General features: G+C 73.8%; 51 protein-coding genes (2 of these 51 cut by a window edge). 26 read left to right on the top strand and 25 right to left on the bottom strand.

All coding sequences use genetic code 11. The features are described from left to right. Positions 1–599, bottom strand: partial view of an RNA polymerase sigma factor SigJ gene (gene sigJ, locus Aru02nite_RS26700; protein WP_203662304.1) — the 5' portion only. 292 nt of this gene lie to the left of the window's left edge; 599 of the gene's 891 nt are visible here — the first part of the coding sequence; its start codon is at positions 597–599; the stop codon falls past the left edge of the window. A 194-nt stretch (positions 600–793) separates the two neighbouring features. Here sigJ and Aru02nite_RS26695 point away from each other — a divergent pair, with 194 nt between their 5' ends. Further along, positions 794–1,813: a MerR family transcriptional regulator gene (locus tag Aru02nite_RS26695; protein WP_239076969.1), complete on the top strand. Its 1,020-nt coding sequence runs from the start codon at positions 794–796 to the stop codon at positions 1,811–1,813. A gap of 44 nt (positions 1,814–1,857) precedes the next feature. Here Aru02nite_RS26695 and Aru02nite_RS26690 read toward each other — a convergent pair whose 3' ends face one another. Then, the gene (locus Aru02nite_RS26690) at positions 1,858–2,445 is read right to left on the bottom strand and encodes a TetR/AcrR family transcriptional regulator (RefSeq protein ID WP_203662303.1); all 588 of its coding nucleotides are present in this window, start codon (positions 2,443–2,445) and stop codon (positions 1,858–1,860) included. A 30-nt stretch (positions 2,446–2,475) separates the two neighbouring features. On the opposite strand from Aru02nite_RS26690, the gene Aru02nite_RS26685 reads away from it, so the two are divergent. Next, a complete protein-coding gene (locus tag Aru02nite_RS26685) occupies positions 2,476–3,693 on the top strand; it encodes an MFS transporter (protein ID WP_203662302.1) in 1,218 nt (405 codons plus the stop codon). Positions 3,694–3,908: 215 nt separating this feature from the next. Here the strand turns inward: Aru02nite_RS26685 and glgB are convergent, their stop codons facing one another. Beyond that, positions 3,909–6,053, bottom strand: coding sequence for a 1,4-alpha-glucan branching protein GlgB (gene glgB / locus Aru02nite_RS26680; protein ID WP_203662360.1), 2,145 nt, complete (start codon positions 6,051–6,053; stop codon positions 3,909–3,911). A gap of 238 nt (positions 6,054–6,291) precedes the next feature. On the opposite strand from glgB, the gene Aru02nite_RS26675 reads away from it, so the two are divergent. The 3 genes from Aru02nite_RS26675 (at position 6,292) to Aru02nite_RS26665 (ending at position 9,407) form a co-directional block, all read left to right on the top strand. Further along, positions 6,292–8,010, top strand: a complete 1,719-nt coding sequence (locus tag Aru02nite_RS26675; RefSeq protein ID WP_203662301.1) for a serine/threonine-protein kinase — start codon at positions 6,292–6,294, stop codon at positions 8,008–8,010. Between the two features lie 167 nt (positions 8,011–8,177). Further along, positions 8,178–8,960 carry an FHA domain-containing protein gene (locus Aru02nite_RS26670; protein WP_203662300.1) on the top strand — a complete coding sequence of 261 codons (783 nt, stop codon included), beginning with the start codon at positions 8,178–8,180 and terminating at the stop codon, positions 8,958–8,960. 150 nt (positions 8,961–9,110) lie between these two features. After that, a complete protein-coding gene (locus Aru02nite_RS26665; protein ID WP_203662299.1) occupies positions 9,111–9,407 on the top strand; it encodes a hypothetical protein in 297 nt (98 codons plus the stop codon). Between the two features lie 84 nt (positions 9,408–9,491). Here the strand turns inward: Aru02nite_RS26665 and Aru02nite_RS26660 are convergent, their stop codons facing one another. Beyond that, positions 9,492–10,166 carry a uracil-DNA glycosylase gene (locus tag Aru02nite_RS26660; RefSeq protein ID WP_203662298.1) on the bottom strand — a complete coding sequence of 225 codons (675 nt, stop codon included), beginning with the start codon at positions 10,164–10,166 and terminating at the stop codon, positions 9,492–9,494. Between the two features lie 133 nt (positions 10,167–10,299). Between Aru02nite_RS26660 and Aru02nite_RS26655 the strand changes: the two genes are divergently transcribed. Continuing rightward, entirely contained in the window at positions 10,300–10,965 is a 666-nt protein-coding gene (locus Aru02nite_RS26655; RefSeq protein ID WP_203662297.1) for a hypothetical protein, read from the top strand. A 51-nt stretch (positions 10,966–11,016) separates the two neighbouring features. Here the strand turns inward: Aru02nite_RS26655 and Aru02nite_RS26650 are convergent, their stop codons facing one another. From Aru02nite_RS26650 to Aru02nite_RS26630, 5 genes are all read right to left on the bottom strand, one after another. After that, positions 11,017–12,396 carry a maltokinase N-terminal cap-like domain-containing protein gene (locus Aru02nite_RS26650; protein ID WP_203662296.1) on the bottom strand — a complete coding sequence of 460 codons (1,380 nt, stop codon included), beginning with the start codon at positions 12,394–12,396 and terminating at the stop codon, positions 11,017–11,019. Between the two features lie 166 nt (positions 12,397–12,562). Then, positions 12,563–14,371, bottom strand: a complete 1,809-nt coding sequence (gene treS / locus Aru02nite_RS26645) for a maltose alpha-D-glucosyltransferase (protein WP_239076968.1) — start codon at positions 14,369–14,371, stop codon at positions 12,563–12,565. Positions 14,372–14,398: 27 nt separating this feature from the next. Beyond that, positions 14,399–16,366: an alpha-1,4-glucan--maltose-1-phosphate maltosyltransferase gene (locus Aru02nite_RS26640; RefSeq protein ID WP_203662295.1), complete on the bottom strand. Its 1,968-nt coding sequence runs from the start codon at positions 16,364–16,366 to the stop codon at positions 14,399–14,401. 130 nt (positions 16,367–16,496) lie between these two features. After that, entirely contained in the window at positions 16,497–16,847 is a 351-nt protein-coding gene (locus Aru02nite_RS26635) for a hypothetical protein (protein WP_203662294.1), read from the bottom strand. A gap of 126 nt (positions 16,848–16,973) precedes the next feature. Continuing rightward, entirely contained in the window at positions 16,974–17,564 is a 591-nt protein-coding gene (locus Aru02nite_RS26630; RefSeq protein ID WP_203662293.1) for a TetR/AcrR family transcriptional regulator, read from the bottom strand. A gap of 84 nt (positions 17,565–17,648) precedes the next feature. On the opposite strand from Aru02nite_RS26630, the gene Aru02nite_RS26625 reads away from it, so the two are divergent. Then, positions 17,649–18,797 carry an MFS transporter gene (locus Aru02nite_RS26625; RefSeq protein ID WP_203662292.1) on the top strand — a complete coding sequence of 383 codons (1,149 nt, stop codon included), beginning with the start codon at positions 17,649–17,651 and terminating at the stop codon, positions 18,795–18,797. A gap of 4 nt (positions 18,798–18,801) precedes the next feature. On the opposite strand, the gene Aru02nite_RS26620 is transcribed toward Aru02nite_RS26625, so the two are convergent. From Aru02nite_RS26620 to Aru02nite_RS26605, 4 genes are all read right to left on the bottom strand, one after another. Then, positions 18,802–20,271 carry a glycoside hydrolase family 3 N-terminal domain-containing protein gene (locus Aru02nite_RS26620; protein ID WP_203662291.1) on the bottom strand — a complete coding sequence of 490 codons (1,470 nt, stop codon included), beginning with the start codon at positions 20,269–20,271 and terminating at the stop codon, positions 18,802–18,804. 16 nt (positions 20,272–20,287) lie between these two features. Then, positions 20,288–21,136: a carbohydrate ABC transporter permease gene (locus tag Aru02nite_RS26615; protein ID WP_203662290.1), complete on the bottom strand. Its 849-nt coding sequence runs from the start codon at positions 21,134–21,136 to the stop codon at positions 20,288–20,290. Further along, the gene (locus tag Aru02nite_RS26610; RefSeq protein WP_203662289.1) at positions 21,136–22,113 is read right to left on the bottom strand and encodes a carbohydrate ABC transporter permease; all 978 of its coding nucleotides are present in this window, start codon (positions 22,111–22,113) and stop codon (positions 21,136–21,138) included. The genes Aru02nite_RS26615 and Aru02nite_RS26610 overlap by 1 nt, the downstream gene beginning before the upstream one ends. A 79-nt stretch (positions 22,114–22,192) precedes the next feature. Beyond that, positions 22,193–23,518 (bottom strand): extracellular solute-binding protein, encoded by a 1,326-nt coding sequence (locus Aru02nite_RS26605; RefSeq protein ID WP_203662288.1) that lies wholly within the window; start codon positions 23,516–23,518, stop codon positions 22,193–22,195. A gap of 177 nt (positions 23,519–23,695) precedes the next feature. Between Aru02nite_RS26605 and Aru02nite_RS26600 the strand changes: the two genes are divergently transcribed. Then, a complete protein-coding gene (locus Aru02nite_RS26600) occupies positions 23,696–24,898 on the top strand; it encodes an ROK family transcriptional regulator (protein WP_203662287.1) in 1,203 nt (400 codons plus the stop codon). A 102-nt stretch (positions 24,899–25,000) separates the two neighbouring features. Beyond that, the gene (glgP, locus tag Aru02nite_RS26595) at positions 25,001–27,583 is read left to right on the top strand and encodes an alpha-glucan family phosphorylase (RefSeq protein WP_203662286.1); all 2,583 of its coding nucleotides are present in this window, start codon (positions 25,001–25,003) and stop codon (positions 27,581–27,583) included. Between the two features lie 19 nt (positions 27,584–27,602). Here glgP and Aru02nite_RS26590 read toward each other — a convergent pair whose 3' ends face one another. Genes Aru02nite_RS26590 through Aru02nite_RS26580 form a run of 3 tightly spaced genes read right to left on the bottom strand, consistent with a single transcriptional unit; the run spans position 27,603 to position 30,378 of the window. Continuing rightward, positions 27,603–28,601, bottom strand: coding sequence for a LacI family DNA-binding transcriptional regulator (locus tag Aru02nite_RS26590; RefSeq protein WP_203662285.1), 999 nt, complete (start codon positions 28,599–28,601; stop codon positions 27,603–27,605). After that, the gene (locus Aru02nite_RS26585) at positions 28,592–29,533 is read right to left on the bottom strand and encodes a nucleoside hydrolase (RefSeq protein ID WP_203662284.1); all 942 of its coding nucleotides are present in this window, start codon (positions 29,531–29,533) and stop codon (positions 28,592–28,594) included. The genes Aru02nite_RS26590 and Aru02nite_RS26585 overlap by 10 nt, the downstream gene beginning before the upstream one ends. Then, positions 29,530–30,378, bottom strand: coding sequence for a ribokinase (locus Aru02nite_RS26580; RefSeq protein WP_203662283.1), 849 nt, complete (start codon positions 30,376–30,378; stop codon positions 29,530–29,532). Before Aru02nite_RS26580 ends, Aru02nite_RS26585 begins: the two co-directional genes overlap by 4 nt. A gap of 242 nt (positions 30,379–30,620) precedes the next feature. On the opposite strand from Aru02nite_RS26580, the gene Aru02nite_RS26575 reads away from it, so the two are divergent. Next, positions 30,621–31,232, top strand: coding sequence for an N-acetylmuramoyl-L-alanine amidase (locus Aru02nite_RS26575; RefSeq protein WP_203662282.1), 612 nt, complete (start codon positions 30,621–30,623; stop codon positions 31,230–31,232). Between the two features lie 4 nt (positions 31,233–31,236). Here the strand turns inward: Aru02nite_RS26575 and Aru02nite_RS26570 are convergent, their stop codons facing one another. Both Aru02nite_RS26570 and glgX read right to left on the bottom strand, forming a co-directional pair. Continuing rightward, entirely contained in the window at positions 31,237–31,905 is a 669-nt protein-coding gene (locus Aru02nite_RS26570; protein WP_203662281.1) for a hypothetical protein, read from the bottom strand. An 84-nt stretch (positions 31,906–31,989) separates the two neighbouring features. Next, the gene (gene glgX / locus Aru02nite_RS26565; protein WP_239076967.1) at positions 31,990–34,008 is read right to left on the bottom strand and encodes a glycogen debranching protein GlgX; all 2,019 of its coding nucleotides are present in this window, start codon (positions 34,006–34,008) and stop codon (positions 31,990–31,992) included. An 88-nt stretch (positions 34,009–34,096) separates the two neighbouring features. On the opposite strand from glgX, the gene Aru02nite_RS26560 reads away from it, so the two are divergent. From Aru02nite_RS26560 to Aru02nite_RS26535, 6 genes are all read left to right on the top strand, one after another. Then, positions 34,097–34,921 carry an ABC transporter ATP-binding protein gene (locus Aru02nite_RS26560; RefSeq protein WP_203662279.1) on the top strand — a complete coding sequence of 275 codons (825 nt, stop codon included), beginning with the start codon at positions 34,097–34,099 and terminating at the stop codon, positions 34,919–34,921. 150 nt (positions 34,922–35,071) lie between these two features. Then, on the top strand, positions 35,072–35,857 hold the full coding sequence (locus Aru02nite_RS26555) for an enoyl-CoA hydratase/isomerase family protein (protein ID WP_203662278.1): 786 nt from the start codon (positions 35,072–35,074) through the stop codon (positions 35,855–35,857). Between the two features lie 8 nt (positions 35,858–35,865). Then, entirely contained in the window at positions 35,866–36,804 is a 939-nt protein-coding gene (locus Aru02nite_RS26550; RefSeq protein ID WP_203662277.1) for a class I SAM-dependent methyltransferase, read from the top strand. 89 nt (positions 36,805–36,893) lie between these two features. After that, entirely contained in the window at positions 36,894–37,895 is a 1,002-nt protein-coding gene (locus Aru02nite_RS26545) for a hypothetical protein (RefSeq protein ID WP_203662276.1), read from the top strand. 324 nt (positions 37,896–38,219) lie between these two features. Beyond that, entirely contained in the window at positions 38,220–39,326 is a 1,107-nt protein-coding gene (locus Aru02nite_RS26540; protein WP_203662275.1) for an acyltransferase, read from the top strand. A 33-nt stretch (positions 39,327–39,359) separates the two neighbouring features. Next, positions 39,360–40,970 (top strand): acetolactate synthase, encoded by a 1,611-nt coding sequence (locus Aru02nite_RS26535; protein ID WP_203662274.1) that lies wholly within the window; start codon positions 39,360–39,362, stop codon positions 40,968–40,970. 51 nt (positions 40,971–41,021) lie between these two features. Here the strand turns inward: Aru02nite_RS26535 and Aru02nite_RS26530 are convergent, their stop codons facing one another. The 5 genes from Aru02nite_RS26530 to Aru02nite_RS26510 all read right to left on the bottom strand — a co-directional run bounded on the left by Aru02nite_RS26530 (position 41,022) and on the right by Aru02nite_RS26510 (position 47,058). Continuing rightward, a complete protein-coding gene (locus tag Aru02nite_RS26530) occupies positions 41,022–42,071 on the bottom strand; it encodes a chitinase (RefSeq protein WP_203662273.1) in 1,050 nt (349 codons plus the stop codon). 129 nt (positions 42,072–42,200) lie between these two features. Continuing rightward, positions 42,201–43,049 (bottom strand): mycothiol conjugate amidase Mca, encoded by an 849-nt coding sequence (gene mca / locus Aru02nite_RS26525; RefSeq protein ID WP_203662272.1) that lies wholly within the window; start codon positions 43,047–43,049, stop codon positions 42,201–42,203. Positions 43,050–43,408: 359 nt separating this feature from the next. Next, positions 43,409–44,701, bottom strand: coding sequence for a glycosyltransferase family 4 protein (locus Aru02nite_RS26520; protein ID WP_203662271.1), 1,293 nt, complete (start codon positions 44,699–44,701; stop codon positions 43,409–43,411). A 63-nt stretch (positions 44,702–44,764) separates the two neighbouring features. Further along, complete coding sequence (locus tag Aru02nite_RS26515; protein ID WP_203662270.1) at positions 44,765–46,279, bottom strand: DUF885 family protein; 1,515 nt, start codon at positions 46,277–46,279, stop codon at positions 44,765–44,767. 11 nt (positions 46,280–46,290) lie between these two features. Further along, positions 46,291–47,058, bottom strand: a complete 768-nt coding sequence (locus Aru02nite_RS26510; RefSeq protein WP_203662269.1) for a class I SAM-dependent methyltransferase — start codon at positions 47,056–47,058, stop codon at positions 46,291–46,293. Positions 47,059–47,279: 221 nt separating this feature from the next. Here Aru02nite_RS26510 and Aru02nite_RS26505 point away from each other — a divergent pair, with 221 nt between their 5' ends. From Aru02nite_RS26505 to Aru02nite_RS26475, 7 genes are all read left to right on the top strand, one after another. Beyond that, positions 47,280–48,059, top strand: a complete 780-nt coding sequence (locus tag Aru02nite_RS26505; RefSeq protein ID WP_203662268.1) for an electron transfer flavoprotein subunit beta/FixA family protein — start codon at positions 47,280–47,282, stop codon at positions 48,057–48,059. Between the two features lie 9 nt (positions 48,060–48,068). Beyond that, positions 48,069–48,515, top strand: a complete 447-nt coding sequence (locus Aru02nite_RS26500) for a hypothetical protein (RefSeq protein WP_203662267.1) — start codon at positions 48,069–48,071, stop codon at positions 48,513–48,515. Between the two features lie 40 nt (positions 48,516–48,555). After that, positions 48,556–49,515 (top strand): electron transfer flavoprotein subunit alpha/FixB family protein, encoded by a 960-nt coding sequence (locus Aru02nite_RS26495; RefSeq protein WP_203662266.1) that lies wholly within the window; start codon positions 48,556–48,558, stop codon positions 49,513–49,515. A gap of 298 nt (positions 49,516–49,813) precedes the next feature. Beyond that, positions 49,814–50,401: a biotin transporter BioY gene (locus Aru02nite_RS26490; protein ID WP_239076966.1), complete on the top strand. Its 588-nt coding sequence runs from the start codon at positions 49,814–49,816 to the stop codon at positions 50,399–50,401. Continuing rightward, on the top strand, positions 50,398–51,066 hold the full coding sequence (locus Aru02nite_RS26485) for a nucleotidyltransferase domain-containing protein (RefSeq protein WP_203662264.1): 669 nt from the start codon (positions 50,398–50,400) through the stop codon (positions 51,064–51,066). The genes Aru02nite_RS26490 and Aru02nite_RS26485 overlap by 4 nt, the downstream gene beginning before the upstream one ends. A 46-nt stretch (positions 51,067–51,112) precedes the next feature. After that, complete coding sequence (locus tag Aru02nite_RS26480) at positions 51,113–51,343, top strand: DUF2630 family protein (RefSeq protein ID WP_203662263.1); 231 nt, start codon at positions 51,113–51,115, stop codon at positions 51,341–51,343. A 9-nt stretch (positions 51,344–51,352) separates the two neighbouring features. Continuing rightward, a complete protein-coding gene (locus Aru02nite_RS26475) occupies positions 51,353–52,528 on the top strand; it encodes a cysteine desulfurase family protein (protein ID WP_203662262.1) in 1,176 nt (391 codons plus the stop codon). A gap of 4 nt (positions 52,529–52,532) precedes the next feature. Here the strand turns inward: Aru02nite_RS26475 and Aru02nite_RS26470 are convergent, their stop codons facing one another. Further along, the gene (locus tag Aru02nite_RS26470; protein ID WP_203662261.1) at positions 52,533–52,847 is read right to left on the bottom strand and encodes a hypothetical protein; all 315 of its coding nucleotides are present in this window, start codon (positions 52,845–52,847) and stop codon (positions 52,533–52,535) included. An 88-nt stretch (positions 52,848–52,935) separates the two neighbouring features. Here Aru02nite_RS26470 and Aru02nite_RS26465 point away from each other — a divergent pair, with 88 nt between their 5' ends. Both Aru02nite_RS26465 and mnmA read left to right on the top strand, forming a co-directional pair. Continuing rightward, on the top strand, positions 52,936–53,325 hold the full coding sequence (locus Aru02nite_RS26465; RefSeq protein ID WP_203662260.1) for a YbjQ family protein: 390 nt from the start codon (positions 52,936–52,938) through the stop codon (positions 53,323–53,325). 134 nt (positions 53,326–53,459) lie between these two features. Next, positions 53,460–54,548, top strand: a complete 1,089-nt coding sequence (mnmA, locus tag Aru02nite_RS26460; RefSeq protein ID WP_203662259.1) for a tRNA 2-thiouridine(34) synthase MnmA — start codon at positions 53,460–53,462, stop codon at positions 54,546–54,548. Between the two features lie 101 nt (positions 54,549–54,649). Here the strand turns inward: mnmA and Aru02nite_RS26455 are convergent, their stop codons facing one another. Next, positions 54,650–55,510 carry a LysR family transcriptional regulator gene (locus Aru02nite_RS26455; RefSeq protein ID WP_203662258.1) on the bottom strand — a complete coding sequence of 287 codons (861 nt, stop codon included), beginning with the start codon at positions 55,508–55,510 and terminating at the stop codon, positions 54,650–54,652. Positions 55,511–55,610: 100 nt separating this feature from the next. Between Aru02nite_RS26455 and Aru02nite_RS26450 the strand changes: the two genes are divergently transcribed. Further along, a protein-coding gene (locus tag Aru02nite_RS26450) for an MFS transporter (protein WP_203662257.1) crosses the window boundary here: on the top strand, positions 55,611–55,727 show its 5' portion. Its footprint extends 1,092 nt past the window's final position; only the first 117 of its 1,209 coding nucleotides appear in the window; the start codon lies at positions 55,611–55,613; its stop codon lies beyond the right edge, outside the window.

The raw sequence follows: 55,727 nt of genomic DNA, 5'->3' as shown, positions 1-55,727 counted from the left end.
TGGAGGACGGCGACGAGGGCGTCGAAGTCGCCGGCCTGGGACGCGGCGAGGAACGCGTCGACGACCTGCTTCTGCCGCACCACGTCCGGGTCGGGCGCGACGGGCTGCCCCTGTACGCGGCGGCGGGCGCGGCTGGCGAGCTGCCGCGCCGAGGCGGGGGAGCGGTCCAGCACGTCGGCGATCTCCTCGAACGGCACGCCGAACATGTCGTGCAGCACGAACGCGAGCCGTTCGGCGGGCGCGAGCGTGTCGAGGACGACGAGCAGCGCCAGCCCGACGGAGTCGGCGAGCAGCGCCTGCTGCTCCGGGTCGACGCGGTCCTCCCGGCTCACCACCGGATCCGGTACGTGCGTGTCGAGCGGCTGCTCGCCCCGGGTACGCCGGGACCGCAGCATGTTGAGGGCGACCCGGGCGACGACGGTGGTCAGCCAGCCGCCGAGGTTGCGTACCTCGTCGGTCCCGGCCCGGCTGACCCGCAGCCACGCCTCCTGCACCGCGTCGTCCGCCTCGGTCAGCGACCCGAGCATCCGGTACGCCACGGCGCGCAGGTGTCCGCGCTGCTGCTCGAACTGTTCGGCCAGGAACTCGTTCTCGGTCACGTGTCACACTCTCCCGTTCGCGCTGTCACCACACTGACCCATCGGCGGCGCCGGATGTGACAGCCGCGGCCCAGATCACGTCCGCGAAGCGCCCGTACGGGCAGATACCCCACCGCTCCACCCGGTCCGCGGTGGACTCGACCGCGGGGCGCAGGGTTGACTCTCGACCTGGTCGAGACGGGAGGGTTCCGGGCGTGTACGACGGCGAGCTGCTCGGTATCGGGGAGATGGCGCGGGCCGGCGGGCTGCCGGTCAGCGCGCTGCGCTTCTACGACGGCGCCGGCCTGCTGGTACCGCGGCGGGTCGATCCGCGCAGCGGCTACCGGCGGTACGGCCGGGACCAGGTGCCGGTCGCGCGGCTGCTGGCCCGGCTGCGCCGGGTCGGGATGCCGCTGGCCGAGATGCGCGCGCTGGTGGCCGCCCGCCACGACCGCGCCCTGGTCGGTGCGCTCGTCGCCGGACACCTGGCCCGGCTGGAGGCCGGGCTGGCCGATGCCCGACGAGAACTGGAGTCCGTGATGTCCGAGACCGATCCCGCCGTGACCGCGTTCCGGGTCACCGCCGCCGACCTGCGCCACGCCCTCGACGCGGTACGGTTCGCGCTGCCCACCGCCGGCCCCGCCGACCTCGACGCGGTGCTGTTCGAGGTGGACGACGAGCGGCTGACCCTGGTCGCCACCGACCGGTACCGGATGGCGGTCAGCGCCGTACCGGTGACGGGGCGGTCGGGGCCCGCCGGCCGGCTGCCCGTACCGAGGGCGGAGCTGGACCGGATCGCCGCGCTGGCCGCCGACCCGCTCGACGCCCGTATCGACGGCGACGTGCTGCACCTCGCCGACCTCACGCTCACCGCCCACCCGGGCGACTACCCGGCGTACCGGATGGTGGTGGGTTCGGTTGGGGGACAACGGATCCCGGTCGACGCGGGGGAGCTGCGGGCGATGCTCGCGGACGGCCCGGTGCACACCGTACCGGAGGCGCAGGGTCCGGTCGCCGCGCTCGGACTGGACCCCGCCGGTGCGCTCCGCGTCGTCGATCCCACCACGCCCGGGTTCGTCGCCGCCGTGAACCGCGGGTACCTGCTGGACGCGCTCGACGCGGCGCCCGCCGGACAGCTCGTCCTCGACCTCGACGGGCCGCTGCACCCGCTCGCCGTCCGCCACCCCACCGACCCCGGGACGTACTCGGTGCTCATGCCCGTCCGGCTGCCCTGACCGCCCCCTGCTGACCGGTTGCGGTGCCGTCCCGGCGGCTCGCGTCAGTCGGTGCGGAGGTAGCGGCGGAGGACGAGCTTCAGTTCGGCCAGGATCGCCGGATCGCCGGCCGGGTCGTCCCGGAACGCCTCGTTGAGGAGCTTGTCGCCGACGGTCACCGCGACCCGGGACTGCCGCACCGACACGGCGATCCCGTACCGCTGGGTCAGGACGGCGCGGAAGTGGCTGGCGATCAGTTCGTCGTGGGCGTCGGACACGTCGCGGGGCAGGTGCGTCGCGGTGCCGCCGACGAACCAGACCTGGTGGAACCCCGGCTCGGACCGGTAGAAGTCGGCGTACGCGTCGACGACGCGGTCGACGAGCCGGGAGGCGCGGGCGGGCGGGTCGGCGAGCGCGCCGTCGAGTACCGCGGTCATGCGGTCGAGCCAGCGCAGCAGCAGCGCGTTGGCGATCTCCGTCTTGTCGGCGAAGTAGCGGTAGAGGGAGCCGACGGCGACGCCGGAGCGTTCGGCGATCAGCTTGGTGCTGATCTCGTGGTACGGCAGCTCGATGAGCAGCGCGGCCGTGGTGGCGAGGATCTGTTCCCGTTTCGCCCGGCTGCGCTCCTGCCGTGGGGTGCCGCGGCTTGACACGGCGGCAAAACCTGAACCAGACTCCGGTTCATGTCCGTTGCGCATGCATCCAGGGTACGGCCGTTCGGGCTGCTCTGGGTCGCCAGTACGATCTCCGCGCTCGGCGACGGCGTGCACTGGATCGCGCTGCCGCTGCTCGCCGCCTCCGTCACCACCGACCCGCGGCTCGTCTCCCTGGTGTCCGTCGCCGAACAACTGCCCTGGGTACTCTTCGGCCTGCTCGCCGGCGCGCTCGCCGACCGCGTCGACCGCCGCCGCGTACTGTGGCGCCTCGACGTCGTGCGCGCCGCCGTCGTCGCCGTCCTCGCCGCGACCGTCCTCACCGGTACGGTCACGCTGCCCGTCGTGCTCGTCGTCGCGTTCGCCCTCACCAGCGTCGGCACCCTGTACGACAGCGCCTCCGCCGCGATGGTCCCCGCGCTCGTACCGGAGGCGCAGCGGCCCGCCGCCAACGGTCGGCTCCAGGCCGGCATGCTCGTCGCCGACACGCTGCTCGGCGCGCCCGTCGGCGCCACCCTGTTCACCGCGCTGGCCGCTGCGCCGTTCCTCGTCGACGCCGCCAGCTTCGCCGCCGCCGCGATCCTCGTCGCCGCCATCCCGGTACGTGCCGCGCCACCCGCCACGCGCGCCGCCGGTACCGTACGCGCGGACGTGGTGGCCGGGTTGCGGTTCCTGCTCGGCCACCGGCTGCTGCGCCGGCTCTGCGCGTACGGGGCCCTGCTCAACCTCGTCACCACCGTCGCCGTGGCCCTGCTCGTGCTCTACACCCGCGGCGTCCTGCACCTCGGCAGCCTCGGGTACGGGCTGCTCGTCGCGGCGTTCGCCGTCGGCGGCGTACTCGGATCGCTGACCGCCGGCCGGATCGCCGCCGCCGTCGGATCCCGCACCGTGCTGCTCGCCGCGGTCGCCGTCGGCGGGGCCGGAGCGACGGGGATGGCGCTCGCCACCCATCCCGTACCGGCGGGCATCGCGGTCGGCGTGTTCGGTGCGGCGAACGGCCTGTGGAGCGTGGTGGCGGTGTCGACCCGGCAGTCGCTCGTGCCGGACCGGATGCTCGGCCGCGTCAGCAGCGCCTTCCGGCTCGTCACCCTCGGCGCCGGTCCGCTCGGCGCGCTGGCCGCCGGCTTCGTCGCCCACCGGTACGGCCTGCGCGCCCCGATCGCCGGCGCCGCAACACTTCTGGTCCTCGGCGCGGTACTCGCACCGGCCCTGTTCACCCGCGCCGACCTGCCCGCCCGCCGCCCCTGACCGGGCCCGCTCGTACCGGGGCCCGGACCCGCCGGCGCCCCTGACTGGACCGGGACGCGGATGGTCCGTTGTGGAGGGTCGGCGGTCGGTCGTGGCGGAGCCGACGACCCGTCGACCCGCGCTCTCGCCGGGGTGTGCGCGTCCACTGTGGAGCGTCCGGGCCGCACTGGTCGTCCCTCGCGGCCTGACCTGGCCGCGGGGTCCATTGTGGAGGGTCAGGAGTCGGTGTGGCGGAACCAGACCACGGCCAGCGGCGGTACCTGGATCGTCGCGGACGCGGGCAGGCCGTGCCACGACTCGTCGGTGGCGGTCACCTCGCCGAAGTTGCCCCACCCCGACCCGCCGTACGACTCGGCGTCGGTGTTCAGCGCCTCCACCCACCGTCCCGTACGCGGCAGGCCGAGGCGGTAGTCGGGGTGCGGGCTGCCGGAGAAGTTGGCCACGCAGGCGACGACGCTGCCGTCGGATCCCCAGCGCAGGAAGGAGAAGACGTTGCCGGCGGCGTCGTTCGCGTCGATCCAGGCGAAGCCGGCGGGGGAGGTGTCCTGGCTCCACAGCGCCGGCAGGTCGCGGTAGCGCGCGTTCAGGTCGGCGACCATGGCGGCGACGCCGGCGTGCCCCGGGTCGGCGAGCGCGTCCCACTCCAGGCCGCGTTCCTCGCTCCACTCGCCGGGCTGCGCGAACTCGCTGCCGCTGAACAGCAGTTGCTTGCCCGGGTGCGCCCACATGAACCCGAGCAGCGCCCGTACGCCGGCGAGCTTGTTCCACTCGTCGCCGGGCATCTTCCCGTACAGCGAGCCCTTGCCGTGCACGACCTCGTCGTGGCTGATCGGCAGCACGAAGTTCTCGCTCCACGCGTACATGAGGGAGAAGGTCATCTCGTGGTGGTGGTACTGCCGGTACACCGGGTCCTTCGCCACGTACGACAGGGTGTCGTGCATCCAGCCCATGTTCCACTTGAACCCGAACCCGAGCCCGCCGAGGTACGTGGGCCGGGTGACGCCGGGCCACGCGGTCGACTCCTCCGCCACCATCACCACACCCGGGTACTTCTTGTACACGGTGGCGTTCGCCTCCTGGAGGAACGACACCGCGTCGAGGTTCTCCCGGCCGCCGTGCACGTTCGGCGTCCACTCGCCCTCGTTGCGCGAGTAGTCCAGGTAGAGCATGGACGCGACGGCGTCGACCCGCAGCCCGTCGACGTGGAACTCCTCGCACCAGTACAGGGCGTTGGCGACGAGGAAGTTGCGGACCTCGCGCCGGCCGAAGTCGAACACCAGCGTGCCCCAGTCGGGGTGCTCGCCGCGGCCCGGGTCGGCGTGCTCGTAGCACGGCGTACCGTCGAACCGGGCCAGCGCCCACTCGTCGCGCGGGAAGTGCGCCGGCACCCAGTCGAGGATCACGCCGATGCCCGCGGCGTGCAGCCGGTCCACCAGGTGCCGGAAGTCGTCCGGGCCGCCGAACCGGGCGGTCGGCGCGTAGTAGCTGGTCACCTGGTAGCCCCAGGACCCGCCGAACGGGTGCTCCGCCACCGGCAGGAACTCCACGTGCGTGAAGCCCAACGTCGTCACGTACTCGACGAGCTGGTCGGCCAGCTCCCGGTAGCCGAGGCCCGGCCGCCACGACCCGAGATGCACCTCGTACACCGACATGGGCAGCTCGTGCCAGGTGGCCTGGCGCCGGTGCGACATCCACGCCGCGTCCGACCAGTCGTACGTGGAGCGGAAAACCCGGGACGCGGTGCGCGGCGGCACCTCCGTGGCCTGCGCCATCGGGTCGGCCTTCTCCCGCCACTGCCCGTCCGGACCCAGGACCCGGTACTTGTACAGCCCGTCGGCCGGGAAGTCCGGTACGAACAGCTCCCACACGCCGGACGAGCCCAGCGAGCGCATGTTCAGCCCGGCGTACGGGCCCCAGCCGACGCCGTCGCCGATCACCCGGACGGCCCGCGCGTTCGGCGCCCAGACGGCGAAGGACACGCCGGCCACCGTGCCGTTGGGCGTCGAGTACGAGCGGACGTGGGCGCCGAGGACCCGCCACAGCTCCTCGTGCCGGCCCTCGCCGATCAGGTGCAGGTCGGTGTCGGACAGCGTCGGCAGCCACCGGTACGGGTCGTCCACGACGCGGGTGCCCGCCGCGTCCGTGACCTCCAGCCGGTAGTCGCGCGGCCCACCCGGCAGCAGCGCCTCGAACACGCCGCCGTCGTGCACCGCCGTCGCCGGGAACCGCTGGTCGCCGTCGACCACCACGACCGTGTCCGCACCCGGCCGCAGCGTCCGCACCGCCGTACGGTCGCCGACCGGGTGCGCACCCAGCAGCGCATGGGGGTCGTGGATCTCGCCCCGTACCAACCGGTCCAGTTCGGCCCTGTCCACCGATCGCGCAGTCGCCACCTGACAACCCTAAGCGCCCCGGCCGTCCGCCGCGCGCCGTTGCGCCCGGTACCGGCGGGTCGTGTCGCGGCTCGGGCGGGGGCGGGCCGGTGCGGGCGCAGACTGGGCGCCGGGCCGCGGCGCCGGCCCGTACCGAAAGCCCGGGGTCGTGCGGTTTAAGCTGCCGTACTGACCGCTTTGTCGGGCGGTACGGAGGGTAGTGCGGATGGGTGCGCTAATCGCCGGCCGGTACCGGTTGGAGGAACAGGTCGGGCTGGGCGGCATGGGGCTCGTGTGGCGTGCCACCGACGAGGAGCTGGGCCGGGTCGTCGCGGTCAAGCGGTCCCACCTGACCGGGCCGCGCGGCGGGCGGCAGGTCCGCCGCGAGGCGCGCATCGCCGCCGTGCTCCAGCACCCGCACGTCGTCACCCTGTACGACGTGGTCCCCGACGGCGACGACCGCTGGCTGGTCATGGAGTACCTGCCGTGGCGGAGCCTGGCGCAGCTCGTCGGCGCGACCGGACCGCTGTCGCCCCGGCGTACGGCGGCGCTCGGGGCGCAGCTCGCCGGCGCGCTGGAAGCGTTGCACGACAAGGGGATCGTGCACTGCGACGTGAAACCCGGCAACGTGCTGGTGGCCGACGGCGGCGTCGCGAAACTCACCGACTTCGGGCTGTCCCGGCAGCTCACCGAAGATGCCGCGCTCGGCGACGGCCGGCTCCGCGGCACCCCCGCGTACCTGGCGCCGGAGGTGGCGAACGGTCGCGAGCCGACGGCCGCCTCCGACGTGTTCTCCCTCGGCGCCACGCTGTACGCGGCGGTCGAGGGCGTCTCGCCGTTCGGCAGCTCCGACAGCCCGGCGGCACTGCAACGGCGGTCCCGGTCGGGCGCGATCGCCCCGCCCGTACGTGCCGGCGCGCCGCTCGCCCGGGTCCTCGCCGCGATGCTCGCGCCCGACCCCGCCGCCCGGCCCACCGCCGCCCAGGCCCGCGCCCGGCTCACCGCCGTCGCCCAGCCCCGCCGCCGGGTACGCCCGCGCGCCCGCCGTACCCCGGTCGCGGTGGCACTGCTGGTCGTACTCGCCGTCGTGGCGCTCGCGGCGGGCGGCGACATCCCGCGGGCCGCGGCCGTACCGGCGGTCGGTGCGGCGGCCACCGCGGACCCGTGCGCGCTGCTGTCACCCGACCGGCTCGGCCGGTACGGCCGGGTCGACGTGGAGACCGACTACGGCAACTTCAACCGGTGCGACGCGATCGTGCAGCGCTCCGCCGGCCCCGACGTCGACGTACGCGCCGAGCTGGCGGTCGGCGCGCTGCCGCCCGGCCACCGCACGTACGTGGCCGGGATGCCGGTGATCGCCGCGCCGGCCGGTGACGACGAGTGCGACCGGGTCGTCGTCATCGGCGACGGCTACCAGGTGTACGTCACGGCCGAACTGCTCGCCGACGGCACCGCGTCGCTCTGCGGCATGGCCGACACCGGTACGGCCGCCGCGGTCGACGCGCTCCGCAAGGGCACCCTGCCGCGGCGCGCCACCGGGTTCCCGGCCGGGTCGCTGGCCCGGGTCGACGCGTGCCGGCTGCTGCGCGGCGCGCCCGGCGTCGACACCAGCACCGCCGAACGCGGCTTCGCCGGCTGGGACTGCGCCTGGGACGGCACCGGCGACACCGACATCCGCCTCCGGTTCGACCGCAACGAGCCGCTCACCACCGAGGACGGCAGCCCCGTCACCCTCGCCGGCCACACCGGGTACGTGCAGCCCGACGGCGACGGCGGCGGCACCTGCCTCGTCCAGGTCGTCCAACGCCGGTACGGCGACCCGCACGGCCAACCCACCGAGGAACTCGTCTACCTCGTCGTACACGGCCACGGCCACGGCTCCCGGTACTGCGCCACCGCGACCCGGCTGGCCCGTACCGCCGCCGCGCGCCTCCCGCACCCCTGACCGCACCACCCCGGTATACGGCGCCCGCCGGGGAGCGGTCCCCGCACCGAGCGGTAGACCTGTCGTACCGGCCGGGTCGATGCTGGCCGGGACGCGGGACGCGGGACGCGGGACGCGGGAACGCGGGACGCGGGAACGCGGGGACACGGAGGTGCGGGGTGCACAACGTGCGACGTTCGTCGGGGCACGCGCTGCGGGCGGGACACGACAGCCTCGCCCTCGGCGTACCGGAGTCGGTGCCGGGCACGATCTTCGCGCTGGCGGTCACCGGCGGCATCGAGATGCGGCCCCGGGAGGGACGCACCATCCTGTTCGGCCGCAACTCCGACGACGTGCACGTGTGCGTCGGCGCCGACGACCGCGGCGTCAGCCGCCAGCATGGCGTACTGCTGTGCGAGGACAACCGCTGGTGGGTACGCAACACCGGCCGGCTGCCGATCCGCCTGCCCGGGTCCAGGCTGCTGTTCCACGGCGAGGACCCCGTTCCCCTCACCGCCGGGTACTCGCCGCTGTTCGTGCGCGGCGCCCGCAACCGCGACCACCTCCTTGAGGTGTACGTGGCGTCCACGGCCGGCGACCGCCCCACCGCACGCCACCTCGACCCCACGCAACCGCCGCGGCTGTGGCGGCTCGCGCCCGACGAGCGCGCCGTACTGACCGTGCTCGGCCAGCGGTACCTGCGGCACGAGGCGCACCCGCAGCCGCTGACCTGGCGGCAGACCGCGGAGGCGCTGGCCGAGCTGTTCCCCGCCGCCGGCTGGACCGCCAAGCGGGTCGAACACCACGTGGTCGCCGTGCGTACCCGGCTGTCCCGGGACGGTGTCGCGGGGCTGACCCGCGAGGAGGTCGGCGAACCCGTCGGCAACGCGCTCAACGACAACCTGCTCCGCGAACTCATGCTTTCCACCACGCTGATCCCGCCGGACCTGGCGCTGCTCGACCACCCCTGACCCGCGGGTCCGTGTCGCCTCGCAACGCGGCGCCGACGCCGGCGACCACCGGGTCGACCAGGCGGAGCGGGCCGGGCCGGGGTACGGGACCCCTCCCGCCGGACGCGGCTACGTTCCAGGCAAAACCGTTGGCAGGGAAGGGATCCGACGATGGAGAAGCTCGTGGTCGCGGCGATCGTCGTCGCCGCCGTCCTGGTGTACCTGGTGCCGGTCGTGATCACCGGGCTCAAGGGCAAGCAGGGCATGGTGTTCGCCGGACTGTTCCTGCACCCGGTGTGGTGGGTCGGCGCGATCCGCCTCGCCAAGCCCGACTCGTACTGGGCGCGCCGGTTCTACCCGCCGGAGAAGATGGACCGGGCCCGCGCCCGCGAGGTGGACGGCCCGCTGTTCCAGCCGGAGTCGGACCGGCTGGCCGCGCTGTCGCACACGAAGGTCGACCCGCACTGACGGGTACGCCGGCCCGGCCGTGGACCGGACCGGCGTACGAGGTCAGGGTGCCCCGATCCCTTGCGGGAAAAGGGAAGTCACGCTCTACGGGAGCTTCCAGTCGACCGGCTCGGCGCCCTGCTGGGCGAGCAGCTCGTTCGCCCGGGAGAACGGGCGGGAGCCGAAGAAGCCGCCGCTGGCGGACATCGGGCTGGGGTGCACGCTCTTGACCACCGGGGTGTCGCCGAGCAGCGGCTGCAGCGACTGCGCGTCGCGGCCCCACAGGATCGCGACCAGCGGTCCGCCGCGCGCCACCAGCGCCTGGATCGCGGCGTCGGTGACCGCCTCCCAGCCCTTGCCGCGGTGCGCGGCCGGCTTGCCCGGCTGGACGGTGAGGCACCGGTTGAGCAGCAGGACGCCGTGCTCGGTCCACGGGGTGAGGTCGCCGTTCGCCGGCCGCGGGTGGCCGAGGTCGTCGCAGTACTCCTTGAAGATGTTGCGGAGGCTGGCCGGCAGCCGCACGTCGGGCGCGACCGAGAAGGACAGGCCGACCGCGTTGCCGGGTGTGGGGTAGGGGTCCTGGCCGACGATCAGCACCCGCACGTCACCCAGCGGCTGCCGGAACGCGCGCAGCACGTTGTCCCCGGCGGGGAGGTAGCCGCGGCCCGCCGCGTTCTCCTCGCGGAGGAACTCGCCCATGGCCGTGATCCGGTCCGCCACCGGCGCCAGCGCCTCGGCCCAACTCGGATCGACAACGTCACTCAACGGTCGCCCACTCATGCCGAGAGACCCTACCCATCGGGTACGACACGTCCGCATTCCGGTCGCCGCATCGGGCGGCGGCCGGCTTGACGAACCAAGCTAAGTGCATTAGCTTTATGGCTACGTTGATTCTCTTGCTGGGGAGTACGCCATGACGCACAGCGCCGTCCACGCGAGCACGCCGACCGTCCGCCCGTGGTACCGGGGGATCGGCACGGTGCCGGGGATCGTCGGACTCGGCTTCGTCGCCTCCTGGATCGTCGGGCTGTCCGTGTCGACGGTGTCCACCGCCCCGCACGCCACCGGCGCGCAGGTCATCACGCAGTACGCGGGGCACGAGGGGATCGGGCTGGTGCAGTTCCTCTGCACCGAGGGGTTGCCGGCGGTCGGGCTGGCCGTCGTGACCGCCGCCGTCGGTCGTGCCGCCGGCGGCCGGTACGGGCGCCTCGTGCGCGGCACCGGTCTCGCCGCGGCCGCCCTGTCGCTGTTGATGTTCGGCCTCGGCGCGGTGCTCACGCTGTGGGCGGTACCGGGCGGGCACGTCGCCGCGGCCGGCGCGCTCAACGACGCCGTCAGCCGCGTCGACGGGGTCAAGATGCTGCTGCTGGGCGCCGTGGGCGCGGGCGCGGTCGGACTCGCCGGGCGCGGCCTGCCCCGCTGGCTGGCGTACGTGGGGGCGGCGCTCGCGGTGACCATGGCCGTCACCGCCGTCGGGTACCTGTTCCTGCTCGGCGGTCCGGCGCAGGTGGCGGTGGTGTCGCTGCCACTGCTGCTGGTCTTCGTCGCCGCGGCGGGCATCGTCACCGGCCGGCGCTGAGCGTCGATACGCCAACGACCCGGCCGCGTGGCGCGGCCGGGTCGACGCGCGTCAGGAACCGGCGGCCACCATCCGGGCGATGGACCGCAGCGGGATCGACCGCCACGCCGGGCGGTGCGTCGCCTCGTACACGACCTCGTAGACGGCCTTGTCCAGCTCGTACGCCCGGAGCAGCGCGGCGTGCCGCATCGGGTCCACCCGGGCCGCCCCGGCGTACCCGGTGCAGAACGCCTTGCGGTTGCGCGCCGCCCACTCCTGCGCCCGGAACTCCAGCTGGTGGTCGTCGGCCGTGTCGCCGACGAGCAGGTGCTCGGCCGCGTAGTCGAAGGAGCGCAGCATGCCGGCCACGTCGCGCAGCGGCGAGTCCGGCAGCAGCCGCTCCGCCAGCGGCTTCACCGGCTCGCCCTCGAAGTCGATCACCAGCCAGGACGTCGGCGTCCGGAGTACCTGGCCGAGGTGCAGGTCGCCGTGGATGCGCTGCACCGGGCAGGCGTCGGTCAGCCCCGCCACCGCCGCGAACTCGGTACGCAGCGCGTCCGCGTGCGGCGCCAGCTCCGGTACGACCCCGACCGCGTCCGACAGCCGGCCGATCATCCCGGTCGACAGCTCCGCGTACCCGGCCCGGTCCAGCTCCGTACTGCCGAGCGTGTCGGCCAGGTCGGCGTGCACCGCGGCGATCGCCTCGCCCAGCCGTTCGGCCTCGCCGGCGAAGTCGCCGCCCACCTCGTCGGCGCGCAGGTCACCCTCCGCGAACAGGTCCCGCACGCTCGCGGTGGCCATCGCCCAGCCCTCCGCCGAGTTCGCCGCGTACGCCGAGACCATCGCGTACGACACGGTGTCGCCGAGCAGCTCGCCCTCGACCTCGCCGAGCAGTTCGGCGACGTGCTCGGAGCCGGCCCGGCGCAGCGCCCGGTTCAGCTCCACGTCCGGGTTGCGGCCGGGGGTGAGGCGGCGGAACAGCTTGAGGATCGCGCTCTCGTCGTACACGACGCTGGTGTTGGACTGTTCGACGTCGACCACCCGGCTCGGTTCGCCACGCGGGATCGCCGCGCCCGCCTCGGGCCGGAAGCGCAGCCCGCCGCGGACGGCGCCGGAGTCGAGCAGCCGCAACAGTTCCTCGGCGAGTACGTCGTCCCAGAGCCCCGCGTACGCGACGAGGTCGTCCACGGCGCCGATCCGGACGTGCTGCAGCTTCTCCGGCAACTGCCGCCGGTACCCGAGGAGCAGCTGGTACCGGTCGGGTGCGCCGGCCGCGTACGCCACCTCGACGACCACGTGGTCGAGCAGCGGCTCCGTCTCCACCAGCGCCACGCACGACACCGGTGTCACGGTGCGTACGGTGCGGTGCTTGCCGGCGAACCAGCGCTGTTCGGGCAGCCAGCCGGCGAGCGGCGCGGCGAGCCCGCGGGCCCGTACGTCGGGTGTCGTCATGCCGCCACCGCGGCCGTCGGCCCGCCGGGCCGTGTGTCCGGGTCCGTCCTCATGCCTCGCGTCCCTTCCCCGCGCCGCCGGGGTCGTGCGTCGCCTCCTGCTGGGGTCGTACCCCGGCGGCATCCCACGACCCCTCCGCCGTCGCCGCCGTCCCACCCATCCTGGCTCAGGTGCCCTCGTCCCGCGCGCTGATCTGGAACCAGAAGAACCCGTGCCCCGGCAGGGTCAGCAGGTACGGAAGCTCGCCGACGGGCGGGAACGGCACCAGGCCGGACAGTTCCACCGGTACCCAGCCCTCCCACTGCCGCAGGTTCAGCTCGATCGGCTGCGGGAAGCGGGACAGGTTGTTCACGCACAGCACCACGTCGTGGATCTCCGGCGAGTCCTCGTCGGCCGGATCCGCGTGCCCCTTGTACTCCCGCAGGTACGACAGCACCGACGGGTTGGAGCCGCCGAGGTCGTGGAAGTCGCCGAGCGCGAACGCGGGGTGCCGCTTGCGTACCTCGATCATGCGGCGGGTCCAGTGCAGCAGCGACGCCGACGAGTTCAGCTGCGACTCGACGTTGATCGTCTGGTACCCGTAGATCGCGTCCATGATGGGCGGCAGGTAGAGCCGGCCCGGGTTGGCCTGGGAGAACCCGGCGTTGCGGTCCGGCGTCCACTGCATCGGCGTGCGCACCGCGTCCCGGTCGCCGAGCCAGATGTTGTCGCCCATGCCGATCTCGTCGCCGTAGTAGAGGATCGGCGAGCCGGGCAGCGACAGCAGCATCGCGGTGAACAGCTCGAGCTGGTTGCGGTCGTTGTCGAGGAGCGGGGCGAGTCGCCGGCGGATGCCGATGTTGGCCCGCATCCGCGGATCCTTCGCGTACTCCCCGTACATGTAGTCGCGCTCGTCGTCGGTGACCATCTCCAGCGTCAGCTCGTCGTGGTTGCGCAGGAAGATGCCCCACTGGCAACCGGACGGGATCGCCGGCGTCTGCTGCATGATCTCCGAGATCGGGAACCGCGACTCCCGCCGTACGGCCATGAAGATGCGCGGCATCAGCGGGAAGTGGAATGCCATGTGGCACTCGTCGCCGCCCACGTCCGGGTCGCCGAAGTACTCGACCACGTCGGTCGGCCACTGGTTCGCCTCGGCCAGCAGCACCCGCCCCGGGTACTCGTCCTCCACGACCTTGCGCACGCTGCGCAGGAACGCGTGCGTCTCCGGCAGGTTCTCGCAGTTCGTGTCGTCCCGCTCGAACAGGTACGGCACCGCGTCCAGCCGGAACCCGTCGATGCCGAGGTCCAGCCAGAACCGCAGGACCGACAGCATCTCCTCCTGTACCCGCGGGTTGTCGTAGTTGAGGTCCGGCTGGTGCGAGAAGAACCGGTGCCAGTAGAACTGCCGCCGCACCGGGTCGTACGTCCAGTTGGACTCCTCGGTGTCGACGAAGATGATCCGCGCCTCCGGGTACCGCTCGTCGGCGTCCGACCAGACGTAGTAGTCGGAGTACTCGCCGTCCGGGTTGCGGCGCGACTCCTGGAACCACGGATGCGCCTCGGAGGTGTGGTTCATGACCAGGTCGGTGATCACCCGGATGCCGCGCTTGTGCGCCTCGTCCAGCAGCAGGACGAAGTCCTCCACCGTGCCGAACTCCGGCAGCACCTGGTAGAAGTCGCTGATGTCGTACCCGCCGTCGCGCAGCGGCGACGCGTAGAACGGCGGCAGCCACAGGCAGTCGACGCCCAGCCAGGACAGGTAGTCCAGCTTGGCGGTCAGCCCGCGCAGGTCGCCGCAGCCGTCCGCGGTCGAGTCGTTGAACGCCCGGACGAGCACCTCGTAGAAGACCGCCCGCTTGAACCAGTGCGGGTCGGTCGGCAGCGACCGCGCCGACCGGTAGTCCGCCGGCTGCGGGTGCGTCACCTGGCCGTCGGCGGTGACGTGGCTGCCCTCGTGCTCGTCCGGTACCGGCCGGACCACCGTCTCACTCACCGCACACCTCGGGTAGTAGATCGCGCGTCATCGGTACGGGTGCACCGTGAACACGTGCGCGGGCTCCAGGTGCGGGTCCAGCCGCACCGCGTTGAACTGTCCCCAGTCGTACTCGGCGCCGGTGATCTCGTCGCGCACCCGGAACCGGTCCGCCCAGTCCAGCCCGAGCGCGGGCAACTCCAGCGCCGTGTTGCCCCAGTGGACGTTGTGTGAATCCAACAGGCACACGACCAGAACGGTGTTCCCGGTGCGATGGTCACGCTTCGAGAAGCAGATCATCGCGTCGTTGTCGATCGGGTGGAACACGAGGTCACGCATCTGCTGCAGGGCCGGGTTCGCCCGGCGCAGCGCGTTCAGCCGGGTCAGGTACGGCGCGAGGCTGCGTCCCTCCGCCTCCGCCGCCGCCCAGTCCCGCGGCCGCAGCTGGTACTTCTCCGAGTCCAGGTACTCCTCGCTGCCCTCGTGCCGCGGCAGGTGCTCGTACAGCTCGTAGCCGGAGTAGACGCCCCAGTTGGAGGAGAGGGTGGCGGCGAGCGCGGCGCGGATCTTGAACATCGGCGGGCCGCCGTGCTGGAGCGTCTCGTGCAGGATGTCCGGCGTGTTCGGCCAGAAGTTCGGCCGCATGTGGTCCATCGAGCCGACCAGCTGCTCGCCGTACTCGGTCAGCTCCTGCTTCGTCGTCCGCCACGTGAAGTACGTGTACGACTGGGTGAAGCCGACCTTCGCCAGCCCGTGCATCATCGCCGGCCGGGTGAACGCCTCCGCCAGGAACAGCACGTCCGGGTGCGTCTTGTGCACCTCGGCGATCAGCCACTGCCAGAAGTTCACCGGCTTGGTGTGCGGGTTGTCGACCCGGAACACCGACACCCCGTGGTCGATCCAGTGCCGCACCACGCGCAGAGCCTCCGCCCGGATGCCCTTCGGGTCGCGGTCGAAGTTCAACGGGTAGATGTCCTGGTACTTCTTCGGCGGGTTCTCCGCGTACGCGATGGAGCCGTCCGCGCGCTGGGTGAACCACTCCGGATGCTCGGTGACCCACGGATGGTCCGGCGCGCACTGCAACGCCAGGTCCAGCGCGACCTCCATGCCCAGCTCCCGGGTCCGCGCGACGAACGCGTCGAAGTCCGCGAGAGTACCGAGCTGGGGGTGGACCGCGTCGTGCCCGCCGTCCGCCGAACCGATCGCCCACGGCACGCCCACGTCGTCCGGGCCGGCGACCAGCGCGTTGTTGCGGCCCTTGCGGTTCACCGCACCGATCGGGTGCACCGGCGGCAGGTACACGATGTCGAAGCCCATCGCGGCGATCGCCGGCAGCCGCTCCGCCGCCGTCTTGAAACTGCCGTGCTCCGCCACGCCCGCCGGGTGGTGCACGCCCGCCTCGGACCGCGGGAAGAACTCGTACCAGGACGAGAACAGCGCGCGCGGCCGGTCCACCCACACCGGGTACGTCGCCGACCGGGACACCAGGTCACGCACCGGGTACTCCCACAGCAGGTCGGCCAGCGCGAGCGCGGGGGCGACCCGGTGGTTCAGGTCCAGCGACTCGTCGCGCAGCGCCAGCACGGCGGCGGTGACGTCCGGGCGGCGTTCCTTGGGCGCCAACCGGATCGCCCGCACCAGCACCTCGGCGCCGTCGGCGAGATCGTTGCGCAGGTCCTCGACGCCCTGCCCGGCGTCGATCTTCACCGTCACCGCGTGCCGCCACGTCCGGTACGGATCGGCGAACGCCTCGACGCAGAACGTCCAGCGGCCCATCAGGTCCGGCTCGACCTCGGCGGTCCACCGGTCCCGACCGGACGCCGACTCGGTCATCCGGGTGAACGGCTGCTTGATGCCCGCGGGGCTGCGCCACACCACGTTGCAGCCGAGGGCGTCGTGGCCCTCCCGGTACACGGTGGCGCCGATGGTGACCCGCTCGCCGACCACGGCCTTGGCCATGTGTCTGCCGCAGTCCACGACGGGGGAGACACGTTCAATGGGGATTCGTCCGGTCATCGCTGACCACGGTATCCACCGTGCGGCGTCGGCGCAGCACGGCGCGCGAGATGTTCGGCAGGAGATCGCCGGCGCGCCACGATCAGCCGCCCGCGGCGACCGGGAAGCGGCCGGCCTCAGCCCGTCGGGGTCAGCTGGCCAGCACCTTGATCAGCGCGATGACGCCGCCGATGATCAGGGCCACCACGGTGATCGCGATGCGGATCCCCATCCGGATCGCGATCGACTTGCCGACGCTCGCCGCCACGCCCTGCCACTGGCTACCGCCCGGCTGCTGCCCGTACTGCGTGGACTGGTACGGGTTGTACGCCGGCTGCCCGTACTGCGGGGGCTGGCCGTACTGGCCCTGCTGCGGGAACTGCCCCTGCGGGTACTGCCCTTGCTGCGGGTACTGCGCCGGGGGGTACTGGCCCTGCTGCGGCGGGTACTGGCCGGGCGGCGCCGAGTGCGGCGCGGCGCCCGACATCGGAGCCCCGGACATCGGCTGACCGTACGGCTGCTGCGGCGGGTACGGCTGCTGGCCGGGCGGGGGGTACGACATTGACTGCTCCACGGACGGGCTTTTCGGAACTGGCCCGGTCACGCTACCCCTCGGCCGCCAGCGCTGTCAGCGCGCCGCCGGCTCGGTACGGTGAGCGGACAGTAAATCCCGGGCGGCCCGGCGCGCGGCCCGGCCCGCCTGCGCGTCACCGTCGATCGCGGTGACCACGCTGGCGCCCTCGATCAACAGCAGCAGCTGCCGGGCGAGGGCACGAGGCTCCCGCCCGCCGGCCTCCCGTACCCGGGTCTCCAGCAGCTCCCGGTACCGCAGCAGGTGCCGGCGCGCGATCTCGGCGACCCGCGGCTCGGCCCGGGTGTCGGTGACCGTGTTGACCACCGCGCAGCCGCGGTACCCGGGCTGGGCGAACCACTCGATCAGCAGGTCGAACACCGACAGCACGCGGTCCGCCCCGGCCGGCGCGTCCGCGGTGTTGCGGACCAGCCAGGCGTGGATGCGGTCGCTGTGCTCGGCGAGCATGGCGGCGACGAGGTCGTCCTTGGCCGGGAAGTACCGGTAGAGGCTGAGCTTGGACGCGCCGGCGCGGGCGGCGATCTCGTTGACGCCGACCGCGTGCACGCCCTGGGCGTAGAAGAGTTCGCGCGCGGCGGTCAGCAACCGGTCGCGTACGGCGGTGGGGTTGGCCGGTCCGCGCGGCATCGGGCGGCTCCTCGTCGGGTCGTGTCGGCCACCTCATAGTACAGATCTGTACTATGACAGTACAGATCTGTACTGTCCCTGGGCATGGTCACCGTCGCCGCCCCGCCCACCGTCACCCCCGTACGCCGGCTGTGGGTCGCCGTGCTGTGCGGCTACCTGGCGCTCGGCGGGACGCTCCAGATACTCCCCGCCGCCGTCGTCACCCGGTTCGGCGCCGGGCCCGCCACCGTCGGACTCGTCGTCGGCGCCGCGTTCGCCGCCACGGCCGTGCTGCGGCCGATCGCCGGGCGCGCCGGGGACGCCGGGCGGTCCCGGGCCGCGATGCTCACCGGCGCCGCCCTGACCGCGCTCGGCGCCGCCGGTCACCTGGCCGCGCCGAACGTTCCCGTCCTGCTCGCCGCCCGGCTGGTGATGGGATTCGGCGAGGCGGCCCTGTTCTCCGGCGGCCTGCCGTGGGTGCTCGCCGGCGTACGGCCCGACCGGCGCGGGCGGGTCACCGGCTGGTTCGGCCTGTCCATGTGGTCCGGGCTCGCCGCCGGCCCGGTCCTCGCCGCCCTCGTCGACCGCCTCGCCGGCCCCGCGTACGCCTGGGGCCTGGTGGCAGCCCTGCCCGTGGTGTCCGCCGTCCTCGTCGCCACCACCCGCCGACCGGCCGCGCCACCCGAGCCGACCCCGCTGCTGCCGCGGACCCGGCGCGACGTCGTACCGGCCGGTGCCGCGCTGCCCGGCCTGCTGCTCGGCCTCGCCGCGTACGGGTACGGCACGCTCAGCGCGCTGCTCGTGCTGTACCTGGCGCGGATCGGCGGTGCCGGCGCGGGGCTCGCGGTGTTCGCCGCGGCGTTCCTCGCCGCCCGCGCCGCCGGCAGCCCGTGGGTGGACCGGCTCGGGCCGCTGCGCGTGCTGCGCACCGTACTCGTGGTCGAGGCCGCCGGCCTCGCCCTGCTCGCCGCCGCCGGCTCACCCGCCGTCGCGCTGACCGCCGTCGCCGTCGCCGGCCTGGGCCTCGGCCTGGTGTACCCGGCGGCGAGCGCCCTGACCCTCGGCCGTACGAGCGGGCGGCCCGGCGCGGCGGTCGGCGCCATGACGTCCTTCTGGGACCTCGGCATCCTCGCCGCCGGACCGGTCGGCGGACTTGTCGCCACCCGCGCCGGCTACCCGGCGGCCTTCGCGGTCGCCGCGGTGGCCGCGCTCGGCTGCCTCACCGTCACGTACGCCCTGGCCCGCTCCCGCTGAACCGTCAGCGGGGGAGCAGCGTCTCGGCGGCGGCGCGCGCGTTGGCCGGCCCCGCGCCGTACGTGGCGAGGTAGCCGAGAGCCTGCGGCGGACGCCACGCCGGCCACCCCATCTCGACGAGTACCACCTGGGGGTGGGCGGCGGTGATGTCCTCGATGACGGCGCGGATCCGTTCGTGCCGGTGGGTGTCGCGGGTGACCAGGATGAGCGGTTCGCCCGCGGACCGGTCGACCAGCGCGCCGACGTCGATCGGCGGGTCGGACAGCGGGTGCAGCCGGACCAGGTCGGCGTCCGCGGCGGTCCGCTCCAGGTACGGCAGCAGGCCCCACGGCACCTCGCCGACCGCGATCGTCGGCGGCGCGTCCAGCTCCACCACGAGCGGTCGACGCGCCGCGGGCACCACCCCGTGCACGCGCAGCGCCCGGCGGGCCGCCGCCAACCCGATCTCGTCGTACCCGTCGCCGGCGGTGCTGCGCGCCGGCCCCGGCCGCGTCGCCGTGGCCAGTACGACGGAGCGGGCGGCGGCGTCGGCGAGCCGTTCCGCCGGGAGCCGCCCGTCCCGTACGGCGGCGACGATCTCGGCGACGGTCGCCTCCACCAGTTCCTCGGTGATGCGGGCGCCGAGGCACAGCAGATCGGCGCCGGCCGCGAGCGAGCGTACGGCCGCGTGACCGAGCCCGTCGGCGCCGGCGCCGCCCATCTCCAGCGCGTCGGTGACGACCGCGCCGGTGAAGCCGAGCTCGTCGCGCAGCAGCCCGCGCAGCGCGGCGGGGCTGAACGTGGCCGGCAGCTCACCGGTCACCTGCGGTACCCGGATGTGCGCGGTCATGATCGCGGGTGCGCCCGCGGCGATCGCGGCGGCGAACGGTGGCAGGTCGCGCTCCCGCAGCACGGACAGCGGCGCGTCGACCACCGGTACGGTGTCGTGCGAGTCGACGCGGGTCGCGCCGTGGCCCGGGAAGTGCTTGGCGCAGGCGGCGACCCCGGCGTCGGCGAGCCCGGCGACCGCGGCGGCGGTGTGCGCGGCGACCCGCGCCGGATCCGTCCCGAACGACCGGGTACCGATGACCGGGTTGTCCGGCGCCGAGTTCACGTCGACGGTGGGCGCCAGGTCGAGGGTGATGCCGAGCGCGGCGAGTTCGGAGCCGAGCGCCCGGTACACCTGGCGGGTCAGCGACTCGTCGTCGACGATGCCGAGCGCCGCGTTCCCCGGGTACCGGCTGCCGCTGGTGTACCCGAGGCGGGTGACGTCGCCGCCCTCCTCGTCGACCGACACGATCAGCTCGGGCCGGCCGGCGCGCAGCGTCGAGATCAGCCCGGTCACCTGGTCCGGGTCCACGATGTTGTGCCCGAACAGGACGATCCCGCCGAGGCCCTCGTCGCCGAGTCGCCGCACCCAGTCCGGCGCGGTGGTCTCGCGGAACGCGGCCAGCAGGGTACGCAGCGCCTGGGTGCGCAGGGACGGTTCGATCATGCTGTTCTGTTCCCTTTCAGCCCTTGACCGCGCCGGCGGTCAACCCGCTCGCGACGTGGCGCTGGATGATCGCGAAGAAGACCACCACGGGCAGCGCCATCATCGTCGCCCCCGCCATCAGCGCGCCGTAGTCGATGCCGCGCGCGGTCACGAACGACACCAGCCACACCGGCAGCGTCTCCTTGTTCTGGTCGCTCAACAGCACGTACGCCATGATGAACTCGTTCCAGGACTGGATGAGCGCGTAGATCGAGGTGGCCAGCAGGCCGGGGAACACCAGCGGCAGCACGATCTTCCGGAACGCCTGGAACCGCGTGCACCCGTCGACCATCGCCGCCTCCTCCAGCTCCGCCGGTACGCCGGCGACGAAGCCGCGCAGCGTCCAGATCGTGAACGGCAGCACGAACGCCAGGTACGTGAGGACCACGCCGCCGAGCGAGTTGACCGCGTCGATCGAGTTGAGCAGCAGGTAGATCGGGATGATCAGGGCGGACAGCGGCACCATCTGCACCACCAGGACGACGAACACGAACGCCCGCCGCCCGTAGAACCGGAACCGTGCGATGGCGACCGCCGCGAGCAATGCGAGTACCAGGGCGATGAGCATGGTGCCGAACGCGACGAGCACGCTGTTGCCGAGCGCGTCGAGGAAGTGCGGGGACCGCACCGCGCGGACGAAGTTCGAGCCGCTCGGGTGCCACGTCCAGAACCGCGGCGTGTACGTGAGGATCTCGGAGCCGGGCTTCACCGCGGTCAGCAGCATCCAGTACACGGGGAAGATCATCACGACGGAGACGGCGACCCCGACGACGTTCGCGACGGTACGGCCGCGGCTGCGCGGGCGGCGGGCGGACAGGGTGGCCATCAGTCGATCTCCCCCAGGCGCAGGCTCTGCCGGATGTAGAACACGGTGAACCCGAGCAGCAGCAGTACGGTCACGACCGCGACCGCGGCGCCCAGGCTGTACTCGTTGACCCCGAACGCGTGCATGAACGAGTACACGCCGAGGGTCTGGTACTCGGGCTCCGGCTTGCTGCCGCGCGCCACCCAGATCTGGTTGAAGACCTGGAAGTCCCAGATCACGCTCAGCACCGTGACGATCGTGTAGATCGGCCGCAGGATCGGGTACGTCACGCGCAGGAACGTCTGCGCCGCCGACGCGCCGTCCACCCGCGCCGCCTCCTCCAGTTCCTTCGGTACCTGCGAGATCCCCGCGTACAGGGTGATCGCCACGAACGGGATCGCGCCCCACACCACGATCAGCGTGATCACGCCGAAGCCGCTGACCGCGTTCGCGTACCAGTCGTGGTTGTCCATGTCGACCCCGGGTACGAGGCCGATCAGCCAGTTCACGACGCCGAACTCGTAGTCGAACAGCCAGTTGAACACCAGCGTCGACACCACCTGCGGCATCGCCCAGACGCAGATCAGCACGACCGTCACCAGCAGCCGGCACCACCGCGACGCGGCACGCATCACCAGCGCGGTCCCGGTCGCCAGGACCAGCGTCAGCACCACGTTGACCACGGTGAACACCACCGTGCGGAGTACCACCGTCCAGAAGCCCGGGTCGCCGAGCACCCGCGCGTAGTTCGCGAACCCCACGTACGGCGCGGGCAGCCCGCTGAACAGCTCCCGCTGCGTCAGGTCCTGCAGCGACAGCAGCACCAGCTTGACCAGCGGGTACCCCTGGACGCCGGCGAGGACCACGACGGTCGGCAGGATCAGCAGGTACCCGATCAGCCGCGGCGTGGCCCGGGTACGCCGGCGCGGCGTGACCGTACCGTCCGGTGGCGCGGCCGTACCGGGGGCGGTGGGTGGTGCTTCGGTGTGCGTGCTCATCGTGCTCCCTCGGCCGGGACGGCGGCGGCGTGACGTGACGCGCCGGGCCCGACCGCGTACGGATCGGGCCCGGCGGTGCTCAGGAACCGTTCAGCGTGGACTCGACCGCGGCGTTCATCGCCTTGGCCGCGTCGGCGACGCTCTTCTTGCCGGAGGCGATGTCGGCCAGGCCGTTCTGGAGCACGAGGCTCTTCTCGACCTTCGGCCAGCCCTCGGCGATCGGCACCATCCAGCTGTTCTTCGCCGACGCCGCGGCCGGTGCCAGGGCCGGGATCTTCGCGGCCTCGTCCAGCAGCGTGGTCGTGTTCGGGATGTTGCCGGCCCGCATCAGCGCCCGCTCGTTCGACGTACCCGTCATCGCCGCGACCCAGGCGGCCGCCCAGTCGGCGTGCCGGCTCTTGGCGGTGATCGCCAGGTCGGAACCGCCCGCGAACGACTGCATCGCCGTGCTGCCCGCCGCGCTCGGCATCGCGAAGCTGCCGATCTGGTCCTTGAGCTTCGGGTTGCCGCCGTTGCCGTCGGCCGCGACGCTGCCGCCCTCCCAGCCCAGCCCGTACATCATGGCGACGTGGCCCTGCGCCATCACCGTGTACTGCTGCGGGTTGGCCTCGTCGCTGGTCTTGCTGGCCTTCGACAGCTTGTCCGTCATGGCCTTCCACTGCGTCAGGCCCTTGATCGCGGCCGGCGAGGCGAGCCCGCCCTGCCACTTCCCGCCGTTCTTGGTGGCGATCGTGCCGCCCGCGTCGTACACGAACGAGAGCGCCGAGTACCAGAACTTGCCGGGCATGTAGAACGCGGAGAACTTCGGGTCGCCGCCGTACTTCCGGTCGAGCTTGGCGCCGTCCGCCATCAGCTCGTCGTACGTGGTCGGCGGCTTCGTGATGCCCGCCTTGGCGAACATGTCCTTGCGGTAGAACACGGTGCGGCTGCCCGAGTAGTACGGCACGCAGTAGGTGGCGCCCTCGTACCGGCAGGACGCGGCGAGGCCCTTGTTCCAGTTGGCCGAGTCGGCGAACAGGTTCGTGCTCTTCGACAGGTCCCGGAACGCCCCGGACGCCAGGTACGACGTCGTCTCGGTGTCGCCCATCTCGACGACGTCGGGCACCGTGCTGCCGGACAGCGCCGCGTCCAGCTTGGTCAGGTGGTTGTTCCACTGCTGGTAGTCGACCTGCACCGTGACCTTCGGGTACTTCTTGTGGAACGCCGCGGTGGCCGCCTTGACCGCGTCCGGCCAGCCGGTCTGCGCGTCGACCTGGAGCCAGACCTTGAGGGTGCCGCTGGCCTTCGCGTCGCCGGCGGTACTGATCGTCCCGCCGGACGCGGCGCTGCCGCCGCCGCTGCCGCAGGCCGCCGCGCCGAACAGGACCGCGGCCAGTCCGGCCGCGGCGATGAGCCGATGTTTCACGCCATCCTCCTGGATGTCCTGGCTGGTGCCGGGCGCCGGTCGGGGGACCGGACCGGGCGGTGGTCCGGACCGCCTCCACGCAGGGGAGGGCGTCCGCCGACCGTAAGCTGACGGGTGATCTGGTGCTGACGGGGAATCTAATAGGAAAGTTTCCTAAAGACTAGAGGACGAATCGGTATGAGTCGACGCCACCAGCCCGGTACGCCGCGGTTGTTACGCGCTCTTAACGACCGGGCGGCGCTCGAACTGCTGCTCGCGCACGGCCCGCTCACCCGCGCCCGGCTCGGCGAACTGACCGGGCTCAGCAAGGTGACCGCCTCGCAGCTCGTCGAGCGCCTGGAGGGCCGCGGCCTGGTCGAGCGCGTCGGCGTCTCCGCCGGCGGACGCGGCCCCAGCGCCCAGCTGTACGCGGTCGTCCCCACCGCCGCGTACGTGGCGGGCATGGCCATCGGCCCGACCGGAGTGACCGCCGTGTCCGCCGACATCACCGGGGCCGAACGCGGCCGGGTCCAGGTCGACGCCGACATCTCCGACGACCCGGTCGGCCTCGTACACGCGGCGCTGGCGCGGGTCGCCGGCGAGGCCGGCATCCCGGTCGAGGCGATCCGGCGCGTCGTCCTCGGCTCCCCGGGCGTCATCGACCCCCGCTCCGGCGAGGTGTCGTTCTCCTGGGAACTGCCGCGCTGGCACCGCGGCCTGCTCGCCGCGCTCACCGCCGACCTCAACCGTCCCGTACGGATCGTCAACGACGTCAACCTCGCCGCCGTCGCCGAACACCGGCTCGGGGCCGCCGCCGAGGTGGACGACTTCGTCCTGCTCTGGTGCGACCGCGGGATGGGTGTCGGCGTGATGCTCGGCGGCCGGCTGTACCAGGGGGTCATGGGCGCGGCCGGCGAGGTCGGCTACCTGCCCGTACCGGGGGTGGAGCTGGTGCACGGGGTGTCCCGGCAGCACAAGGCCCCGTACAGCGCGCTCGCGGGCGCGGAGCCGATCCGCGCGGTGGCCGCCGAGTACGGGTATCCGGATGTGGCGGCGGCCGAGGCGGTGCGGGCCGCGGCGGCGGACCCGGGGAAGGGCGGGCCGCTGCTGGACGAGGTCGCCCGGCGCATCGCGCTCGGCGCCGCCGCCGTCTCCGTCGTCCTCGACCCCGGGCTGGTCGTCCTCGCCGGCGAGATCGGGCAGGCCGGCGGCGCCGAACTGGCCGCGCGGGTCGAGCGGGAGGTACACGAACTGGCCCCGGTCGTACCGCGGGTGGTGGGCACCGGGGTGGCCGCCGACGCCGTCCTGCACGGTGCGGTACTGACCGCGTTGGACGCGGCGCGGGAGGACGTCTTCGCCGCGGCGGCCGAGTCGCCCGACCCGGCCGACGCGGCCCCGTGAGCGCGGCCCGGGTCACGGACGGGTGTCGGCGCGTGTTCTGCCGGCGGGCTCTGGTCCGATCTGTCCGAACCGGGGCCGCCGGTGGGGTAGGGTCCAGAACCCGTGAGAGCGCTACGACGGTTCACGGTGCGGGCGGCACTGCCCGCACCCCTGGCGGCCCTTGACGAGCTGGTCGGCAACCTGCACTGGTGTTGGCACCCGCCGACCCTCGACCTGTTCGAGGCGGTGGATCCGGCGCTGTGGCGGGCCTGCGGGCAGGACCCGGTCCGGCTGCTCGGCGAGGTCTCCGCGGACCGGCTCGCCGAGCTGGCCGCCGACGAGGAGTTCCGCTGGCGGCTGGCCGAGCGCCACCAGGAGCTGCGGCAGTACCTGACCGAGCCGCGCTGGTACCAGACGCTCGGCGGTGACGTACCCGGGCTGGTGGCGTACTTCTCGCCCGAGTTCGGCGTGACCGCGGTGCTGCCGCAGTACTCGGGCGGGTTGGGGATCCTGGCCGGGGATCACCTGAAGGCGGCGAGCGACCTGGGCGTACCGGTGCTCGGGGTGGGGTTGCTCTACCGTTCCGGATACTTCAGCCAGGGGCTGACGCCGGACGGCTGGCAGGCCGAGCAGTACCCGGCGCTGGATCCGCACGGGTTGCCGTTGACCCGGCTGCGCGACGCGGACGGGACGCCGGTGCAGATCCGCGTCGGGCTGCCCGAGGGGCGGGTGCTGCGGGCGCAGATCTGGCAGGCGTACGTGGGCCGGGTGACGCTGCTGCTGCTCGACAGCGACCTGGAGAGCAACACGCCCGCCGAGCGTGCCGTCACCGACCGGCTGTACGGCGGGGGTGTGGACCACCGGCTCCTCCAGGAGGTACTCCTGGGCATCGGCGGGGTGCGCGCGGTCCGCGCCTGGTGCGCGCGTACCGGGACGCCGGCGCCGGACGTGTACCACACCAACGAGGGGCACGCCGGGTTCCTCGGCATCGAACGGATCCGCGAACTCGTCGACACCGGCCTCGACTTCGACGCCGCGCTGCGGGTGGTCCGCGCCGGCACCGTCTTCACCACGCACACGCCCGTACCGGCGGGGATCGACCGGTTCCCGCGGGAGACCATCGAACGCTTCTTCGGCGGCGACAACGCGAGCCCGGGAGTACCGGTGGAGCGGGTGGTGGCGCTGGGTGCCGAGGCGGACCCGAGCGTGTTCAACATGGCGCACATGGGGCTGCGGCTGGCGCAGCGGGCGAACGGGGTGTCCCGGCTGCACGGGGCGGTCAGCCGGGAGATGTTCTCGTCGCTGTGGCCCGGGTTCGACGTGGACGAGGTGCCGATCACGTCGGTCACCAACGGCGTGCACGGGCGTACGTGGCTGGCCCGGCCGTCGCTGGAACTCGCCGAGCGGGCCGGACTCGCCGACCTCGACCACACCGCGCCGGACGCGGCGTTCGCGGCGGTCAGCAAGGCACCCGACGTCGACCTCTGGTCCGTACGCGGTGAGCTGCGCGCGCGGCTGGTCACCGAGGCGCGGCGGCGGCTGCGGATCTCCGCGGCGCACCGCGGCGCGACCGAGGCCGAACTGGGCTGGGTCGACGAGGTGCTCGACCCGGACGTACTGACCATCGGGTTCGCCCGGCGGGTGCCCAGCTACAAGCGGCTGACGCTGATGCTGCGCGACCGCGGCCGGCTTGAACGGCTGCTCACCTCCACCGACCGGCCGGTGCAGATCCTCGTCGCGGGCAAGGCGCACCCGGCCGACGAGGGCGGCAAGAAGCTCATCCAGGAGCTCGTCTGGTTCGCCGACGACCCCCGGGTACGGCGCCGGATCGTGTTCCTGCCGGACTACGACATGGGGCTGGCGCGGCACCTGGTCGCCGGCTGCGACGTGTGGCTCAACAACCCGCTGCGCCCGCTCGAAGCCTGCGGTACGTCCGGGATGAAGTCCGCGCTCAACGGCGGCCTCAACCTGTCCGTACGCGACGGCTGGTGGGACGAGCTGTACGACGGGCAGAACGGCTGGGCCATCCCCACCGCCACCGGCGTCGTCGACGAGAACCGGCGCGACGACCTGGAGGCCGCCGCGCTGTACGAGCTGCTGGAGAACCACGTCGTCCCGCTGTTCTACGACCGGGACCAGGCCGGCGTACCGGCGCGGTGGGTGGGCATGGTGCGGCACACCCTCCGCACGCTCGGCCCCGCCGTACTCGCCAGCCGGATGGTCGCCGACTACGTCCAGCGGCTGTACCTGCCCGCCGGCGCCGCGTCCCGCCGGATGTCCGCCGACGGCGGCGCGCCCGGCCGCGAACTGGCCGCGTTCGCCCGGCGGGTGTCCGAGTCGTGGGGCGAGGTCACCGTCGAACACGTCGAGTCGTCCGGCGCCGAGGAGCAGGCCGCCACCCCGCGGCTCGGCGCGACGCTGCGACTGCGCGCCGAAGTACGGCTGGGTCGGCTCGTCGCGGGCGACGTCGAGGTACAGGCGTGCTCCGGCCGCGTCGCCGAGGGCGACTCCGACGAGCTGCGCGACGTCCACACCGTGCCGATGCGGCTCACCGGCGACGGCGTCGACGGCCGCCTCCGGTACGAGGCGGACGTGCCGCTCGCGCACGCCGGCGCGTTCGGGTACACGGTGCGGGTCGTGCCGACGCATCCGCTGCTGTCCAGCCCGGCCGAACTCGGCCTGGTCACGTACCCGCTGCCGGGCTGACCGGCGCGGCGCGGGGCGTTCAGGATCGGGTGGTGGAGGCGCGGACGACGAGGGTCGGGGCGAGGGCGATGCGCCGGGGCGCCTGCTCGCCGCCGGCCCGCGCCAGGTCGAGCAGCCGTACGCACTCGTCGGCGATGAGCGCGTGTGGCTGCCGGACGGTGGTGAGCGCGGGGTCGGCGAGCGCGGCGAAGCCGGCGTCGTCGAAGCCGGTGACCAGCACGTCGTCGGGCACCCGTACGCCGGCGGCGCGCAGTCCCCGCACGACGCCGAGCGCGATCTCGTCGTTGCCGCCGACGATCGCGTCGGGCAGCGGCCCCCGCGCGCGCAGCAGGTCCGCCGCGCGCACCCCCCAGTCGATCCCGTACTCGCCGAGCAGCGGCTCGGCGGTGGTGAGCCGGTGCCGTGCGGCGGCGGGGCCGAACCCGGCGAGCCGGCTGCGCCCGGTGGACGACTCGCTCCCGGCGCTGACCAGTACGACGGTGCGGGCGCCGACGTCGGCGAGGTGACCGGCGATCAGCCGTAGCCCGGCGGCGTCGTCGACGCCGACCCAGTCCAGGTCGGCGTCCGTGACGTACCGGTCGACCTGGACGACGGGGACCTCGGCCGCGACGGCCGCGAGCGCGTCCGCACTGGCCACGGCGGACACCGGCGCCACGATGAGCCCGTCCACCTGCCGGTCGGCGAGCGCCTGCAGGCGTACCGCCTCGACGGCGGGGTCGCGTTGCGCGTCGCAGAGCAGGAGCTGCCGGCCGCTGCCGGACAGGCTGCGTTCGATCGCCTCGACGAGGGCGGGGAAGAACGGGTTGCTGATCTGCGGCACGACCATGCCGACGGTCCCGGTCCGCTGCGTACGCAGGGCGCTGGCGAGCCGGTTCTGCCGGTACCCGAGGGCGCGGGCGGCGGCGGTGACCCGGGTGGTCAGCTCGGTACCGACGGGGCGGGCGCCGGACAGTGCCCGGGACGCGGTCGACACCGACACGCCGGCCCGCTGCGCCACGTCCCGGATCGTCACCCGCACGGGGCGTCCCGGTCGAGCAGCCCGGCGAGCAGCAGGTCGACGACACCGTCGCGGTCGGCACCGGTCGCGACCCGTACCGGCGGGGTGTCGGGGGTGGCGCCGACGCGGCGGTCGGCGACGAGCATGCCGCGGGTGTCGGCGCCGCGCAGTTCGACGCGCAGCGGCACCTCGACGTACCGGCCGAGGCCGGGGGAGACGGTGAGGGCGGCGGCGCTCTCGTCGTGCAGCGGGCAGCCGTCGCGGCCGTGCGCGGCGTAGAAGTCGAGGTAGTGCGCGAGGATCCGGGTGGCGAACCGGGCGCGCGGGTCGCTGGCCGCGGCGATCCGGGCCAGCTCGGTGCGGCCGAGCCAGGTCGCCATGGTCGTGTCGAGCGGGACGAGCGTGACGTCCGCGCCGCAGGTCAGTACGAGGTCGGCCGCCTCGGGGTCGTGCGCGATGTTCGCCTCGGCGACCGGCGTGATGTTGCCGGGCACGTCGAGCGCGCCGCCCATCACCACGATCCGGTCGAGCAGCCGGGGCAGCGCGGGTTCCAGCAGCAGGGCGAGCGCGACGTTGGTCAGCGGCCCGGTCGCGACCAGCGTGTACCGGCCCGGTTCGGCGCGGGCGAGCCGGACGAGCTGTTCCGCGGCGGACGCGTCGACGGGGCGCCGGTCCGGTGTCTGCGCGGCACCGCCGAGCCCGTCTTCCCCGTGTACGAGGGTCGACAGGTGCACCGGCTGGGCGAGCGGCCGCCGCGCCCCGACCGCCACGGGTACGGCGGTGAGCCCGGCGACGTCGAGTACCTGGATGGCGTTGGCGGCGGCGGATTCGGCGCCGGTGTTGCCGTGCACCGAGCCGACGGCGGCGATCCGTACGTCCGGGTGCGCGGCGAGCAGCAGCGTGGCGAGCGCGTCGTCGACGCCGTGGTCGCCGTCCTGGATGACGTCGATCATGCCGGATCCACCGCCCCGGTGAGGAAGTCGGCGAGCGGTGGCAGGTCGGGGCGGGCGCCGGGCACGGTCACCGCGTACGCACCGACGCGGCACGCCGCGGTCAGTGCCGCGCCCGGGTCGAGTCCGCTGCGCAGCGCGAGGACCAGCGCGGCGCAGAACGCGTCGCCCGCCCCGACACTGTCGACCGCGCGTACGGCGGGCGCCTCGGCGGTGGCGACCAGCTCGCCGCGCGCCCGCAGCTCCGCCCCGCGGCTGCCGTACGTGACGGCGACGAGCCGGGCGTCGGGCAGCCCGCCGAGCGCCGCGTACTCGGTCTCGTTGACGATGACGAGGTCGCAGCGGGCGCGCAGCTCGTCGGGCAGTGGCACGGCGGGTGCGGCGTTCAGCGCGAAGAACCCCCGGCTGGTACGCGCCGCGGCGAGCACGGTCGGCAGCGGGATCTCCAACTGGCACAGCACGGCGGGCGCGTCGGCGACCCCGGCGTCCACGCGCACCAGGGCGTTCGCCCCCGGTACGACGATGATCTGGTTCTCGCCGCGGTCGTCGACGGCGATCAGCGCGGTGCCGCTGGGGCCGTCGACGGTGACGACGCCGGAGTCGTCCACTCCGGCGGTACGCAGCGCGGCGCGCAGCACGGGGCCGGCGTCGTCGTCGCCGACCGCGCCGACCATGCGCACCGCGGCGCCGAGCCGGGCGGCGGCGACGGCCTGGTTGGCGCCCTTGCCGCCGGGTACGCGGTCGAGGTGGTGGGCGGTGACGGTCTCGCCGGGTGCCGGCAGCCGCTCGGTCCGACAGGTCAGGTCGAGGTTCAGGCTGCCCACGACGGTGAGGCTCTCGCGCTGCATCGTGCCTCCGGATCGGCAAACGTTCTCCGAGCGAGAGTACGCCTGGCGGAACGGCTTGGCCGGACCGGGTGCCGAGCATGGGGTACTGATCGGCAAACGTTTGCCCAGCCGGGTCGGTGGAGGCTCCGAAGAAAAGCGTCGAGTGGGTGGCTTTCGGATGGCAAGTATTGACAGCGCCGGCCGTTGGGTATTGAGTCGCACAAGTCTGGAATCTCCGCTTCGCCACATCCTGGGGAGTGCCGATGAGTCGTACCGAGGGCGGGCTGTCCCGCCGTTCGCTGTTCACCGCCGCCACGGGCGTCGCCGCCGGGGTCGCCGCCGCCGGACTGGTGCCCGCCGCGGCGCAGGCGGCCGGCCGCAAGGCGGGCACCGTCGACTACCCGGACGCGCACTGGGTGCCGGCGAGTACCGGCAACTACACGAAGTCGAACCGGCCCAGCACGTACCCGATCGAGCTGGTGGTCATCCACGTCACGCAGGAGACGTTCGACAACACCATCACGCTGTTCCAGGACCCCAGCCACGCGGCGTGCGCGCACTACGTGACGCGCTCCGCCGACGGGTACATCGACCAGATGGTGCGCGAGCACGACATCGCCTGGCACGCCGGCAACTGGGACTACAACACCCGCAGCATCGGGATCGAGCACGAGGGCTGGGTCGACGACCCGTCCTGGTTCACCGACGCGATGTACCGGTCGTCGGCGAAGCTCACCCGCAGCATCTGCGACCGGTACGGGATCCCGATGGACCGGGACCACATCATCGGCCACGTCGAGGTGCCGGGCACCGACCACACCGACCCCGGCCCGAACTGGGACTGGGACACGTACATGTCGTACGTGACGGCGTGAGCCCTCAGAGCGCGGGCTGCCGGCCGGCGAGGACCGTACGCAGGCGGGCGTCCTGGAGCGTCACCAGGGTGCCCGCCGCGTCCGTCGTCGCGGGCCGTGCGCGGTAGTCGACGACCGTCACGACGGTGCCGGTACGGGTGACCGACTCGATCCGCACCGTCCGCCCACCCTTCCGGTACGCGAACGCGCGGCCGGTGCTGCCACGCAGCTGCACACCGGTCGGCCGGTCCTTCGCGGCCAGCGCGCGCAGCGTGTCGGTCGCGCCGCGCGCCGCGTCGGCCGTGCCGAAGACGTACAGGGTGAAGGTGGCGGTGGCGCGCACCGACGAGCCGGACGTCAGGTCGTAGCCCGCACCGCCGAGCATCGTCAGGCCCGGGCAGTCCCGCCGCAACAGGCCGCGACAGTACGTGCGGGCGCTGCGGCCGTCGACCACGTCCGGCCGGGTCCAGCCGTCGCCGTGCTCGTCGGCGGTCTGCCAGCGCCGGTCGAGCGACACCATCGCCCCGGCGCTCGGCAGCGCGTCCATGGCGGGGATCGTCGACTCCAGCACCCCGGTACGCCGGGGCGACGGCGCCGATTCCGGCTTCGCACCCGCCGGGCCGCCGCCGCAGCCGGCCGGGCCGAGCAGCCCGAGGACCGCGAGCACCACCGCCGCGCCACGCCGTCGGTCCACCACCGCACCCCCTCGACGGCGCGATGCTACCGGTCGCCGCGCGGCCCGGCCCGCCCCCGCGGCCCGATGGTCCACTGTGGACGGTCAGGTGGCCCGCAGCAGCAGGACACTGCGCGCCGGCAACCGCACCCTTGTACCCGCGGGACGGGTGCCGGGCGCGGCGCCCGCGGTGTCCAGCACCGTCTCGTACGCCGGGGCCGCGGTCGGCAGCACCACGTCCACGTCGTCCCCGCCGCCGTGCAGGTACAGCAGGTACGAGCCGCCGGTGCCGGTGTCCGCCCGCGCGCCGTCCAGGTACGCGCCGAGCGTGTGGTCGCCGGGCCGGTGCCAGTCCGCGTCGGTGACCTCGCCGCCGTCCGGCCGGTACCAGACGAGGTCGCGGCGGCCGTCCACGGTGGCGCCGGTGAAGAAGCCGCGGCGGCGGAACACCGGCTCCCGCGCCCGCAGCGCGAGCAGGTCCCGGACGAAGGCGGCCAGGCCGGTGTCGGCGGTGGACCAGTCCAGCCACGACGTCGGGTTGTCCTGGCAGTACGCGTTGTTGTTGCCGTGCTGCGTGTTGCCCAGCTCGTCGCCGGCCAGCAGCATCGGCGTACCGGCGGACAGCAGCAGCGTGGTCAGCAGGTTGCGGACCTGCCGGTCGCGGGCGGCGCGGACCGCCGGGTCGTCGGTGTCGCCCTCGACGCCGAAGTTCGCCGACCGGTTGTCGTCGGTACCGTCGGCGCCGTGCTCGCCGTTGGCCTCGTTGTGCTTGCGCTCGTAGCTGACCAGGTCGCGCAGGGTGAAGCCGTCGTGCGCGGTGACGAAGTTGACCGACGCGTACGGGCCGCGTCCGGACAGCCCGTACAGGTCCTCGGAGCCGGCGAGGCGGGTGCCGACCTCGGCGAGGTGACCGAGCGAGCCGCGCCAGAAGTCGCGCACCGCGTCCCGGTAGCGGCCGTTCCACTCGGCCCACGGCGGCGGGAAGCCACCCACCCGGTACCCGTCCATGCCGAGGTCCCACGGCTCCGCGATCAGCCGTACGCCGCGCAGTACCGGGTCCTGGCCGACCGCGCCGAGGAACGCCGAGTACCGGTCGACGCTGTCGGCCGAGCGGGTCAGCGCGCTCGCCAGGTCGAACCGGAACCCGTCCACCCCCATCGTGGTCACCCAGTACCGGAGGGAGTCGAGGACGAGCCGGAGCACCGGCGGTTGCCGCAGGTCGAGGGTGTTGCCGCAGCCGGTGTAGTCGCGGTAGCGGGAGCCGTCGGCGGGGTCGAGCCGGTAGTAGGTGCGGTTGTCCAGCCCGCGGAACGACAGCGTCGGCCCGTCCGGCGGCCCCTCCGCGGTGTGGTTGTAGACCACGTCGAGGACCACCTCGATGCCCGCGGCGTGCAGCGCGTCCACCATCTCCCGGAACTCCGTCGCCGGGTTCGCGCCGGACGACGGGTCGGCCGGGCAGCCGCTCGCGGCGAACCGGGTGTCGGGCGCGAAGTAGCCGAGCGTGTTGTAGCCCCAGTAGTTGGTGAGGCCGCGGGCGGCGACCGACGGCTCGGTGACGCTGTGCTGCACCGGCAGCAGCTCCACGGCCGTCACCCCCAGCCCCGCCAGGTACGCCACCGCGGCCGGGTGCCCGAGCCCCGCGTACGTGCCGCGCAGCTCGGGTGGGACGTCGGGCATCGTCGCGGTGAACCCGCGTACGTGCATCTCGTACAGGACGGTGTCGGTCCAGGGGCGCAGCGGCGGGCGGGTCGCCGGGTCGAGCGGGCCGACGACCACCGAGCGCGGCACGTACGGCGCGGAGTCGGTGCCGGTGCCGGCCCGCAGCGCCGGCGCGTCGGTGAGCGTGCCGGCCACCGCCCGGCCGTACGGGTCGAGGAGCAGCTTCGACGGGTCGAACAGGTGCCCACGGCCGGGATCCCACGGCCCGCGCGCCCGCAGCCCGTACCGCTGGCCGGGGCCGATGCCGTCGACCCGCCCGTGCCACACGTTGTCGGTACGCTCCGGCAGCGGTACGCGCCGCTCCGTGCCGTCCGGATCGAACAGGCAGACGTCGACGCCGGTCGCCGCCGCGCTGTACACGGCGAACCGTACGCCCCCGTCGTCCGTCGTCGCACCCAGCTCCACGAACCCTCCCCGGTTGTCCGGGTTCCATGATCCCGCGCCGCGGGCGTTCCCGGGCCACCGACGGCCGCGGTCGTACCGGCGTGGTTGGATGGGGCCCGTGCTGGCACCGAACGCTTCCCCCGAGGTCGACCCGGACCTGGTCATCGCGGTCGACGACGTGACGGTCACCCGCGGCGGCAACCACCTGGTCCAGGACGTCGGCTGGCAGGTCGAGCTGGACGAGCGGTGGGTGCTGCTCGGGCCGAACGGCGCGGGCAAGACCACGCTGCTCAACCTGGCCTCCGCCCGGCTGTTCCCGACCTCCGGCACCGTGCACGTGCTCGGCGAGCGGCTCGGCCGGACCAACGTCGCGGAGCTGCGTACCCGGCTCGGCCTGGTCACCGCCGCGGCCGGCGCCCGCATCCCCGGCGACGAGACCGCGCACGACACCGTACTCACGGCCGCGTGGGGCGTCGTCGGCCGCTTCCGCGAGGCGTACGACGAGATGGACGCGGGGCGCGCCACCGAGCTGCTGGAACAGTGGGGCGTCGGGCATCTCGCCGACCGGCGGTACGGGACGCTGTCGGACGGGGAGCGCAAGCGCGTGCAGATCGCGCGGGCGATGATGACCGACCCGGAGCTGCTGCTGCTGGACGAGCCGGCCGCCGGCCTCGACCTCGGCGGCCGCGAGGACCTGGTGCGCCGGCTGTCCGAGCTGGCCCTCGACCCCGACGCGCCGGCGACGGTGCTGGTCACCCACCACGTCGAGGAGATCCCCCCGGGGTACACGCACGCGCTGCTGATGCGCGACGGCGCGGTCGTCGCGGCCGGGCCCGCCCCCGAGGTGATCACCGGAGAGCACCTGAGCAAGACGTTCGGGCTGCCGCTTTCGGTCACCCGGATCGGCGACCGGTACACGGCGCAGGCGCTCTGAATCCGGGCCGACCCGCCGTACCTGCCGCATGATCGGCCGATCGCGGGGCGCGGCGCCGGGACCGCCGGGGCGGGCGGGTTAGGCTGCCCCTCGCGGCGGCGTCGTGATCCGACCCGCCCGAGTCGACCCGACCGAGCGGTAGGAGGTGTCGTGGGGGAGTTCGTCCGGCTGGAGACGGTTGCCGAGCACCCGGGCGTGGGCGTGATCCGCCTGGAACGTCCGCCGATGAACGCGCTCAACAAGGCGGTACAGGAGGAACTGCGGGCAGCTGCCACGGAGGCGTCCGCCCGCGACGACATCCGCGCCGTCATCGTGTACGGCGGGGAGAAGGTGTTCGCCGCCGGCGCCGACATCAAGGAGATGGCCGACGAGGGGTACGCGGAGATGTCGGCGCGCGCCGCCGCACTGTCCGCCGCCCTCGACTCCGTCTCCCGCATCCCGAAGCCGGTCGTCGCCGCCATCGCCGGGTACGCGCTGGGCGGCGGCTGCGAGGTGGCGCTCGCCTGCGACTTCCGCGTGGTGTCCGCGGACGCGAAGCTCGGCCAGCCGGAGATCCTGCTCGGCATCATCCCCGGCGCCGGCGGTACGCAGCGGCTGCCGCGGCTGATCGGCCCCGCCCGCGCCAAGGACCTGGTCTTCACCGGCCGGCACGTGCGTGCCGACGAGGCGCTGCGCATCGGCCTCGCCGACCGGGTCGTACCGGCGGGGGAGTCGGTGTTCGACGCGGCGGTGGAGCTGGTCCGCCCGTTCCTGACGGGGCCGGCGCTGGCGCTGCGCGCGGCGAAGCAGGCGATCGACGGCGGGCTGTCGGTCGACCTGGCGTCCGGCCTGGCGCTGGAGAGCCACCTGTTCGCGGCGCTGTTCGCCACCGACGACAAGCGGATCGGGATGGACGCGTTCGTCGCCAAGCAGAAGCCGGACTTCACCGGGAAGTGAGTGGCACCATGAGCAAGTCGCATCCGACCGCCGCCGAGGTCGAGGCCGCCCGGGACGATCCCAAGCAGGCGAACATCCTGTACCACGACTGGGAGGCCGACACCTACGACGAGAAGTGGTCCATCTCGTACGACGAGCGGTGCGTGACCTACGCCCGGGACCGCTTCGCGCACGTCGCGGGCACCGACGGCTGGCCGTACCGGAACGCGTTGGAACTGGGCTGCGGCACCGGGTTCTTCCTGCTCAACCTCATGCAGGCCGGCGTCATCGAGAAGGGGTACGTCACCGACATCTCCCCGGGCATGGTCGACGTCGCCCTGCGCAACGCCAAGCAGCTCGGCCTCGACGTGTCCGGCCGGGTCTCCGACGCCGAGACCATCGCGTACGACGACGCCACGTTCGACCTGGTCGTCGGGCACGCCATGCTGCACCACATCCCCGACGTGGAGCAGGCGCTGCGCGAGGTGCTGCGCGTACTGCGGCCGGGCGGCCGGTTCGTGTTCTGCGGCGAGCCGACCAAGGTCGGCGACTGGTACGCCCGCAAGCTCGGCCAGGCCACCTGGTGGGCCACCACCAACCTCACGAAGCTGCCCGGCCTGACCGACTGGCGCCGCCCGCAGGAGGAGCTGGACGAGTCCAGCCAGGCCGCCGCGCTGGAAGCCGTCGTCGACCTCCACACGTTCGACCCGCACGCGCTGCGGCGTACCGCGGAGTCGGCCGGCGCGATCGACGTCGAGGTCGCCACCGACGAACTGACCGCCGCGTTCCTCGGCTGGCCGGTGCGCACCTTCGAGGCCGCCGTACCGAAGGAGAAGCTCGGCTGGGGCTGGGCGCGTTTCGCGTACACCTCGTGGAAGGCGCTGTCGGCGGTGGACGAGAAGGTGCTGTCGCGCGTCGTGCCGAAGGAGTTCTTCTACAACGTGGAGATCACGGGCGTGAAGCCGTAACACCGCACCGTGACCGCCTGACGCCACGTCCTGTCGGTGAGCGCTCGCGGCCGTACCCGCATCCGCCCGCCCGTCTGTGAGGACCGCCCGTGACGACCGCCCGTACCGACCCGCCCGAGCCCGATGCGGCCGCATCGTCCGATGCGGACGGTGCCGACGCCGGCGCGCCGGAGCCGACCGCCCCGGTACCGTCCGATGTGGACGGTGGCGCGCCCCCGGCCGACGTGGACGCCACCGCCGCGCCGGCACCGTCGGAGGCTGCCGCGCCGACGGCAGGGGAGCCCGACGCGGCGGCGTCCGGACAGTCCGATGTGGACGGTGCGGTGGCGGGGGCGGCCGGGACGACGTTGTCCGGTGCGGACGACGACCGTGCCGCGCCCGCGCCGGCGTCCGATGTGGACGGTGCGGCGGTGGCGGACGCGCCCCCGTCCGACGACGTGTCCACGGCCGCGGATGCCCCCGATGCCGGACCGGACGCGGATGCCGACGGGGAACTGGCCGTACTGGGGGCGGCGCTCGCCGCGGACGACGGGAGCGAGCCGCGCCGGCACTGGCTGCGGTACCCGGGTCTGGTCGGTGCGTTGGCGGTGATCGGCCTGCTGATGCTGATCCCGTGCGGGGCCGGGACGCTGTTCTTCACCGGCGCGTTCGCCGACTCGGGCCGGTTCGGCAGGACGCCGGACGCGTGTTCGGTACTCGACGCGAAGACGGTGCACGACCTGTTCGGCGGGCACCTGGAGTCGGCGGGGCGTACCGGGGCGGGCGACGACTCGACGTGCCAGTACCAGGGGAGCGCGGCGGTGCGGGCGGACGCGAGCGTGACGCTCACCCTGACCCGGTACGGCACGAAGGGGCCGCTGTCGGCACCGCGGATGGCGCACGCCGCGCTGACCACGGACGCGGACGATGGTGGCGTCACGCGTGCCGTGCCGGGGCTCGGCGACGAGGCGGTCGCGCTGGACCGCCCGACCGGCGTCACCGTGTACGCCCGGGTCAGCAACGTGGTACTGCGCCTGGAGGTGTCGACCGCCGCGGCCAGTGAACCGGAGGCCGTCGACGGGGCCCGTACCGTCGCCGCCGCGCTGCGCTGACCGGTGCGGTGTGCGACGCGTCGACCGGTTCGGTGAGGTTCGCTGGGTTCTGGACACCGGATACCGCCCGGGTATCGAGTGGGCACACCGTCGCCGTACTCCGCTGGCCGGACGGCCGCTGCCGCTCGTCGGGCGTGTTCGCCGCGTCCGAGCTGTCGACCGGCCGGCACGGCCGCGGCGGCAGCCGGTAGCCGCGGTCGTGGTGCACCCGCAGTTCTCCGAGCCCGAGGTGGCGCTGCTGGCTACCGCCGGTACCCGGCCGTGACATCCCCGGGTCGGGCGGTGCTGTCACGGCGCGGCGTTACCGGGAGGTAGGTTCTGCGCATGGGGCGGAGGCGACGGGATCCGCGGCAGGCGCGGTTCCTCACCTGGGCGTCGGCGCGCTGGGTGTGGCGGCACCGCGCGTTCACGCCGTACTACCTGGTCCGGTACTGGCGGTTCGCGAAGCTGCGGCTGCGCCGGCGCGACATCGTGACCGAGGGGTTCGTGTTCCTGGGCAAGCGGGTGGAGCTGACCGCGCGCCCGGGCCACGGCCGCCTCGTACTCGGTCGCTGGGTGCACATCGGCAACGACTGCGCGGTCCGCGCCCACGAGGGCACCGTCCGGGTCGGTGACAAGGTCGTCTTCGGCACCGACGTCACCGTCAACGGATACCTGGACATCGAGATCGGCGCCGCCACCCTCGTCGCCGACTGGGTGTACGTCTGCGACTTCGACCACGTGACCACCGACCTCGACCGTCCGATCAAGGACCAGGGCATCGTGAAGTCGCCGGTCCGCATCGGCCCCGACTGCTGGCTCGGCACCAAGGCGACCGTCACCCGCGGCGTCCACATCGGCCGCGGCAGCGTCCTCGCCGCCAACGCGGTCGCCACCAAGGCCATCCCCGCGTACTCGATCGCCGGTGGCGTACCGGCCCGCGTCCTGCGCAGCCGCCGCCCCGCCGCTTCCGTACCGGATCCGTCGCCCGAGCCGGATGCGGAGGCCCCAGCGCCAGCTCCGATCCCCGGCGACGCAGCGGTGACCAGTGCGCCGGCAGCGGGCCCGGACGCCACGGCGGCGGACTCCATCGTCCCGTCGGCGGGTGCTCCGCCGGAGGTCACGGGCACCCGAGCCACGCGCGCCGAGGCGACGATTCCGGAGGTCACGCCGGCGGAGACCACGGCCCCGGAGGCAACGGGCCCCGAGGTCACGGACGCCGGAGCCACGCGCGCCGAGGCGACGATTCCGGACGTCACGATGGGCGCGGTGACGGCGGAGCCCACGATCCCCGCCACGAACCGGGACGCCGTGCCGGCGGGCCACGAGGCCACGCCGCCGGAGCCCGCCGTACCGGAGCCCGCCGTACCCGAGGGTGCGGGTCCGGAGGCGGCCGGCACGCGGGCGGCGGGGGACGCGGGTGCGGTTCCGTTGCGGACTACCCGCCGGTAACATGCCCGGCACTGTCGATCATCAGGAGGCGGGATGGAAGGGCACGGCGGCGATCTGGCCCTGGCCGCGCTGCGCGAGTACGGGGTCACGGAGCTGTTCACGCTGTCCGGCGGGCACGTCTTCCCGCTGTACGACGCGGCGCACCGGGCGGGCGTACGCATCGTCGACGTCCGGCACGAGCAGACCGCGGTGTTCGCCGCCGAGGCCGTGGCGAAGCTCCAGCGCCGGCCGGGCGTGGCGGTACTGACGGCCGGTCCGGGCGTCACGAACGGCATCTCGGGCATCACCTCGGCGTACTTCAACGGCGCGCCGGTGGTGGTGCTCGGTGGCCGGGCGCCGCAGTGGCGGTGGGGTGCGGGCAGCCTGCAGGAGCTGGACCACGTGCCGATCGTCGCCTCGGTGACGAAGTACGCGACGACGGTGACGGCGCCGGAGCGGATGGCGGCGGACGTCCAGGCGGCGACGTTGGCGGCGCTGAGTCCGCACCGCGGTCCGGTGTTCCTGGACCTGCCGATGGACGTGGTGTTCTCGCGGGCGGACGTCGAGCTGCCCGAGGCGGTACGCCCGGCGCCGCTCGACCCGGACCCGGACGACGTGGCGAAGGCGGCGGCGCTGATCGCCCGCGCGGAGCGCCCGGTCGTGATCGCCGGTTCCGACGTGTACACGGGGGACGCGGTGGCGGCGCTGCGGGAGTGCGTCGAGGCGCTGACGGTCCCGGTGTTCCCGAACGGCATGGGTCGCGGGCTGCTGCCGCGAGGGCACGCGCTGGCGTTCTCGCGGGCCCGGCGTACGGCGCTGAAGCAGGCGGACGTGGTCGTGGTCGTCGGTACCGCGCTGGACTTCCGGTTGGGGTTCGGCGACTTCGGCGACGCGCAGGTGGTGCACGTGGTGGACGCGCCGGGCCAGCGCGCGACGCACGTGTCGCCGGCCGTGTCGCCGGCGGGTGACCTGCGGCTGGTGCTGTCCGGGCTGGCCGCGTACCGGGGTGACCGGACGGACCACGCCGGCTGGGTGGCGACGCTGCGTACCGCGGAGGACGCGGCCCGGGCCGCCGACGAGGAGCAGCTGACCGCGGACACCGACCCGATCAGGCCGGCCCGGGTGTACGGCGAGCTGCGCCAGGTACTCGACGAGGACGCCGTGGTGATCGGCGACGGCGGCGACTTCGTGTCGTACGCGGGGAAGTACCTGGATCCGGGTCGGCCGGGCTGCTGGCTGGACCCCGGGCCGTACGGCTGCCTCGGCACGGGCATGGGCTACGCGGCCGGCGCCCGCCTGACGTACCCGGACCGGCAGGTCTGCGTGCTGCTCGGGGACGGCGCGGCGGGCTTCTCGCTGATGGACGTGGAGTCGCTGGCGCGGCAGAAGCTGCCGGTCGTGATGGTCTGCGGCAACAACGGCATCTGGGGCCTGGAGAAGCACCCCATGAACATGGTGTACGGCTACGACGTGGCCGCCGATCTCACCCCCGGCCTGCGGTACGACGACGTGGTGTCGGCGCTCGGCGGGGCGGGGGAGACGGTGACGAAGCCGGCCGACCTGGGGCCGGCGCTGCGGCGCGCGTTCGACGCGGGAGTGCCGTACCTGGTGAACGTGCTGACCGATCCGGCCGACGCGTACCCGCGCAGCGCGAACCTGGCGTGAGCGCACCGCGGCCCCGGACGGCGAGGTCCGGGGCCGCGGTCGGTACGCGGGTCAGCCGTCGAACGCGGCGAACGCCTGGGAGAACTGCCAGATCGACTGGTCGACGCCGGAGCAGGTGTCGCTGCCGCCGGTGCCGGGGCAGCCGCCGTTGTCGCGTTGCAGCGCCCAGAACGACAGCATCGCGAGACCCTTGCTCTCGGCCCAGCTCTCCACGGCCGGCGCGTCGGCCGTCGTGAACGTCTCGGCCGCGCCGTAGTCGTCGATGCCGATCATCTCGGTGACGCCGATCTTCTGCCACAGCGCCGCGTCGTCCGTGCCCGGGTACAGGTCGGCGAGCTGGTCGTGCAGCCCGGTCGCCGCGGTCTTCGTGTCATCGGCCATCTCGTGGCTGCCGCCGTCGTAGTAGTCGAACGTCATGACGTTGACGACGTCGACGCGCGCGCCGTTGGCCACCGCGTCCGACAGCACCGCGTACGCGTCGTCGGCGAGACCGTTCACCGTGCACGGCAGCGTGTACGAGAACTGCACGGTGCGGCCCTGCGCCGCGGCCCAGTCCTCGACCTTCCTGATGGCCTGGTTCCGCCGGGTGATGCCGGCGGAGTTCGTCAGCGAGTTGTCCTCGATGTCGAGGTCGATCCGCGTCACGTCGTACGTCGTCACGACCTTCTCGTACGCGGCGGCGATGGCGTCGACGTCGGTGCACGAGTCGGCGATCTCGGTGCCGGTGTTGTCCGCCGTGTACCCGCCGAAGGACGGGATCACGTCACCGCCGGCGGCCCGCATCGTGTCGATGTCCGAGCCGAACTGCGCGGCGTCCACCGGCATCCCGCTGTCGCCGTTCCAGTACGGCGTGCAGGAGCCCTTCCGGTCGGCCTGCAGGAACGCCATCGTCAGGTACCGGTTGCCGGACTGCTGCGCGAGCCCGGCGAGGCTGTCGCCGTTCCACGCCTCGAAGTACGGGGCGGACAGGTGGGCGGGGAGCGCGGTCGCGGCGGTGGCCGGGCTGGCCGCGACCCCGGCGAGGGCCGCACCGCCGAGTACGGTGGCCGCCGCCGCGAAAGCCGCGGCCAGGCGGGTACGACGCGGGCGTGGTCTACGCATGGGGGCTCCTTGACTGGGGGGTCGGCACGGGGCTTTCAGTAAGGAAACCTAACTGATGGAGTGCACTTAAGTACGTTTGCCCCGTGCTGTCAAGGTCTGCCCCGTCCGTCCGGTCCCGCCTTGCCCCGGTCAGCGCAGGCCGGCGAACAGGTCGCTCTCCGGCGTCGACACCGGTACGTGGCTGCGCGCCAGCTGGTAGTCCTCGGTCGGCCACGCCGCGCGCTCCAGATCCCGCGGATGTACGAAGAACGGGTGCTCCGGCGCCATCTGCGTGGCGTGCGCGCGGGCCGCCGCGTCCCGGACCCCGAAGTACGCGGCGCACTCGACGCGGGTGGTGACCGGCAGCCCGGCCACGCCGTCCAGCTCGCCGAGCACCTCCCCGAACGGTGACGCCAGTCCGCGCGCGAGCATCCCCTCGTGCAGCGCCCGGAACCAGTCCGGCGACAGCACCGCCAGGTAGTAGAGCTTGTCCGGCCGCCACGCCGGCCCCGCGCCGGGGAACCGGGCCGGGTCGCCCGCCGCGTCGAACGCCGCCACCGCCACCTCGTGCGTACGGACATGGTCCGGGTGCGGGTAGCCGCCGCTCGGGTCGTACGTCACGACCACCTGCGGGCGGAACTCCCGCAGCACCGCGGTCAACCGTTCCGCGGCGACATCCGTTGGTACGCGGGCGAAACAGCCGTCCGGCAGCGCCTCGCCGGCCGCCGGCAGCCCGGAGTCGGTGAACCCGAGGAACCGCTGCCGGACCCCGAGCAGCCGCGCCGCCTCGGCCATCTCCGCCCGGCGCAGCTCCGGCAGCCGGGCCCTCGTTTCGGCGGTGTCCAGGTGCGGGTTGAGCACGTCGCCGCGTTCGCCGCCGGTGCAGGTCGCCACCAGCACGTCGACGCCCTCCGCCGCGTACCGCGCGAGCGTGGCCGCGCCCTTGCTGGACTCGTCGTCCGGATGTGCGTGTACGGCGAGCAGTCGCAGGTCGGCCATCGTTCCTCCGCATCGTGCGGCTGGGTCGCGCCAAACCTAGCCCCGTCCCGTACTTAGGTCAAACCCAAAAATATCCGAGCCGGTCGCTCCGGGCGGGATCCGTTGGCAGCACGGCAACTCCGGTCGGATGGTGCTGCCGCGGACGACCGCGCCGGAAGGCTGCCGGGTCGGAGCCGTGCGGGCACGGCGGGTCCGGTCGGGCAACGCCGATCCGGGGTTCAGGTGGCGTCGGGCGGGCCGCTGGGGGCGGGATCCGTTGGTAGTACGGCAACTCCGGTCGTGCGCAGCCGCCGCGGGATCGGGTGGTTGCGACGGTCGGGCCGAACCGGGCGGGATCAGTGTGCGCGGCGGAGCCGCGGTCAGGCGGAGCCGTCGCGGAGGAGGTTGCCGTCCGGGACGGTGATCGGGGGGACCGGGCCGTCCGCGGTACCGGCCGCGCGGAGCGCCCGCTCGTCGCGCCCGGCCTGCTCGTACGCCTCGACGGTGCGGGCGGCGATGGCGGGCCAGGAGTACCGGTCGATGACGAGGGCGCGGGCACGCCGGGACAGCCGCCGGGCGAGTACCTCGTCGCGGAGGACGGTGGAGACGGCGTCGGCGAGCCCGGCCGGGTCCTTGGGCGGGAACGTGACGCCGGTGGTGCCCGGCTCGACGAACTCGGCGAGCCCGCCGGTCGCCGACACCGCGAGCGGCGCGCCGGCGGCGGCGGCCTCCAGCGCCACCATCCCGAACGGCTCGTACCGGCTGGGTACGACGGCGCAGTCGGCGGCGGCGAAGAGTGCGGGGAGGCTCGGTTCGCCGGCGCGGGCCGGTTCGGTGGGCAGGAACCCGGCGAACCGCACCGTACGGCCGAGCCGGCGGCGGGTGACCTCGGCGGCCAGCTCGTCGGCGTACTTGCCCTCGCCGGCGACGACCACGCGCAGCCCGGGGAACCGCCGCCGCAGCGCGGGAGTCGCGGCGATCAGGTCCTGGACGCCCTTCTCGTACACGAGGCGGCCGGCGTACACGACGAGCGGCCCGTCCCCGGCGTACTCCTCGCGCGCGGCGCGGACCTGGCGCGGGGTGACGCGGAACGCGGCCGGGTCCACGCCGTTCGGGATGACCCGGACCTTCCCGGCGGGCAGCTCGAACAGCCGGCTGACCTCCCAGCGCATGTACCCGGAGCAGACCAGCACCCGGCGCGCCTCGTACGCCAGCCACCACTCGACGGAGTGGATGCACCGGTTGAGTTCGGCGGGCAGCCAGCCGGAGTGCCGGCCGGCCTCGGTGGCGTGCACGGTCGCGACCAGCGGTACCCGCAGGTGGTGCTTGAGCGTCACGGCCGCGTGCGTCACCAGCCAGTCGTGCCCGTGCACGACGTCGTACTCCTGCTCGGCGCAGACGCGCAGCGCGGCCCGGGTCAGCGCGTGGTTGAGCGACATCGTGAACGCCAGCAGCGTCTCGGTCGCGAACGGGAACAGCGGCGGGTCCGCGGGTGCCCGTACGATCCGCACCCCGTCGCGTACCTCGTCGAGCGGGGCGTCCCCGCCGTGCCGGGTGACGACCGTGACCTCGTGCCCGGCGGCGGCGAGCGCGGTGGACAGCGCGTGCACGTGCCGGCCCAGCCCGCCGACGACGACCGGCGGGTACTCCCAGGACAGCATCAGCACGCGCATGGTCGATGATTCTGGCACCCGTTACCGACCGGTACGTCCGCAGGGCCGGTGCGGCCGGCGGGGTCAGCCCCGCTCGACGGCGGTGTCGAGCAGGCCGAGCGGCGGGGAGCCGAGGGCGAGCAGCGCGGCGTGCAGCCGGGGCAGCGAGAAGCCGGCGCCCCAGGCCCGCCGGGCCCGCTCCCGCAGGTCGAGGATGGCGAGCTTGCCCCACGTGTACCGGCCGTACGTGGGGTCGAACGTCCCCCGGTACGCCTCGGCCAGCGCCGCCGGCCCCTGCAGGTACGCGTCGGCGGTGAACCGGGCCGCCGCCTCGGCGACGGTCATCGCGCCGGTGTGCAGCCCGATCGCCGCGCTCAGCCGTACGACCCGGACCAGGGCCTCCAGCGCCACGCCCGCCGCGAACCGCGGATCGTCGGCGTGGAAACCCTCCTCCAGCGCCATCTCCTCGGCGTAGTGCGCCCAGCCCTCGACGAACGACTCGCCGATCAGCGTGCGGCGCACCGCGGACGGGGCGCGGCGCAACGCCCGACCGTGCGAGAAGTGGCCCGGCGCGACCTCGTGCACGGTGATCGCCGGCAGGCTGGTGCGGCTGAAGACCGCCAGCCACTCCTCCCGTTCGGCCGCCGGCCAGTCCGGCTCCGGCGGCGTCACGTGGTACCAGCTCGGCGAGTCCGCCTCGTACGGTGCGGCCCACGCCATCATCGCCATCGCCCAGCGGCGCGACTCCGGGGCCGGCCCGACCCGGCACTCGCCGTCGTCGTACGGCATCAGGCCGCGCTCGGCGGTCCAGGCGATCACCTCGGCGGTCAGCGCCCGCGCCTCGGTGAGTACGCCGTCGATGTCGGGGTGGTCGGCGAGCAGCGCGGCGACGGTGTCCGATGTGGACACTCCGGGCGCGATCCGGTCGCACGCCTCGGACAGCAGGGCGCGCATCCGGTCGCGTTCGGCGTCGGCGAGCGCGGCGAGCGCGGTGAGGTCCACCGGCAGCGCCTCCGCCGACGACAGCAGCGCCGCCAGCGCGGTACCGCCGAGCGCGGTCTCCGGGTGGCCGTCCCGCGCGGCCCGTTCCAGGTGGGCGACGAGCCGGCCGTGCGCGGCGAGCGCCGCCCGTCCCGCCGCACCGTCGTCGTCGCGTACCTGACCGGCGAGGCCGCGGGCCGCGGACAGGGTCGCCGCCGCGACGGGCGCCGGTACCCGGTCGAGCGCCTCGACCGCCGCGTCGACCGCGTCCGGCCAGGCGGCGAGGTGCGCCCGGCGGGCCGCGGCGCGCTCGCCGGCCGGCGCGTACTCCCGGTCGTAGCAGGCGAGGTCGAGGTTGCCGACGTGGTGCAGCGGGTTGGCGCGGTGCAGGGCGAGGTCGCCCAGCGCGACCCGGGCGGCGTGTTCGGCCGCGGACGCCTGCGCCTCGTCGTGCGGATCCGGGTACGGGTGCGCCCCGGCGGGCGCCAGCCGGGCCAGCGCCCGGCGTACGCCGTCGGGGGACAGGTCCTGGACGACCCCGTCGTACTCGTGCCGGCCGACCGACTCGCGGGCCGTCGGCACCATCAGATCGCAGAGCGCGCGCAACCGTGCGTCCATGCGAGCAGAATCTACCGGTCCTTCGTCGCGACCACGACCAGGTCCAGCGCATCGTCCACGTCCACAGTGGACAGTACGAAGTCGGTGGCGGCGACCGCGCCGACCGCCGACCGCAGCTCCGCGGGCCACTCCTCGGCCGGCGTGGCGAGCTGCGCCTCGACCAGGTCCGCCCTGTACCGCCGGCGGGCGTCGGCGTCGGCGGCGCGCAGCCGTGCCCCGGCGTGCAGGCCGTACAGGGTGGCGTCCGGAAGTGCCGGACGTACCAGGGCGGACAGCTCGGCGGCGGACAGTTCCCGGGAGTGGTAGACGTTGCGCGGCCGGTCCGTCGCCGGGTCGTACCCGGGGGAGAAGGTGAGCCGGTTCGGCGTGGACAGCACCAGCACGCCGCCGGGCCGCAGCACGCGGGCGCACTCGGCCAGGTGCGCCGGCTGGTCCCACAGGTGTTCGACGAGCTGCATGCTCACCACCGCGTCGACGGACCCGCCGGCCACCGGCAGCGCCACCGCGTTCCCCCGCACCGCCACCACCCCCGGGTACCGCCGGGTCACGTGCCGGAGCGTCGGCAGGTCGTAGTCGACGCCGACGACGCGCCGGCCGGTCGCGAGCAGGGCCGCCCCGTAGCCCTCGCCGACGCCGAGTTCGAGCAGCCGCCCGGCGGGCAGCATCGACGCCACCGCGCGGTACGCGGCCTCGTGCCGGCGGTACCAGTAGTTCTCGACCGCGATGCCGGGGACGGTGCGCTCCCCGGTCAACGGCAGCGTTTCCGCCCGCGTCGTCATGCCCGAGAGACTAGGGTCTGTGCCGGAGCGCCGTGCCGACCGGCTCCGCGTACGACCCGGTGTGAGATGTATCGCGGGGGCTCCGCGGCGCCCAGGGCTACTGACTAGTAACATGGCTCCGGAACGGTACGTCCGACCGCGGGCTATGTTGGCCGCGGGCAGCCGGGAGCTGCCGGTCGTACGCGGTGACAGGCCCGGGTAGCAGGAGGTCGTCGGCAACGATGAAGATCGTCGTCCTGGTCAAGCAGGTACCGGATTCCGGTGCCGAGCGCACGCTGAAGTCGGATGACTTCACGGTCGACCGCGGGTCGGCCAGCAACGTCATCAACGAGATGGACGAGTACGCCATCGAGGAGGCGTTGCGGATCAAGGAGGCGCAGGGCGGTGAGGTCACCATCCTGACCGTCGGGCCCGACGGCGCCACCGAGTCGATCCGCAAGGCGCTGTCGATGGGGCCGGACGCCGCGGTGCACGTGGTCGACGGCGCGATCGCCGGCTCCGACGCGGTGCAGACCTCCGCGGTGCTCGCCGCCGCCCTCGGCACGCTGGAGTGGGACCTGGTGCTGTGCGGCGCCGAGGCCACCGACGGCCGGGTGCAGGTCATCCCGCACATGCTGGCCGAACGGCTCGGCGTACCGGCGCTCACCGGTGCCCGCAAGCTCACGATCGACGGCGACAGCCGCACGATCGAGCGCCAGACCGACGAGGGGTACGAGGTGGTCCGCGCCGACGGCAAGGCCGTCGTCAGCGTCTGGGACACCATCAACGAGCCGCGGTACCCGTCGTTCAAGGGCATCATGGCCGCCAAGAAGAAGCCGGTGACCACGCTGTCGCTGGCCGATCTGGGCCTGGCGCCCGACACCGTCGGTCTCGCCAACGCGTACTCGGCGGTCGTGTCGGCGGCGCCGCGTCCGGCGCGGCAGGCGGGCACCCGGGTCACCGACGAGGGCGAGGGCGGCGTGCAGCTGGTCGAGTTCCTGGCGGTTGAGAAGTTCGTCTAGCGTGCGGCCATGACAAACCCCCAGAACCCCGTTTCGGCGCCCGGCTGGCAGCAGCAGCCGGCCGGCGCGCCCCCGCAGTACGCGCAGCAGGCGCCGGCGCAGTACGGGCAGCCCGCCCAGTACGCACAGCAGGGCCAGTACCCGCAGGCGCAGCAGGGCCAGTACCCGCAGGGGCAGCAGTATCCCCAGCAGGGGCAGTACCGGCAGGGGCCGCAGTACGGGCAGCAGCTCAGCGCCAGCTACATCAAGCACACCGGAATGCTCATCTGGTGGCAGCAGAGCACGACCACGCACACGGGCACGTTCGAGGAGCTGACCACGGCGTACACCAGGGCGCAGACACACAATCTGCTCGCCGGCTGGTGGTCGATCAGCTCCGTGATCGCGTTCAACTGGTGGGCGATCTTCCGGAACATGTACGAATACCACAAGGTCAAGAAGGCCGCCGGGCGCTGACCGCCCGCCCCTTCGACCGCGACCGCGGAGGCAACGACAGATGGCTGAGGTACTGGTCGTCACGGACGGCACGGCGTCCGGCGTCAAGAAGGTGACCCTGGAGGCGCTCACCCTGGCCCGCCGGCTGGGCGAGCCGTCCGCTGTGGTGCTGGGCGCGCCCGGCACCGCCGACGCGCTCGCCGGCACGCTCGCCGAGTACGGCGCGGCGAAGGTGTACGCGGCGGAGAGCGACGAGATCGCCGGCCACCTGGTCGCGCCGAAGGCCGAGGTACTGGCCCGGCTCGTGGCCGAGGTGCAGCCGGCGGCGGTGCTGCTCGCGTCCTCCCAGGAGGGCAAGGAGATCGCCGGGCGGCTCGCGGTGAAGCTGGACAGCGGCCTGCTCACCGACGTCTCCGACGTGGCCGCCGACGGGACCGCCACGCAGGTGGTGTTCGCCGGCTCGACGATCGTCACCGCCAAGGTGACGAAGGGAACCCCGATCCTCACCGTACGGCCGAACTCGGTGACGCCGGAGCAGTCCGCCGGCGCGGGGGAGCGGGTCGCAGTCGACGCCACGGTGTCGGACGCGGCGAAGGGCGCCACCGTCCTGGAGCGGGTGGCCGAGCAGAAGGGTTCGCGGCCGGAACTGACCGAGGCCGGCGTGGTCGTGTCCGGTGGCCGCGGCGTCGGCAGCGCGGAGAGCTTCGCGCTCATCGAGGAGCTGGCCGACCTGCTCGGTGGCGCGGTGGGCGCCTCCCGGGCCGCCACCGACTCGGGCTTCTACCCGCACCAGTTCCAGGTGGGGCAGACGGGTAAGACGGTGTCGCCGCAGCTGTACATGGCGATCGGCATCTCCGGCGCGATCCAGCACCGGGCCGGCATGCAGACCTCGAAGACGATCGTCGCGGTGAACAAGGACGACGAGGCGCCGATCTTCGAGCTGGCCGACTTCGGCGTGGTGGGCGACCTGTTCAAGGTCGTTCCGCAGGCGGTCGAGGAGATCCGCAAGCGCCAGGGCTGATTCCGGGCGTACGCGACGGCGGGGCGGTGGGCGATCCACCGCCCCGCCCGTACGTCCGGGGTGTGGACAGGGTCCGTGGTGGTGATCTGTCGGCGACGGGGCTTGACTTTCCGCGTACCGGCGCTAGGCGGTGACCGCGCCCCGCGTACCCGTCGGGACGGCGGCCACGCGCGCGGCGGGCCGCCCCGCGACGCGGCGGAGGGCGACTGAACGGTGCCTTAGGCTGTCGATGACCTTGACCGTCCCGGCCCGTACCCCTGTGCCACTCCGGGCCGACCTCACCCCCACGGAGGACGTGGTGTCCACCAACTCGGTCGCCGTACGCCGGCACGTGCTCGCCGACCTGATCCCCGGCTCCGTCGCCCGCAACGCCCTGCTGGTGGTCGGCGGCGCCGCGCTGACCGGTCTCGCCGCCCAGCTGTCGGTGCCGATCCAGCCGATCAGCCCGGTGCCGGTCACCGGCCAGACCTTCGCCGTACTGCTGGTCGCCGCGGCGCTCGGCCCGTGGCGCGCGCTGACCTCGATGGTGCTGTACCTGGCGGTCGGCATGGCCGGCGTCCCGTGGTTCGCGGGCGGCACGTCGGGCGCGGGCGGCGCCTCCTTCGGCTACATCCTCGGGTACCTGGCGGCCGGGCTGCTGGTGGGCGAGCTGGCGCGGCGCGCCGGCGACCGGACCCCGCTGCGTACGGTCGGGACGATGGTCGCGGGCAACGCGGTCATCTACGCGTTCGGGGTGTCGTGGCTGGTCGCCACCGTCGGCCTGTCCGTCGGTACGGCGCTGGCCGTGGGTGTCGTGCCGTTCCTGATCGGGGACGGCATCAAGATCGCGCTGGCCGCGGGCATCCTGCCCGGCGCCTGGGCGCTCGTACGCCGCTTGGGCAGGTGACGTCCGACCGGGCTCCGCACGGCGCGGGGCCCGGCGCCGGTCCGGGCGAGCCCGTCGACCTGGACCTGGACGCCTGGGCCGCCTGGACCCCGACCGAACTGGCCGCCCGGCTCGCCGCCGTCGACGTACCGTGGTGGGTCTGCGGCGGCTGGGCGATCGACCTGTTCCACGGCGCGCCGCGCCGCGCGCACGAGGACATCGAGTTCGCCGTCTGCCGCGCCGACTTCCCCGCCGTACGGGACGCCCTGCTCGCCGGCGGCACGCACCACATGTACTACGTGGGCGACGGCCGGGCGTACCGGTTGGGTTCGGTGCCGCCGCCGGAGTACACGCAGGTGTGGACGGCGGAGCGGGCGAGCGGGCTGTTCCGTACCGACACGTTCCTCGACCCGGGCGATCGGGACGAGTGGGTGTGCAAACGGGACGAGCGGCTCCGCCGACCGCTGGCCGACACGATCGCGGTCAGCGCCGACGGCGTGCCGTACCAGCGGCCGGAGGTGGTGCTGCTGATGAAGGCGAAGCACCGGCGGCCGAAGGACGAGGCCGACCTGGCCGCGACGCTGCCGCTGCTGTCGGCGGCGGCCCGGGCCTGGCTCGCGGACGCGCTGGCCCTGATCCACCCCGGGCACGACTGGATCGCCGCAGCCGCCGGGCGTACGCCCTGATGTTCGGTACTGTCGAGCAGCGTCGAGGGAAACGGGGTAGGGGACCATGAACGACAAGGACGTGCTCGGCCAGATCCACGAGCTGGTGGAGGAGGAGCACCGGCTCCGCCAGGCCGGCGGCACCGACGAGGAGCGGGACCGGCTCGCCGCGGTCGAGCAGCAGCTCGACCAGTGCTGGGACCTGCTGCGCCGCCGCCGGGCCCGGGAGGACGCCGGCCAGGACCCGAACGCCGAACGGGTCCGGCCGCGCTCGGAGGTCGAGTCCTACCTGCAATAGGCTGCGGTCATGGCGTACCTGGACCATGCCGCGACCACGCCGGTACTGCCCGAGGTCCTCGCGGCGTACGTGGAGGCTGCCGGGCGTACCGGCAACGCGTCGTCGCTGCACGCGAGCGGCCGGGCGGCCCGGCGCGCCGTCGAGGAGTCCCGGGAGCGGATCGCCGAGCACCTGGGCGCCCGGCCGAGCGAGGTCGTCTTCACCTCAGGCGGTACGGAAAGCGACAATCTGGCGGTCAAGGGCATCGCCTGGGCGCGGCGCGCGGCGGAGCCGTCCCGGGACGTGCTGCTGATCGGCGCCACCGAGCACCACGCGATCCTGGACTCCGCGCACTTCATGGCCGAGCGCCAGGACACCACCGTCGTACCGGTCGAGGTCGATGCGGCCGGCCGGGTCACCCGGGAGTCGCTCGCCAAGGCCCTCACGCCGTACGCGGAGCGCGCCGCGCTGGTCTCCGTCATGTGGGCGAACAACGAGGTCGGGACCGTACAGCCGGTGCCGGAGCTGGCGGCGCTCGCCGCGGAGCACGGCGTACCGCTGCACACCGACGCGGTACAGGCGATCGGCGCGGTACCGGTGGATTTCGGCGCGTCGGGTGCGGCGGCGTTGACCGTGACCGGGCACAAGATCGGCGGCCCGGTCGGGGTGGGTGCGCTGCTGCTGCGTACCGACGTGGCGTGCACGCCGGTGCTGCACGGCGGTGGCCAGGAGCGCGACGTACGCTCCGGCACCCTCGACGTGGCCGGTGTCGTCGCGTTCGCGCTCGCGGTGGAGCTGGCCGTCCGGCGCCGTGCCGAGCAGTCGGCGCGGGTGTCCGCGCTGCGCGACGAGCTGATCGCCGGCGTACGCGCGGCCGTGCCGGACGCCGTCCTCAACGGTGACCCGGCCGACCGGCTGCCGGGCAACGCGCACTTCTCGTTCCCCGGCTGTGAAGGGGATGCGCTGCTCATGCTGCTGGACGCCGCGGGGGTCGAGTGCTCGACCGGGTCGGCCTGCTCGGCCGGCGTCGCCCAGCCCAGCCACGTACTGCTGGCGATGGGTGCGGACGCGGAGCGGGCCCGGAGTTCGCTGCGCTTCTCGCTGGGGCACACGTCGACGTCGGCGGACGTGGCGGCGCTGCTGGCCGCGCTGCCGGGTGCGGTCGACCGGGCCCGCACCGCCACCGCGGTCAAGCGCCCCCGCTGACCGGTCAGGTCCGCGCGGCGGTCGCCGTACGGTGAGCGAGGCGGCGGACGAGCAGCACCACGAGCACGACCAGGAGTACGGCGCTGACCGCGGTGACCGCGACGGTCGTCCCGAAGCCCGGCCCGTCCAGCGCCACCACCCGTACGCCGTCGGTGGTGTGCAGTTCGCAACCCCGGCCGGTGATCTCGGCGGACACCACGCCGTTGGCGAGGCAGTCGTGCGCCCGCTTCGCGGTCCGCGCGCCCCAGGCCGTCACGCCGAACCCGAGCAGGGACAGGGCCGCGACCACGATCGGGGGCCACCACGACAGGCGTCTCATCCGCGCCATTCTGCCGACCCCGCCGCGGGTACGCGCGCCCGGCGTGCGCGTACCGACGGCGTGGCGACGGGTCGGCACAATCGTGGCCATGCTGATGGCGACGACCAACGAGGTTCCCGGGTACACGACGACCCGGATGCTGGGCGAGGTGTTCGGGGTGACGGTGCGCCGGCTGGACTTCGGCAACACGCTGACCGCCGGCTTCTCCTCGATGGGCGGCGGCGAGGTGCCGCAGCTGACGAGCCTGGTGGTGCAGAGCCGGAACCAGGCGATGGGGCGGCTCGTCGAGGCGGCCCGCCGCCGCGGCGCGAACGCGGTCGTCGGCATGCGGTTCGACACCGGTGACATGTCCGGCAGCCTCAGCGAGATCTGCGCGTACGGGACGGCCGTGTGGGTGGAGCCGGCGACCGAGGAGGCGCGCGCACAGTACGCGGGGATGGTGGAGGCGGGGCGCGTCCCGGCGACGCCGCCGCACTGACCGGTCCACGACGGACACGGCGCGCAGCCCGCCGCGTCCGGGACGTTCCGGGCGCGGCGGGACCGGGCGCACCGCGCAGCCACGGTACGGCGGGCGGCTACGCTCGACGGAGCGTCGTACGGAGGGGACGGGTCATGAGGGTGCTGGCGGCGATGTCCGGCGGGGTGGACTCCGCGGTGGCGGCGGCCCGCGCGGTGGACGCCGGGCACGACGTGACCGGGGTGCACCTGGCGCTGTCGGCGAACCCGCAGGCGTACCGGACGGGTGCGCGCGGCTGCTGCACGCTGGAGGACTCGCGGGACGCGCGCCGCGCCGCGGACGTGCTCGACATCCCGTTCTACGTGTGGGACATGGCGGAGGAGTTCCGCGAGGACGTGGTCGACGACTTCGTCGCGGAGTACGCGGCGGGGCGCACGCCGAACCCGTGCCTGCGCTGCAACGAGAAGATCAAGTTCGCCGCGGTACTGGACCGGGCCCGCGCGCTCGGCTTCGACGCGGTCGTCACCGGCCACCACGCCCGGCTGTCCGACGGCGTACTCCGCCGCTCGGTGGACCTCGCCAAGGACCAGTCGTACGTACTGGCCGTGCTGCGGCCGGACCAGCTCGCCGGCGCGATGTTCCCGCTCGGCGACACCACCAAGTCCGAGGTACGCGCGGAGGCGGCGCGGCGCGGCCTCGCCGTCGCGGACAAGCCGGACAGCCACGACATCTGCTTCATCGCCGACGGCGACACGCGCGGCTTCCTCGCCCGCGAGCTGGGCGAGGCGCCGGGCGACATCGTGGACGCGGAGTCCGGCGAGGTACTGGGCCGCCACGACGGGGCGTACGCGTACACGGTGGGGCAGCGCAAGGGGCTCGGTCTCGGCCGACCCGCGCCGGACGGCCGCCCGCGCTACGTACTGTCGATCACGCCGGTGCAGAACACCGTGACCGTCGGCCCGGTCGAGGCGCTGGAGGTCGACGAGGTGCGCGCCGACCGTCCAGTGTGGACGAACGGGTCGCCGGACGCGGCGTTCGACTGCCGGGTACAGCTGCGCGCGCACGGCGCGGTGTTCGACGCGACCGTGCAGCCGACCGCCGACGGTCTGGTGGCCCGGCTGGCCGAGCCGGCCCGCGGCGTCGCGCCCGGCCAGGCCATCGTGGTCTACCGGCCCGACCCGGCCGGCGACGTCGTCCTCGGCTCGGCCACCATCACCGAGGCGGTCCGTACCGCAACGGTCTGATCCGCGCTGGCCCGGTCCGGCCGGTCGTGGCGCTGGTCTGGTGTGGGCTGGCCCGATCCGCGCTGTGTGGGCTGGATCCGTTGCGGGGCAACGGGGTCCGGTCACGGGAGCAGGTCGAGCAGCGCGGCGGCGGCCGGGGTGACGGGGCGGTCGGCGGCGGTGACGGCGACCAGTTCGCGCCGGACGGCCGGCTCGGTCGGTACTGCCGCGACGCCGTCCGCGCCGCGGACCGTGAGCGGCGGCAGCAGCGCGACGCCCATGCCGTGCGCGACCAGGTCGACGAGCTGGGCGATGGTGTCCACCTCGCAGCAGATCCGCCGGTCCAGCCCCGCGTCGGCGCAGGCGGCGTCGATCCGGCGGCGCAGCGCCGATTCCGGCCGGTACTCGACGAAGTCGTGCCCGGCGAGTGCACCGAGTCGTACGGTGCGGCGGGTGGCGAGCGGGTCGCCCCGCGGTACGGCGAGGATCAGGTCCTCGGCGCCGAGCGGGATCTCGCGCAGCCCGCGGGTGTCGACGGGGTGGTCGACGAACGCGAGGTCGGACTCGCCGCGGACCACGTCGCGGGCCAGCCGCGGCGCGTTGTCGTTGCGCAGCCGGAGGAGTACGCCGGGGTGCCGGCGGTGGAAGCGGGCGAGCAGCGCGGACAGGTCGACGGGGCCGAGGGTCTGGAGTACGCCGATGGTGAGCCGGCCGCCCAGCACCCCGCGTACGCCGGCGACGGCGTCCCGGCCGTCCTGCGCGGCGGCGAGCGCGGCGCGGGCGGCGGGCAGCAGCGCCTCGCCGGCGGCGGTCAGCCGCACCTGGCGGCTGGTACGGACGAAGAGGTCGCCGCCGAGTTCGCGTTCCAGGGCGCGGATGGAGCTGGACAGGCTGGACTGGACGACGTGCGCGCGGCGGGCCGCCCGGGTGAAGTGCAGTTCCTCGGCGGCGGCGACGAAGTGGCCGAGCTGGCGCAGTTCCATCGATCGATTGTACCGATGGTTGGGATCGGAATCATTCGTTGGAGTGATCGTTGGGGATGGGGCAGGCTGAAGGGACGCGACCGTACGCGAGAGAGGGACGATGACCGCACACACCTCCGAGACCCGGCCCGTCGTCCGTGACCGTCGGGCGCGGTTCGGCTTCGCCGCCGTGGCGTACGCGTTCGGCGTGGTGATGCTCGGCAACACCCTGCCCACC

Origin of the sequence: Actinocatenispora rupis (assembly GCF_016861975.1) — a bacterium.
Classification (GTDB): domain Bacteria; phylum Actinomycetota; class Actinomycetes; order Mycobacteriales; family Micromonosporaceae; genus Actinocatenispora; species Actinocatenispora rupis.
The sequence above is the reverse complement of the archived record's forward strand: the minus strand, read 5'-3'. Positions and strand labels throughout refer to the sequence as shown.

Bases quoted from the DNA above. Each gene is read 5' to 3' on its own strand.
- Aru02nite_RS26685 (WP_203662302.1), top strand. From the start codon at position 2,476: ATGTCCGTTGCGCATGCATCCAGGGTACGGCCGTTCGGGCTGCTCTGG.
- Aru02nite_RS26675 (WP_203662301.1), top strand. From the start codon at position 6,292: ATGGGTGCGCTAATCGCCGGCCGGTACCGGTTGGAGGAACAGGTCGGG.
- Aru02nite_RS26665 (WP_203662299.1), top strand. From the start codon at position 9,111: ATGGAGAAGCTCGTGGTCGCGGCGATCGTCGTCGCCGCCGTCCTGGTG.
- Aru02nite_RS26660 (WP_203662298.1), bottom strand. From the start codon at position 10,166: ATGAGTGGGCGACCGTTGAGTGACGTTGTCGATCCGAGTTGGGCCGAG.
- Aru02nite_RS26655 (WP_203662297.1), top strand. From the start codon at position 10,300: ATGACGCACAGCGCCGTCCACGCGAGCACGCCGACCGTCCGCCCGTGG.
- Aru02nite_RS26650 (WP_203662296.1), bottom strand. From the start codon at position 12,396: ATGACGACACCCGACGTACGGGCCCGCGGGCTCGCCGCGCCGCTCGCC.
- Aru02nite_RS26640 (WP_203662295.1), bottom strand. From the start codon at position 16,366: ATGACCGGACGAATCCCCATTGAACGTGTCTCCCCCGTCGTGGACTGC.
- Aru02nite_RS26635 (WP_203662294.1), bottom strand. From the start codon at position 16,847: ATGTCCGGGGCTCCGATGTCGGGCGCCGCGCCGCACTCGGCGCCGCCC.
- Aru02nite_RS26630 (WP_203662293.1), bottom strand. From the start codon at position 17,564: ATGCCGCGCGGACCGGCCAACCCCACCGCCGTACGCGACCGGTTGCTG.
- Aru02nite_RS26625 (WP_203662292.1), top strand. From the start codon at position 17,649: ATGGTCACCGTCGCCGCCCCGCCCACCGTCACCCCCGTACGCCGGCTG.
- Aru02nite_RS26620 (WP_203662291.1), bottom strand. From the start codon at position 20,271: ATGATCGAACCGTCCCTGCGCACCCAGGCGCTGCGTACCCTGCTGGCC.
- Aru02nite_RS26615 (WP_203662290.1), bottom strand. From the start codon at position 21,136: ATGGCCACCCTGTCCGCCCGCCGCCCGCGCAGCCGCGGCCGTACCGTC.
- Aru02nite_RS26610 (WP_203662289.1), bottom strand. From the start codon at position 22,113: ATGAGCACGCACACCGAAGCACCACCCACCGCCCCCGGTACGGCCGCG.
- Aru02nite_RS26600 (WP_203662287.1), top strand. From the start codon at position 23,696: ATGAGTCGACGCCACCAGCCCGGTACGCCGCGGTTGTTACGCGCTCTT.
- Aru02nite_RS26585 (WP_203662284.1), bottom strand. From the start codon at position 29,533: ATGATCGACGTCATCCAGGACGGCGACCACGGCGTCGACGACGCGCTC.
- Aru02nite_RS26580 (WP_203662283.1), bottom strand. From the start codon at position 30,378: ATGCAGCGCGAGAGCCTCACCGTCGTGGGCAGCCTGAACCTCGACCTG.
- Aru02nite_RS26575 (WP_203662282.1), top strand. From the start codon at position 30,621: ATGAGTCGTACCGAGGGCGGGCTGTCCCGCCGTTCGCTGTTCACCGCC.
- Aru02nite_RS26560 (WP_203662279.1), top strand. From the start codon at position 34,097: ATGGGGCCCGTGCTGGCACCGAACGCTTCCCCCGAGGTCGACCCGGAC.
- Aru02nite_RS26550 (WP_203662277.1), top strand. From the start codon at position 35,866: ATGAGCAAGTCGCATCCGACCGCCGCCGAGGTCGAGGCCGCCCGGGAC.
- Aru02nite_RS26540 (WP_203662275.1), top strand. From the start codon at position 38,220: ATGGGGCGGAGGCGACGGGATCCGCGGCAGGCGCGGTTCCTCACCTGG.
- Aru02nite_RS26535 (WP_203662274.1), top strand. From the start codon at position 39,360: ATGGAAGGGCACGGCGGCGATCTGGCCCTGGCCGCGCTGCGCGAGTAC.
- Aru02nite_RS26530 (WP_203662273.1), bottom strand. From the start codon at position 42,071: ATGCGTAGACCACGCCCGCGTCGTACCCGCCTGGCCGCGGCTTTCGCG.
- mca (WP_203662272.1), bottom strand. From the start codon at position 43,049: ATGGCCGACCTGCGACTGCTCGCCGTACACGCACATCCGGACGACGAG.
- Aru02nite_RS26520 (WP_203662271.1), bottom strand. From the start codon at position 44,701: ATGCGCGTGCTGATGCTGTCCTGGGAGTACCCGCCGGTCGTCGTCGGC.
- Aru02nite_RS26515 (WP_203662270.1), bottom strand. From the start codon at position 46,279: ATGGACGCACGGTTGCGCGCGCTCTGCGATCTGATGGTGCCGACGGCC.
- Aru02nite_RS26510 (WP_203662269.1), bottom strand. From the start codon at position 47,058: ATGACGACGCGGGCGGAAACGCTGCCGTTGACCGGGGAGCGCACCGTC.
- Aru02nite_RS26505 (WP_203662268.1), top strand. From the start codon at position 47,280: ATGAAGATCGTCGTCCTGGTCAAGCAGGTACCGGATTCCGGTGCCGAG.
- Aru02nite_RS26500 (WP_203662267.1), top strand. From the start codon at position 48,069: ATGACAAACCCCCAGAACCCCGTTTCGGCGCCCGGCTGGCAGCAGCAG.
- Aru02nite_RS26495 (WP_203662266.1), top strand. From the start codon at position 48,556: ATGGCTGAGGTACTGGTCGTCACGGACGGCACGGCGTCCGGCGTCAAG.
- Aru02nite_RS26480 (WP_203662263.1), top strand. From the start codon at position 51,113: ATGAACGACAAGGACGTGCTCGGCCAGATCCACGAGCTGGTGGAGGAG.
- Aru02nite_RS26475 (WP_203662262.1), top strand. From the start codon at position 51,353: ATGGCGTACCTGGACCATGCCGCGACCACGCCGGTACTGCCCGAGGTC.
- Aru02nite_RS26470 (WP_203662261.1), bottom strand. From the start codon at position 52,847: ATGAGACGCCTGTCGTGGTGGCCCCCGATCGTGGTCGCGGCCCTGTCC.
- Aru02nite_RS26465 (WP_203662260.1), top strand. From the start codon at position 52,936: ATGCTGATGGCGACGACCAACGAGGTTCCCGGGTACACGACGACCCGG.
- mnmA (WP_203662259.1), top strand. From the start codon at position 53,460: ATGAGGGTGCTGGCGGCGATGTCCGGCGGGGTGGACTCCGCGGTGGCG.
- Aru02nite_RS26455 (WP_203662258.1), bottom strand. From the start codon at position 55,510: ATGGAACTGCGCCAGCTCGGCCACTTCGTCGCCGCCGCCGAGGAACTG.